This window comes from Streptococcus rupicaprae, assembly GCF_040545225.1.
GTDB lineage: Bacteria > Bacillota > Bacilli > Lactobacillales > Streptococcaceae > Streptococcus > Streptococcus rupicaprae.
In genome coordinates this window covers 56,263-113,519 of the sequence record NZ_JBEPLO010000003.1, presented here as the reverse complement: position 1 = coordinate 113,519, position 57,257 = coordinate 56,263, and the positions used below count along the sequence as shown (strand labels likewise).

At 44.8% G+C, this 57,257-nt stretch carries 54 protein-coding genes, 1 tRNA gene and 2 pseudogenes (2 of these 57 only partly in view); 40 read left to right on the top strand and 17 right to left on the bottom strand.

All coding sequences use genetic code 11. The features are described from left to right. From ABID29_RS02260 to ABID29_RS02250, 3 genes are all read left to right on the top strand, one after another. A protein-coding gene (locus ABID29_RS02260; protein ID WP_354364102.1) for an alpha/beta hydrolase crosses the window boundary here: on the top strand, positions 1–399 show its end. 429 nt of this gene lie to the left of the window's left edge; only the last 399 of its 828 coding nucleotides appear in the window; the start codon falls outside the window, past its left edge; its stop codon occupies positions 397–399. 518 nt (positions 400–917) lie between these two features. Continuing rightward, positions 918–1,658, top strand: a complete 741-nt coding sequence (locus tag ABID29_RS02255; RefSeq protein WP_354364101.1) for an esterase family protein — start codon at positions 918–920, stop codon at positions 1,656–1,658. Between the two features lie 9 nt (positions 1,659–1,667). Next, positions 1,668–2,831, top strand: coding sequence for an ATP-grasp domain-containing protein (locus ABID29_RS02250; RefSeq protein ID WP_354364100.1), 1,164 nt, complete (start codon positions 1,668–1,670; stop codon positions 2,829–2,831). Between the two features lie 69 nt (positions 2,832–2,900). Here the strand turns inward: ABID29_RS02250 and ABID29_RS02245 are convergent, their stop codons facing one another. Both ABID29_RS02245 and ABID29_RS02240 read right to left on the bottom strand, forming a co-directional pair. Further along, on the bottom strand, positions 2,901–3,473 hold the full coding sequence (locus ABID29_RS02245) for a hypothetical protein (protein ID WP_354364099.1): 573 nt from the start codon (positions 3,471–3,473) through the stop codon (positions 2,901–2,903). Between the two features lies 1 nt (position 3,474). Further along, complete coding sequence (locus ABID29_RS02240) at positions 3,475–3,900, bottom strand: OsmC family protein (RefSeq protein WP_354364097.1); 426 nt, start codon at positions 3,898–3,900, stop codon at positions 3,475–3,477. Between the two features lie 106 nt (positions 3,901–4,006). On the opposite strand from ABID29_RS02240, the gene ABID29_RS02235 reads away from it, so the two are divergent. Genes ABID29_RS02235 through ABID29_RS02210 form a run of 6 tightly spaced genes read left to right on the top strand, consistent with a single transcriptional unit; the run spans position 4,007 to position 8,858 of the window. Continuing rightward, entirely contained in the window at positions 4,007–4,384 is a 378-nt protein-coding gene (locus ABID29_RS02235) for a RidA family protein (RefSeq protein ID WP_354364095.1), read from the top strand. Between the two features lie 31 nt (positions 4,385–4,415). Next, a complete protein-coding gene (locus ABID29_RS02230) occupies positions 4,416–5,189 on the top strand; it encodes an alpha/beta fold hydrolase (RefSeq protein WP_354364094.1) in 774 nt (257 codons plus the stop codon). Between the two features lie 8 nt (positions 5,190–5,197). Then, entirely contained in the window at positions 5,198–6,088 is an 891-nt protein-coding gene (gene rapZ, locus ABID29_RS02225) for an RNase adapter RapZ (RefSeq protein ID WP_354364092.1), read from the top strand. Continuing rightward, a complete protein-coding gene (locus ABID29_RS02220; protein WP_354364091.1) occupies positions 6,085–7,059 on the top strand; it encodes a gluconeogenesis factor YvcK family protein in 975 nt (324 codons plus the stop codon). Before rapZ ends, ABID29_RS02220 begins: the two co-directional genes overlap by 4 nt. Beyond that, positions 7,056–7,967, top strand: coding sequence for a DNA-binding protein WhiA (gene whiA / locus ABID29_RS02215; RefSeq protein WP_354364090.1), 912 nt, complete (start codon positions 7,056–7,058; stop codon positions 7,965–7,967). Before ABID29_RS02220 ends, whiA begins: the two co-directional genes overlap by 4 nt. Before the next feature lie 15 nt (positions 7,968–7,982). Next, positions 7,983–8,858, top strand: coding sequence for an aldose 1-epimerase family protein (locus ABID29_RS02210; RefSeq protein ID WP_354364088.1), 876 nt, complete (start codon positions 7,983–7,985; stop codon positions 8,856–8,858). Between the two features lie 506 nt (positions 8,859–9,364). Here the strand turns inward: ABID29_RS02210 and ABID29_RS02205 are convergent. Then, complete coding sequence (locus ABID29_RS02205; RefSeq protein ID WP_354364086.1) at positions 9,365–10,369, bottom strand: LacI family DNA-binding transcriptional regulator; 1,005 nt, start codon at positions 10,367–10,369, stop codon at positions 9,365–9,367. Between the two features lie 139 nt (positions 10,370–10,508). Here ABID29_RS02205 and ABID29_RS02200 point away from each other — a divergent pair, with 139 nt between their 5' ends. The 4 genes from ABID29_RS02200 (at position 10,509) to mmuM (ending at position 15,337) form a co-directional block, all read left to right on the top strand. After that, positions 10,509–11,681 (top strand): galactokinase, encoded by a 1,173-nt coding sequence (locus ABID29_RS02200; protein WP_354364085.1) that lies wholly within the window; start codon positions 10,509–10,511, stop codon positions 11,679–11,681. Positions 11,682–12,026: 345 nt separating this feature from the next. Further along, positions 12,027–13,502, top strand: a complete 1,476-nt coding sequence (gene galT / locus ABID29_RS02195) for a UDP-glucose--hexose-1-phosphate uridylyltransferase (protein ID WP_354364084.1) — start codon at positions 12,027–12,029, stop codon at positions 13,500–13,502. Between the two features lie 163 nt (positions 13,503–13,665). Further along, positions 13,666–14,013, top strand: a complete 348-nt coding sequence (gene rplS / locus ABID29_RS02190) for a 50S ribosomal protein L19 (RefSeq protein ID WP_168550164.1) — start codon at positions 13,666–13,668, stop codon at positions 14,011–14,013. A gap of 364 nt (positions 14,014–14,377) precedes the next feature. After that, the gene (gene mmuM, locus ABID29_RS02185; protein WP_354364083.1) at positions 14,378–15,337 is read left to right on the top strand and encodes a homocysteine S-methyltransferase; all 960 of its coding nucleotides are present in this window, start codon (positions 14,378–14,380) and stop codon (positions 15,335–15,337) included. 303 nt (positions 15,338–15,640) lie between these two features. Here the strand turns inward: mmuM and ABID29_RS02180 are convergent, their stop codons facing one another. Then, entirely contained in the window at positions 15,641–15,823 is a 183-nt protein-coding gene (locus ABID29_RS02180) for a 4-oxalocrotonate tautomerase (protein WP_354364081.1), read from the bottom strand. A 519-nt stretch (positions 15,824–16,342) separates the two neighbouring features. On the opposite strand from ABID29_RS02180, the gene ABID29_RS02175 reads away from it, so the two are divergent. The 12 genes from ABID29_RS02175 to pyk all read left to right on the top strand — a co-directional run bounded on the left by ABID29_RS02175 (position 16,343) and on the right by pyk (position 29,949). After that, complete coding sequence (locus tag ABID29_RS02175; RefSeq protein ID WP_354364080.1) at positions 16,343–16,819, top strand: LURP-one-related/scramblase family protein; 477 nt, start codon at positions 16,343–16,345, stop codon at positions 16,817–16,819. A gap of 165 nt (positions 16,820–16,984) precedes the next feature. After that, complete coding sequence (locus ABID29_RS02170) at positions 16,985–17,554, top strand: thymidine kinase (RefSeq protein WP_354364078.1); 570 nt, start codon at positions 16,985–16,987, stop codon at positions 17,552–17,554. 349 nt (positions 17,555–17,903) lie between these two features. Continuing rightward, a complete protein-coding gene (gene prfA, locus ABID29_RS02165) occupies positions 17,904–18,983 on the top strand; it encodes a peptide chain release factor 1 (RefSeq protein ID WP_354364077.1) in 1,080 nt (359 codons plus the stop codon). Then, positions 18,983–19,816: a peptide chain release factor N(5)-glutamine methyltransferase gene (gene prmC / locus ABID29_RS02160; RefSeq protein ID WP_354364075.1), complete on the top strand. Its 834-nt coding sequence runs from the start codon at positions 18,983–18,985 to the stop codon at positions 19,814–19,816. Before prfA ends, prmC begins: the two co-directional genes overlap by 1 nt. Then, entirely contained in the window at positions 19,803–20,408 is a 606-nt protein-coding gene (locus tag ABID29_RS02155; protein ID WP_354364073.1) for an L-threonylcarbamoyladenylate synthase, read from the top strand. The genes prmC and ABID29_RS02155 overlap by 14 nt, the downstream gene beginning before the upstream one ends. Before the next feature lies 1 nt (position 20,409). Beyond that, positions 20,410–20,841 (top strand): GNAT family N-acetyltransferase, encoded by a 432-nt coding sequence (locus ABID29_RS02150; protein WP_354364072.1) that lies wholly within the window; start codon positions 20,410–20,412, stop codon positions 20,839–20,841. A 133-nt stretch (positions 20,842–20,974) separates the two neighbouring features. Continuing rightward, on the top strand, positions 20,975–22,228 hold the full coding sequence (gene glyA, locus ABID29_RS02145; protein ID WP_354364070.1) for a serine hydroxymethyltransferase: 1,254 nt from the start codon (positions 20,975–20,977) through the stop codon (positions 22,226–22,228). A 260-nt stretch (positions 22,229–22,488) separates the two neighbouring features. Further along, positions 22,489–23,466, top strand: coding sequence for a nucleoid-associated protein (locus tag ABID29_RS02140; RefSeq protein WP_354364069.1), 978 nt, complete (start codon positions 22,489–22,491; stop codon positions 23,464–23,466). Then, positions 23,466–24,068, top strand: a complete 603-nt coding sequence (locus tag ABID29_RS02135; RefSeq protein ID WP_354364068.1) for a lysozyme family protein — start codon at positions 23,466–23,468, stop codon at positions 24,066–24,068. The genes ABID29_RS02140 and ABID29_RS02135 overlap by 1 nt, the downstream gene beginning before the upstream one ends. A gap of 110 nt (positions 24,069–24,178) precedes the next feature. Next, positions 24,179–27,292, top strand: coding sequence for a DNA polymerase III subunit alpha (locus ABID29_RS02130; protein ID WP_354364144.1), 3,114 nt, complete (start codon positions 24,179–24,181; stop codon positions 27,290–27,292). Positions 27,293–27,374: 82 nt separating this feature from the next. Beyond that, positions 27,375–28,385, top strand: a complete 1,011-nt coding sequence (gene pfkA, locus ABID29_RS02125; protein WP_354364067.1) for a 6-phosphofructokinase — start codon at positions 27,375–27,377, stop codon at positions 28,383–28,385. 58 nt (positions 28,386–28,443) lie between these two features. Further along, on the top strand, positions 28,444–29,949 hold the full coding sequence (gene pyk, locus ABID29_RS02120; RefSeq protein ID WP_354364065.1) for a pyruvate kinase: 1,506 nt from the start codon (positions 28,444–28,446) through the stop codon (positions 29,947–29,949). Between the two features lie 76 nt (positions 29,950–30,025). Here the strand turns inward: pyk and manA are convergent, their stop codons facing one another. From manA to ABID29_RS02105, 3 genes are all read right to left on the bottom strand, one after another. Further along, complete coding sequence (gene manA, locus ABID29_RS02115; RefSeq protein ID WP_354364142.1) at positions 30,026–30,967, bottom strand: mannose-6-phosphate isomerase, class I; 942 nt, start codon at positions 30,965–30,967, stop codon at positions 30,026–30,028. A 206-nt stretch (positions 30,968–31,173) separates the two neighbouring features. Further along, the gene (locus ABID29_RS02110; protein WP_354364063.1) at positions 31,174–32,307 is read right to left on the bottom strand and encodes an ABC transporter ATP-binding protein; all 1,134 of its coding nucleotides are present in this window, start codon (positions 32,305–32,307) and stop codon (positions 31,174–31,176) included. 114 nt (positions 32,308–32,421) lie between these two features. Further along, positions 32,422–33,276 (bottom strand): PucR family transcriptional regulator, encoded by an 855-nt coding sequence (locus tag ABID29_RS02105; protein WP_354364062.1) that lies wholly within the window; start codon positions 33,274–33,276, stop codon positions 32,422–32,424. Positions 33,277–33,467: 191 nt separating this feature from the next. Between ABID29_RS02105 and ABID29_RS02100 the strand changes: the two genes are divergently transcribed. Further along, the gene (locus ABID29_RS02100; RefSeq protein ID WP_354364061.1) at positions 33,468–34,142 is read left to right on the top strand and encodes a response regulator transcription factor; all 675 of its coding nucleotides are present in this window, start codon (positions 33,468–33,470) and stop codon (positions 34,140–34,142) included. A 79-nt stretch (positions 34,143–34,221) separates the two neighbouring features. Continuing rightward, positions 34,222–35,466, top strand: coding sequence for a sensor histidine kinase (locus ABID29_RS02095; protein ID WP_354364141.1), 1,245 nt, complete (start codon positions 34,222–34,224; stop codon positions 35,464–35,466). Between the two features lie 167 nt (positions 35,467–35,633). Here ABID29_RS02095 and ABID29_RS02090 read toward each other — a convergent pair whose 3' ends face one another. From ABID29_RS02090 to ABID29_RS02075, 4 genes are all read right to left on the bottom strand, one after another. Next, positions 35,634–36,146, bottom strand: coding sequence for a DNA topology modulation protein (locus ABID29_RS02090; RefSeq protein ID WP_354364060.1), 513 nt, complete (start codon positions 36,144–36,146; stop codon positions 35,634–35,636). A 49-nt stretch (positions 36,147–36,195) separates the two neighbouring features. Beyond that, a complete protein-coding gene (rpsT, locus tag ABID29_RS02085; protein WP_354364059.1) occupies positions 36,196–36,444 on the bottom strand; it encodes a 30S ribosomal protein S20 in 249 nt (82 codons plus the stop codon). Positions 36,445–36,497: 53 nt separating this feature from the next. Continuing rightward, positions 36,498–37,418, bottom strand: a complete 921-nt coding sequence (gene coaA / locus ABID29_RS02080) for a type I pantothenate kinase (protein WP_354364057.1) — start codon at positions 37,416–37,418, stop codon at positions 36,498–36,500. 116 nt (positions 37,419–37,534) lie between these two features. Further along, positions 37,535–37,708: a hypothetical protein gene (locus tag ABID29_RS02075; protein WP_354364056.1), complete on the bottom strand. Its 174-nt coding sequence runs from the start codon at positions 37,706–37,708 to the stop codon at positions 37,535–37,537. Positions 37,709–37,947: 239 nt separating this feature from the next. Here ABID29_RS02075 and ABID29_RS02070 point away from each other — a divergent pair, with 239 nt between their 5' ends. The 8 genes from ABID29_RS02070 (at position 37,948) to ABID29_RS02035 (ending at position 45,708) form a co-directional block, all read left to right on the top strand. Beyond that, positions 37,948–38,547, top strand: coding sequence for a class I SAM-dependent methyltransferase (locus ABID29_RS02070; RefSeq protein ID WP_354364055.1), 600 nt, complete (start codon positions 37,948–37,950; stop codon positions 38,545–38,547). After that, complete coding sequence (locus tag ABID29_RS02065; RefSeq protein ID WP_354364053.1) at positions 38,534–39,811, top strand: pyrimidine-nucleoside phosphorylase; 1,278 nt, start codon at positions 38,534–38,536, stop codon at positions 39,809–39,811. The genes ABID29_RS02070 and ABID29_RS02065 overlap by 14 nt, the downstream gene beginning before the upstream one ends. 16 nt (positions 39,812–39,827) lie before the next feature. Beyond that, positions 39,828–40,490, top strand: coding sequence for a deoxyribose-phosphate aldolase (gene deoC / locus ABID29_RS02060; RefSeq protein WP_354364052.1), 663 nt, complete (start codon positions 39,828–39,830; stop codon positions 40,488–40,490). Next, positions 40,477–40,866 (top strand): cytidine deaminase, encoded by a 390-nt coding sequence (locus ABID29_RS02055; protein ID WP_354364051.1) that lies wholly within the window; start codon positions 40,477–40,479, stop codon positions 40,864–40,866. The genes deoC and ABID29_RS02055 overlap by 14 nt, the downstream gene beginning before the upstream one ends. A gap of 69 nt (positions 40,867–40,935) precedes the next feature. Next, positions 40,936–42,024 carry a BMP family lipoprotein gene (locus ABID29_RS02050; protein WP_354364049.1) on the top strand — a complete coding sequence of 363 codons (1,089 nt, stop codon included), beginning with the start codon at positions 40,936–40,938 and terminating at the stop codon, positions 42,022–42,024. A gap of 136 nt (positions 42,025–42,160) precedes the next feature. Continuing rightward, positions 42,161–43,696, top strand: coding sequence for an ABC transporter ATP-binding protein (locus ABID29_RS02045; RefSeq protein WP_354364047.1), 1,536 nt, complete (start codon positions 42,161–42,163; stop codon positions 43,694–43,696). Next, positions 43,689–44,750 carry an ABC transporter permease gene (locus ABID29_RS02040; protein WP_354364045.1) on the top strand — a complete coding sequence of 354 codons (1,062 nt, stop codon included), beginning with the start codon at positions 43,689–43,691 and terminating at the stop codon, positions 44,748–44,750. Before ABID29_RS02045 ends, ABID29_RS02040 begins: the two co-directional genes overlap by 8 nt. Position 44,751: 1 nt before the next feature. Then, positions 44,752–45,708 carry an ABC transporter permease gene (locus ABID29_RS02035; RefSeq protein WP_354364044.1) on the top strand — a complete coding sequence of 319 codons (957 nt, stop codon included), beginning with the start codon at positions 44,752–44,754 and terminating at the stop codon, positions 45,706–45,708. A 146-nt stretch (positions 45,709–45,854) separates the two neighbouring features. On the opposite strand, the pseudogene ABID29_RS02030 reads toward ABID29_RS02035, so the two are convergent. Together ABID29_RS02030 and ABID29_RS02025 are read right to left on the bottom strand one after the other, a co-directional pair. Beyond that, positions 45,855–46,495, bottom strand: a pseudogene (locus ABID29_RS02030) (IS630 family transposase); the annotation flags it as partial. 173 nt (positions 46,496–46,668) lie between these two features. Further along, positions 46,669–47,106, bottom strand: a pseudogene (locus tag ABID29_RS02025) (helix-turn-helix domain-containing protein); the annotation flags it as partial. Between the two features lie 486 nt (positions 47,107–47,592). Between ABID29_RS02025 and ABID29_RS02020 the strand changes: the two are divergent. Together ABID29_RS02020 and ABID29_RS02015 are read left to right on the top strand one after the other, a co-directional pair. After that, complete coding sequence (locus ABID29_RS02020; protein ID WP_354364042.1) at positions 47,593–49,344, top strand: ABC transporter ATP-binding protein; 1,752 nt, start codon at positions 47,593–47,595, stop codon at positions 49,342–49,344. Further along, positions 49,334–51,082, top strand: coding sequence for an ABC transporter ATP-binding protein (locus ABID29_RS02015; RefSeq protein ID WP_435533143.1), 1,749 nt, complete (start codon positions 49,334–49,336; stop codon positions 51,080–51,082). Before ABID29_RS02020 ends, ABID29_RS02015 begins: the two co-directional genes overlap by 11 nt. Positions 51,083–51,233: 151 nt before the next feature. Here the strand turns inward: ABID29_RS02015 and ABID29_RS02010 are convergent, their stop codons facing one another. Next, a complete protein-coding gene (locus ABID29_RS02010; protein ID WP_354364041.1) occupies positions 51,234–52,526 on the bottom strand; it encodes an aminotransferase-like domain-containing protein in 1,293 nt (430 codons plus the stop codon). 285 nt (positions 52,527–52,811) lie between these two features. Here ABID29_RS02010 and ABID29_RS02005 point away from each other — a divergent pair, with 285 nt between their 5' ends. The 3 genes from ABID29_RS02005 (at position 52,812) to ABID29_RS01995 (ending at position 55,609) form a co-directional block, all read left to right on the top strand. Then, a complete protein-coding gene (locus ABID29_RS02005) occupies positions 52,812–54,677 on the top strand; it encodes a heavy metal translocating P-type ATPase (protein WP_354364039.1) in 1,866 nt (621 codons plus the stop codon). Further along, a complete protein-coding gene (gene yaaA, locus ABID29_RS02000; RefSeq protein WP_354364037.1) occupies positions 54,674–55,402 on the top strand; it encodes a peroxide stress protein YaaA in 729 nt (242 codons plus the stop codon). Before ABID29_RS02005 ends, yaaA begins: the two co-directional genes overlap by 4 nt. Positions 55,403–55,537: 135 nt before the next feature. Further along, positions 55,538–55,609 (top strand) — tRNA-Arg (locus tag ABID29_RS01995). Positions 55,610–55,675: 66 nt separating this feature from the next. Here ABID29_RS01995 and ABID29_RS01990 read toward each other — a convergent pair. From ABID29_RS01990 to ABID29_RS01980, 3 genes are all read right to left on the bottom strand, one after another. After that, a complete protein-coding gene (locus tag ABID29_RS01990; protein ID WP_354364035.1) occupies positions 55,676–56,389 on the bottom strand; it encodes an XRE family transcriptional regulator in 714 nt (237 codons plus the stop codon). A 129-nt stretch (positions 56,390–56,518) separates the two neighbouring features. Continuing rightward, entirely contained in the window at positions 56,519–56,788 is a 270-nt protein-coding gene (rpsN, locus tag ABID29_RS01985) for a 30S ribosomal protein S14 (protein ID WP_354364034.1), read from the bottom strand. Positions 56,789–57,022: 234 nt separating this feature from the next. After that, a protein-coding gene (locus ABID29_RS01980; protein WP_354364033.1) for a chorismate mutase crosses the window boundary here: on the bottom strand, positions 57,023–57,257 show its 3' portion. It continues 50 nt past the right edge of the window; 235 of the gene's 285 nt are visible here — the last part of the coding sequence; its start codon lies beyond the right edge, outside the window — the gene reads right to left on this strand; it ends in the stop codon at positions 57,023–57,025.

Below are 57,257 nucleotides of genomic sequence, written 5' to 3'. Positions count from 1 at the left end.
GCCATGGTAGGGTCTTCCCTTGGAGGCAATATTACCCAGTTCATGGGGGTTGTTTACCAGGAGCAAATCGGTAGCCTGGGTGTCTTTTCATCCGCTAACTGGCTCAATCGAGCGGAGTTTGATCGATTTATCAAGCGTCATAGCCTGGATCCTGACCAGAGGGTTTACATTCAGGTTGGGACCGATGAGGGCGATGATACGGATGCGACCTTGACTCAGGGCAATATCAAGCAACTCTATATCGATGAATCCCTGCTATACTACCGTCAGCTCCTAGAGGCAGGCTTGCCCCTAGAGCATATCAAACTGAATGTCATTGTCGGTGCTATCCACCACGAGCATGTCTGGGCCAGTTATCTGCCAGAGTGCCTGCGCTTCTTAAGCGAGGAATGGGAATAAAAAAGAGCGTGCGCAAATGAAAATGCGCGACGCTTTTTTGATCAAAACAGCGCTTGCTGATCTGGTTAAGCTGTAAGAATTAAGAAAATGAGGAGCATTGCAGAGCAAGAGGGGAACTGGCCAACTGTTGCTTTAGTCTTGTCAGAGTCAATTAGAGCAAGTCTAACCATGAGTCGAAGTGAACGGCTCATTACATTAAATAATAAGTAGCTCGCGTCGCATAAGACCAAGGTAGTTCATGCTAATCTAGTGATGTGGGAGGTTGTTTTAATTGCCAGATAGCTTGACATCTTGCTTTTAGGAGACAGGCTATTATAGGACAGGGACTGTTTGCTGAAGTGGAAGAGTTGTGACGCAGTAGTGGGTGTTTTCTTTCGCCCTCCTGCGTGTAAGGGACCACTTTAAAGTAATGCTCAATCAAAGAAAACAGTTACAAGGAGGTTTTGTTGTAATTTTCAGAATTTTATGGTAAAATAACAGTAGACCTATATTACTATAAGAATGAATGAGGATTTCCTATGCATTTTGAAGCGTTAAGTCACTGGTCCGGTCAGTTGGGACGGGAAATGGTTTTAAACCGATATGGCCATGCAGGGATGCCAGTTGTCGTTTTTCCGTCATCTGGTGGCAGCCATAATGAGTATGCTGATTTTGGCATGATTGAGGCTTGTCAGACTTTTATTGAGGCTGGTAAGATCCAATTTTTCACCCTGAGTTCCATCGATTGTGAAAGCTGGTTGGCAGATGACAAGCCGATTCACGACAGAGCCTTGGCCCATCAGGCCTATGATCGCTATGTGATCTCAGAAGCTATCCCTTTCATCAAGCATAAGACCGGTTGGTTCGATGCCATGATGACAACTGGCTGTTCGATGGGAGCTTACCATGCGCTGAATTTCTTCCTCCAGCACCCAGATGTTTTCAGCAAGGTCATTGCTCTGTCTGGTGTCTATGACGCTCGTTTCTTCGGGGGTGATTTTGGAGATGATTTGGCAGTCTATTACAATTCTCCGGCGGACTATATTTGGCAGCAAAACGACGGCTGGTTTATTGACCGCTACCGCCGAGCGGATATTGTTGTCTGTACAGGGCTTGGTGCCTGGGAGCAGGATGGCTTGCCGTCTTACTATCAGTTGAAGGAGGCCTTTGCCCAGAAGCAGCTTCCTGCTTGGTTTGATGAGTGGGGGACAGATGTTGCCCACGACTGGGAATGGTGGCGCGTGCAAATGCCTTATTTTCTGACAGCACTAGGATTTTAGGAGGTTTTTATGAATTATTTAGTCCTTTCGCCTTATTATCCTGAAAATTTTCAACAATTTTCTATTGAATTAGCCAAGAAAGGCATCACGGTTTTAGCCATTGGTCAGGAGCCATACGAACAGCTTGGCCACGGCCTGCAAGCAGCTCTAACAGAGTATTTCCGAGTGGAAGATCTAGAAAATCTAGATGAAGTTAAGAGAGCAGCGGCCTTCCTCTTTTACAAGCATGGCCCCTTTGATCGGATCGAGTCTCAAAATGAACATTGGCTAGAGCACGATGCAGCCTTGCGGGAGCAGTTCAATGTGTTTGGCATGCGCTACAAGCATTTGAAAAAGACCAAGTTCAAGTCTAAGATGAAGAAGTACTTCAAAAAGGCAGGAATCCCTGTTGTGCCTGGCAAGGTGGCAGAAGAGCTGAAGGATGTTGATAAAATCGTCAAAAAAATAGGCCTCCCCTTGATTGCCAAGCCAGATAGTGGTGTCGGAGCTTCGGGTGTCTTTAAGTTGACGGATGAAGCTTCTGTCGAGGCCTTCAAGGAAGCCTGGGATGGGGAGACACCGTATTTTCTGGAAGCTTTCGTGGACAAGGCGGTTGTCTGCACTTATGACGGCCTAGTTGATCGCGACGGTAACATCATTTACGAGACTAGCTTGACCTATAACAACACCCCCTTTGACATGGTTCAACATCAGCTGGATATGGGCTACTATGCTGAGAAAGAGATTGATCCTGTCCTAAGAGATTACGGTCGGGCAGCGGTCAAGGCCTTTGGTATGAAGGAGCGCTTCTTCCATATCGAGTTTTTCCGCTACGAAGATGGTTCCTATGTGGCAATCGAGTACAACAACCGCGCTGCAGGTGGTTACACCGTTGATGTATATAACCATGGTCATCGGATTAACCTCTTCCACGATTATGCTACCATGATAGCTGGCGAGACCTTGCCTGAGCGAGACTTCTCCCAGTATTCCTTTGTGGTGTCGCGACGCCATCAGACCAGTTACCGCTACAGCGATGAGGCTATCAAGGCTAAGTATGGTCAGTACCTGATTGATCAGAAGGATTTAAAAGGTGCCTTCTCGGAATTGCTGGGTGATGTCAATTATTTCTTTGTATTTGACGAGACAGAAATGATTGATGAGATTTATTCCTTTGTGACAGAGAATCAATAGAAAGAAGGAAAACACACCTCTAAACCAAAAGGTAGGTTGGAATAGGAGGTGTGTTTTGCTATTCTATAATCAAATAGATTTGATGAGATGGACAGCATCAGAAGTGGTGCGATGGTCTGATTCGTACCCCATGCTTTGAAAGAAATCTAAGTCAACCGAATCAGCAGATGGGAGGATTAGGCGAAGCGTCTGTCCTGGATATTGATTTCTAAGATAATCTTCGAGGGTTTGGTAAAAGACTTGCCTAATTTCCTGATCCATCCATTCAGGAGTCAGGTGAGGGTGCAACAACAAGTCTTTCCCCTGGATGTCTACTTGGCAAAGTCCTAAAAGAGCGCCATTACGCAGGATTTGTAGGTGGAAGCTGACCTCCGCATGAACTTTTGGGAGCGGTTCAGTTATTTGCCAGCGCTTCAGTAGCTCTCTTGCTTCTTCTGGGCTTAGAGGATAGGCATAGTAGGAAGGTTTGTTCAATAACTTTTGAAAGTTTTTCTCCAGGTTTTTAATCCGCCTTTTCTGGACATCGGGATTGTCTGTTTGATAGACGTAATCGGCATAACCTTTTTGAAAGGCAGGGATCATTTGATCAAATAACTCCGCAATAGGCGCTGAAAAGCGATCGCTGAGGCTAATCGGTGGCATGCTATTCTCCTAAATCAATGGGATCAGTCCAAGAAACGGTTTCTAGAGTAACAGTCTTGGCCTGAGCGAGTAATTTGGAAACAGGGCAACGCTGATCTGCTTCTTGGACAATGGCTTGTGCTTCATCTAATGAGAGGCCTTGAATACTGGCCTGCCCCAATACTTGAAAATAATAGCCCGCCTGTTCAGGTTCTTTGACAAGATCCACAGTAACAGAGACAGCTGATTTGGTTGAGAGGCCTCTAGCCTCCAAGAGGGCTTCGATAGTTGCATTGAGACAGGTCGACCAGGCGAGGGCAAGTAATTCTTCAGGATTGAAACCAGGCTGATCATTAAGCGGATGGCTGGTGGGAACAGGTTTGCCATTTGACAGCTGGGCGGTCCCATTGATGCCTTGGTGGTTAAGGGCAGTGACAGAGTAGAGCATAAGAGCCTCCTGAGGTACTTTTTTTCTATTTTATCAAAAAATGGGCTATCCTAAAACGAAAAGCCTGGAATATGCTATAATATTAGAAAACAAAAGGAGTTCAAACATGACGATTATTCATACAGACAAAGCACCAGCGGCTATCGGACCTTACGTTCAAGGGAAAGTGGTAGGCAACCTTTTATTTGCTAGCGGTCAAGTGCCACTTTCACCTGAAACGGGAGAGGTTGTTGGTGATACCATTGAGGCTCAGACAGAGCAGGTTTTAAAAAATATTGCAGCCATATTGGAGGCTGCAGGGACTGACTTTAGCCGTGTGGTAAAGACGACTTGTTTCCTTAAGGATATGAACGATTTTGCAGCCTTTAACGCAGTCTATGCCACGGCTTTTAAAGAGAGTTTTCCTGCACGTTCTGCGGTTGAAGTGGCTCGCTTGCCAAGAGACGTTAAGGTTGAGATCGAAGTGATTGCAGAAGTTGGTTAAGTGAGGATCGAAGGGAGGTTGAGGGAATAGGATGACCAAGGAAATTATTTTGATTCATGGGACCTGGTGCGATGGCAAGGTCTGGGGAGACTTTGCTAGCCAGCTAGAGAAAATGGGCTTGGTGGTTCATACGCCAAGTTTACGATACCATGACCTGCCTTATGCTGAGGTTGAAGCCAAGGTTGGTGCGGTGACCTTAACGGATTATGCAGATGATTTGGTAGCCTTAGTGGAGAGTTTGCCAGAACCGCCCTTGCTTTTGGGGCATTCTTTAGGCTGTTTATTGGCACAAATTGTTGCGGAGCGGACGCCCGTAGAAGGCATGATCTTAATGGGACCAGCCCCAACAGCAGATATTTTTGCCCTATATCCAACCATGATTCGGTGTTTTCTAAAGCACTTTTTGCGCTGGGGTTTTTGGAAAAAACCTATGCCACCTTACAAGGAAGAATTTTTTAAGTATTGTTTAAATGCTCAAGATCAATCACTGAAGGAAGAAATCTTTAACGGTTTAGTGCCAGAATCAGGTAAGGTGTACGCCCAGATGGCCTTTCCCTTTGCCGATAAAAGCAGAGCTGGTCGGGTAGACTTTAGTAAGATCACAGGACCAGTTCTCGTCATCACAGGGAGTGAGGACAAGATGACAGTCTCTGCTATTGCCAGAAAAACAGCCAAGAACTACCCTGGCTCATGTTTGGTATCCATCACTGGAGCTGATCACATGTATGAATCAGGAAGATTCAAGCACCAGACCTTAGCGGTAATCGAGGGCTGGTTGCGAGAGAAGGCATTTATTGCCAGATAGGAGGAAATATGACGGATAAACCCTTGCAGTTGGTTGTGATTACGGGAATGAGCGGAGCCGGCAAAACCGTTGCAATCCAGTCCTTTGAAGACATGGGCTACTTTACCATTGATAATATGCCACCAGCCTTGTTGCCAAAATTCATTGAACTCTTGCAGAGCAATAAGGACAATGATCGTGTCGCAGTTGTGGTTGATATGCGCAGTCGGTCCTTTTTTGCGGCAGGTGGCTCTATCCTGGATCAGTTAGACAGTGATTTGAGTGTTGATTTGAAGATTCTCTTTCTCGATGCGACGGATGGGGAGTTGGTTGCCCGCTACAAGGAGACCCGTAGAAGCCACCCTATGGCTGCAGATGGGCGAGTGCTCGAAGGGATTGCCAAGGAACGGGAGCTTTTAGCACCGCTTAAGAGCAGTAGCCAGCATGTGATTGATACGACAGAATTAACGCCACGAAAATTGCGCCAGGCCATCATTGATAGTTTTTCAGATGGGCAGGAGCAGTCGACCTTCCGGATCGAGGTGGTCAGTTTTGGCTTCAAATACGGTCTACCGCTGGATGCGGACCTGGTGTTTGACGTGCGTTTTTTACCCAACCCGCACTACCTTCCAGAGTTGAGGCCACAGACGGGCTTGGATCAGCCAGTTTATGACTATGTCATGGGCCATGATGCCTCGGAAGCCTTTTACCAGAGCCTACTAGATCTCTTGGTTCCAATTTTACCAGGCTATCAAAAGGAAGGAAAGTCTGTTTTGACCATCGCTATCGGCTGTACAGGTGGTCAACACCGTTCGGTTGCTTTTGCTAAGCGGCTATCAGAAGAATTAGCCCAAGATTGGCCGGTCAATGCCAGTCATAGGGACAAAGATCTGAGGAAAGAGACGGTCAATCGGTCATGAGAAAACCACGTATTGTTGTGATTGGAGGAGGGACTGGCATCCCAGTTATTCTAAACAGCCTCCGCAAGCAAAATGCTGACATTACTGCTATTGTGACGGTAGCTGATGACGGTGGTTCTTCTGGCCAGTTACGAGAGACCTTGCGTTTGACGCCTCCAGGTGACCTCCGAAATGTCTTAGTTGCCATGTCTGATATGCCTAAGACCTACGAGCAGATTTTCCAGTACCGTTTTCACGAAGACGATGGCCCTTGGGCTGGCCATCCTCTTGGCAATATCATTATTGCCGGCATTTCAGAGATGAAGGGATCAACCTACAATGCCATGCAGCTCCTGGCGCAATTTTTCCACGTGACAGGTAAAATCTACCCATCGAGCGAGCAGGCCTTGACCCTGCATGCTGTCTTTCAAGATGGGACCGAAGTGGTAGGAGAGAGCCAACTGGCCAAGCATGCTGGCTTGATTGATTATGTTTATGTCACTAATTCCTATAATGATCAAAAGCCCAAGGCGAGCCGCAAGGTGGTTTCTGCCATCATGGAAGCGGACATGGTTGTCTTGGGGCCCGGCTCCTTGTTCACCTCTATTTTGCCCAACTTAGTGATTCCAGAAATCCAGCAGGCCTTATTGGAGACGACAGCAGAAGTGGTCTATGTCTGCAATATTATGACCCAGCGCGGTGAGACGGAACACTTTACGGATGCGGATCACGTCAAGGTCCTCAACCGTCATTTTGAGCGTCCTTTTGTGGACACTGTCTTGGTCAATATCAAGGAAGTTCCACAAGACTATATGGCGGTTCATGCATTTGATGAATATTTGGTTCAGGTGGTGCATGATTTTAAGGGCTTGCAGAGTCAAGCCAAGCGGATTATATCCTCTAATTTCTTAAGGTTGGAAAATGGCGGAGCTTTTCATGATGGGGACCTAGTGGTAGAAGAATTGATGAACATCATCAGGGTGAAGCGGTGAGTTTTACGGTAAAAGTCAAGGAAGAATTGATCAGCCTCTCTACTCACGAAGCCTTTGAATTAGCAGCCATTATCAAACTGTCAGGCAGTCTGGGGCTGGGCCAAGACGGTCTGACCCTGTCTATCACAACTGAAAATGCCAAGGTTGCCCGCCACGTTTATGAACTGATTCTCAAACATTACGCCATCAAGGCTGAGATTCGCTATCACCAAAAGACCAATCTTAGGAAAAACCGAGTTTACCAGGTGTTTTTAGAAGAAGGTGTCCAGACGGTCCTCAATGAACTACACCTGGCGGATAGTTTTTTTGGCTTGGAGACAGGAATTGACCAGAGGATTTTAGGGCAAGAGGAAGCCAGTCGTGCCTATTTACGAGGAGCTTTTTTAGCGAGTGGATCTGTGAAAGATCCCGAAAAAGGGCGCTACCAGCTAGAAATTAGCTCAATCTATACCGACCACGCTCAGGATTTGGCGCAGTTGATGCAAGGTTTCCTTTTAGATGCCAAGGTCATTGAGCGTAAAAAAGGATCGGTCACCTACCTTCAGCGAGCTGAGGACATCATGGATTTTTTCATCGTGATTGGTGCCATGGCGGCAAGAGATAGCTTTGAAGAGGTCAAGATTCTACGGGAAACCCGCAATGATTTGAACCGCGCCAATAACGTAGAAACCGCTAATATCGCGAGGACTGTCACAGCCAGTGTCCGAACCATCAATAACATTATCAAGTTGGACGGTCAGTTGGGACTGGATAATTTGCCAGCGGACCTTCGAGAGGTAGCGATCCTGAGGATGGAACACCCGGACTATTCGATTCAGGAATTAGCCGATAGTTTGACGGTCCCGATCACCAAAAGCGGAGTGAATCACCGTCTGCGCAAGCTCAACAAGCTTGCGGATGATTTATAGGAGAAGGAGACAGCCATGTATCAGTTGAAAAATGACCACTTAAGACTTTTGGTAACTGACCAAGGGGCCATGCTGACCTCTATCCAGTCAGTTACTGGCCTGGAATACCTTTGGCAGGGCGATCCAGCTCATTGGGCAGGCCAAGCTCCGATTTGTTTTCCCATTTGTGGGGGCTTACGCCATGGCAGAGCAGTCACCAGGAGTCAGAAGGCTATCGTTTTGGGGCGGCATGGGTTTGCTAGGAACAGTCGCTTTGACTTGGTAGAGCAAGAGGCAGACAGGCTCCTATTTCGTTTGCAATCTAACTCAGAGACGCTTTCGATGTTTCCATTTGAGTTTGCTTTGGAGATTCAATACCGTCTGGTAGACGATTACGTAAGGGTTACCTATGCTGTCACCAATCCTGCTGCAGAAGTGCTTCCCTTTTTCATCGGAGGCCATCCAGCCTTTAACTGTCCGATTGAGGAGCATCTGGATTTCTCAGATTACGACGTACGGTTTGATCAGGAAATTGCGACGCAGGTCTTGTCCAATTGTGAGGGCGGCCTCTTATCGTCGGAAAATCGGGTTCAGCTGGACTTTGATGGTCGACACCTACCGCTCAAGCAGGAACTCTTTAAGGACGGGGCCCTGATCTTTGACCAGATCACCAGTAAAGCGGTGACCTTGACAAGTCCCAAAGGCTCTCATGGCCTTGAATTGACCTACCCCGATTTTAAGAATTTACTGATTTGGTCCAGTGGTACAAACGCACCCTTTGTGGCCTTAGAGCCATGGAACGGTCTGGCTACTCTGATAGAAGAATCCGATATTTTTGAGGAAAAAAGAGACCTGCAACTCGCCTTGCCAGGAGAAACCAAGGCCTATACCTATAGCATGCGTTTCTTTTAATAGATTTGGAAGCAGTCCCGAGCGTGCGTGAGACTAACCTCCTTTACAGCTAGAAAGCTGTGGGGGATTTGACGTCAAGAGCTGAGCTGCGATGTGCTGAATTATTATCGGATCTAGTCTTAACCGTCTAACTCATAAGAAAGAGCCGGTAACTTCGTCATACATTACCAGAAATGAAACCGAAAGGCCAAGCCTTCACCAAGTGTATCCTGCTCATAAGGATTTTGTAGTAGGTGTTTTATAGAGGCCTTGACCGTTGAGAAACCAATCGATCCACTTTGCCGATGAGCGTTTAACAGGCTTGGCTCAAGCAAGAGCCTAAAAGTCTGCACAAAATGTAAAAAGCGACCACCTAGCATCCTAGCCAATAGAATACTATAGTGGTCGCCTTTTAGTTGCTAGTCTTGTCGTTAACTAGTGCAAAATGTTAAATGTGAAAATCTTTGTAAGTCAGATGCTATTTCATGCAGCTAAGAGGGATGCTAGTCCAAGATTGAGGCTAGATTTCACAGACTCGAATCTTTCAGGTTGAGTTGGGTCGCCAGGTTGATCTGTTTGAGAGGCATTTGTCCATCCTCCTTGTTGAGCTGATCTTGGATTAAGTCAACAGCGGCAGCTCCCATCTCCTTTGTAAAGACGGTCACGCTGGATAAGCTGGGATAGACATAGTTGGTCACGGCTGTGTCATTAAAGGAAATTAAACTGACCCGTTCAGGAACAGGGATTCCTTGTTCTTGTAGGGCTTTTAAGGCTCCGATCGCCATGCTGTCGTTGGCGATAAAGAAGGCCTGGGGCAAATCCTCTCCCAAATCATCAATCAACTCTGTCATCAGTTGATAGCCACTTTCTGCGGAGAAGGTCCCGATTTTAACCCATTCAGCCTGGAAGGCCTTCTTATCTGTCAGGAATTGTTTGAAAATGGGCAGACGTGGATCCAACAAGGCCTCTACCTGATCTGAGGTGCTCTCTTGCCCAGCTAACATGCCAATTTTATGGAGATTGTTTTTCCAAAAATGCTGGAGGGCAGCCTTGACGCCGAATTCGAAGTCGGTGGTCACGCAGGAATAACCTCTGGCCAGGGTATTGCTATCGACGAAGACGAGTACTGACGTATAGCTAGCCAATTTTTTGATTTGAGCTCTGCTAAATTTCCCGATGGCGATGGCTGCATCCGCTTGGGCAATAGGTTCCAAGGCTTCTTGATGGAAGATGCGGATGATTTCAAAGCCCAGGTCCTGGGCTCTTTTTTCAAGGCCAATGCGGATGGCGTAGTAGTAGAGATCATCTAATTCTGCGTGCTGATCGTACCACTGAATGACGGCTAGTTTAGGATGGCTCTGCTTAAGCGGTGTCTTTTTCTTATGCTTGGTATAATTCAACTCATCTGCAATATCAAAAATTCTCTTTCGGGTTTCATCGCTGACGGATAGGGTAGGATCGTAATTAAGAACCCGAGAGACAGTGGCGCTAGATACCCCAGCTTCGGTAGCGATGTCTTTAATCGTAGCCATGACATTCCTCCTTGTTTTTCCTTTTATTATACCATGAAAGCTCATTGGGGTAAATCAAACTATGTTTTTAGTAAAATAATTGAAAAATTTACTAAAATATGACATAATAGACTTATAAAACGGTTACAAGGAGTTTTTTATGAACACAGAACAATTACAACAAGCTTTTTTGGACATTTTTGGTGAGCAAGCGGATGCGACCTTCTTCTCACCAGGTCGGATTAACCTAATCGGGGAACACACTGACTACAACGGTGGCCATGTCTTCCCAGCAGCCATTACCTTGGGAACCTATGGGGCTGCCAGAAACCGTGAGGACAAGATATTGCGCTTTTACTCAGGAAACTTTGAAGAGGTTGGGATCATCGAAGTGGACCTAGACAATCTAGTCTTTGACGAGAAAGACAATTGGACCAACTATGCCAAGGGGGTGCTCAAGTTCCTAAAAGAAGCAGGCCACACCATTGATACTGGCTTTGATGTTTATGTCTATGGTACGATTCCAAACGGGGCAGGCTTATCTTCATCCGCTTCATTGGAGCTATTGATTGGGATCATCGCTGAAGAACTCTATGATCTCAAACTCGATCGTCTGGACTTGGTCAAAATCGGCAAGAAAACGGAGAATGAATTTATCGGTGTTAACTCTGGGATCATGGATCAGTTTGCCATCGGGATGGGGGCTGACAGCTCTGCCATTTACCTAGACACCAATACGCTTGAGTACGACCTGGTGCCTCTGGACTTGGGGGACCATGTCATTGTCATCATGAACACCAACAAACGCCGCGAATTGGCAGATTCCAAGTACAACGAACGCCGTTCGGAGTGTGAAACAGCGGTGGAAGAGCTTAACAAGGTGCTGGACATCAAGACCTTGGGCGAGTTGACCAGTACCGAATTTGACCAGTATGCCTACCTGATCAAGGACGCCAACCGCATCAAGCGGGCCCGTCATGCTGTCTCTGAAAATGAGCGGACCCTGCGTGCCTTGGAAGCCTTGAAAGCTGGCAAGTTGGATGAATTTGGTCGCTTGGTCAATGCTTCTCATGTGTCTCTGGAGCATGACTACGAAGTGACGGGCATCGAGTTGGATACTCTGGCCCATACTGCCTGGGAACAAGAAGGTGTTCTGGGTGCCCGCATGACGGGTGCAGGTTTCGGTGGCTGCGGTATCGCTATTGTGCAAAAAGAAAAGGTGGATAGCTTTACGGAAAATGTCGGTCGCATCTACACCGAAACCATCGGCTACAAACCAAGCTTCTACATAGCTGAAATAGCAGGTGGCAGCCGTGTCTTGTCAAGGAAATAAAAGTTTATATCCTGTAGTTGATTAAGATGGATTTAGGCGACGTAGTCGCCCCCTACTTTGCTCTCCGCCGTAGTGAAAGCCACCAAACTAGAGGTTTGGTGGCGGGGGTCGGTAAGACTTTGGCTTGCCGAAAAGGAATGGAACTGTGAAGAATAGTCGCGACGGTTAGTTTTTGAACTCGATAATAGTCCAAAAACTGACCTAGTGCAGACAGTCCGCCGAGACCTGATAGGGTTTGGCCTCTAAGGTCTGCCTTCCGCCCTCACTACTTAAGGAAAGCAAATAAAATTTTGCAGGAACGTTAGAGAAAAATGTGTATGCTAAACAATTTTTAGGACAATAACTATGACAAAACTAATTGAAACCTTCGTGGAGCAGGTCATCGCCCACTCTGATTACACCGACATGGATAAGGTTTATCTGGTGAACCGTGTCCTCGCCTTGGTGGGCGAGGAGAATGCCCGCCGTGAGACCACAAGCACAGATCTGATTGCTCTGAAAGAAGAACTGGTTGATTTAGCAGTTGAAAATGGTCGGTCTGGCAATCTCTTAGAAGAACGTGACTGTCTGGGAGCGGAGTTGATGAACTTTATTACCCCACCACCTAGCCAGGTCAATCAGCGGTTCTGGAAGACTTATGAAACCAGTCCAGAGCAAGCCATTGCGGACTTTTATGCCTTATCTCAGCGTAACGACTACATTAAGGTTGCTGCTGTGTCCAAAAATATTGCGTTTGATGCTTCAACAGCCTACGGTGACCTGCAAATCACTATCAACCTATCCAAGCCTGAAAAGGACCCCAAGGCGATTGCAGCTGCCAAATTGATGAAACAGTCCAGCTACCCGCTCGATCTTTTGGTCATGGAAAATGAGGGTTACCAAGGAAGGCTGGATCATCCCGCTCGGGCCAATCATCGGATCATTCGGCTGACTTTAGGCAAGGAGCAGTGGGGGTTCCAGTATTCGCCCTACGCTTACTTTAAGGAGCACGGTATCTTCCTCAACACTGAGCACGTCCCCATGGTCATCAGCCGGACAACCTTTGAGCAACTGCTGGATATCGTGGACATTTTCCCTGGTTATTTTGTAGGTTCAAACGCCGACCTTCCCATCGTAGGTGGCTCCATTTTGACCCACAACCATTATCAGGGCGGTCGCCATACCTTCCCTATGGAAATGGCAGAGCTGGATAGCAAGTTTACTTTTGTGGGCTATGAGGGCATCACAGCAGGTATTGTCAAATGGCCTATGTCGGTCATCCGTTTGACCGGCAAAGATAAGGAAGATTTGGTGGACTTGGCAGATAAGATAAGGCTGGCCTGGGCAGATTATGCTGACCCTGAGCTAGACATTATCGCTCATACTGGCAATGAACGCCATCATACGGTGACCCCGATTGCCAGACGTCGAGGCCAACTCTTTGAATTGGATATTGTTCTACGCGATAACCACACGTCTGAAGAACACCCTGATGGCGTTTATCATCCGCACAAAGATGTCCAGCATATCAAGAAGGAAAATATTGGTTTGATTGAGGTTATGGGATTAGCCATCTTGCCACCTCGCTTAAAAGCAGAGTTGACAGAGGTGGAAAAATACTTGCTTCATCAGGACAACCAGCTGGCAGCCTATCATAAGGATTGGGCAGAGTGTCTTAAAACCGCTTATCCTGATGTGACTGCGGAAACCGTAACCGCTGTTGTCCAACAAGCCGTTGGTCAAGTCTTTGCCCGCGTCTTAGAAGATGCAGGGGTCTACAAACGGGATGCGGCAGGCCAGGCAGGCTTCAGGCGGTTTATCGAAACAATAGGCTCATTCTAAGCCGCTACTTCTGGTTTGAAAAAGTTTTTGAAGCAATGGTAAAAATCCCTTGCAAATCCTATTCAATTTGGTATAATAGACATTGTGTGTAATGGACGCACGAAAATACAGTTTATCCGCTGGGTTTAAAAGCACCTATGATTGACAAAGATAGGAGAAAAACATGAATCCATTAATCCAAAGTTTGACTGAAGGTCAACTTCGTACAGATATCCCTGCTTTCCGTCCTGGTGACACTGTTCGCGTTCACGCGAAAGTTGTCGAAGGTTCACGTGAGCGTATCCAGATCTTCGAGGGTGTTGTTATCTCTCGTAAGGGTCAAGGCATCTCAGAAATGTATACTGTTCGTAAGATTTCTGGTGGTATCGGGGTTGAGCGTACTTTCCCAATCCACACACCACGTGTTGATAAGATTGAAGTTATCCGCCACGGTAAAGTCCGTCGTGCGAAACTTTACTACTTGCGTGCCCTTCAAGGTAAGGCTGCTCGTATTAAAGAAATCCGTCGTTAAAATAGTCCTGTGGGCTAGTCTAGCATGGAAATGGGAAAGGACGCAAGTCCTTTTTCATTTTATCTTGGTTCAGTGGGAAGAATTGTCTAACCCGAGTTCAGTTAAGCTGGCATCCAAACCTTTTCCCGATTCTAGTTGTTTGGTGTCTGGGACTCAAAATGAGGGATCTTTTGGCGCAGCTTCCTAAGCGGGCTTGGTCACACGGGAACTATTTCTCTTTACAGTTTAACCATGTGAGGAGAATTTTTAGTTTTCTGAGATTTTAGGCTGTGTTCAACTCAGTTAAGAGACAGAAAAGAGGAAATCAAGCCGATTCTCAACTTTCCACCTGAGCTTCAATTTAACGGACAGGAGAAATAGACAGATGACAACATTCAAAGAAAGACTTGGTGAGGAAGGCCTGTTGATTCTAGATGGTGCCCTAGGGACAGAGTTAGAATCCAGAGGCTATGATGTCTCTGGAAACCTCTGGTCAGCTAAGTACCTTCTTGAAAATCCACAAGTGATCAAGGACATTCATCTGGATTATCTATTAGCGGGAGCTGACTTGCTGACGACTTCTAGCTATCAAGCGACAATTCCTGGCTTGCTAGCAGTTGGTTTGACCAGAAATGAAGCGGTGGAATTGATTGGTTTGACGGTTAGACTAGCCCGGGAAGCCAGAGAGACCTTTTGGGAATCCTTGACAAAGGAAGAACAGGTGGGGCGTCTCTATCCCTTGATTGGGGGTGACGTAGGGCCTTATGCTGCTTTTCTGGCTGATGCTTCAGAGTACACGGGCGATTATGCAGGTGTTTCGGTTGAGACATTGCAGGCATTTCATCGGGAGAGGATTGCTATTCTTCTTGAGGCAGGAGTGGATTTCTTGTGTATAGAAACCATCCCTAATCGCTTGGAAGTCCAAGCACTCTTACAGCTTTTGGCAGAAGAATTTCCGAAGAGTCAGGCCTATCTTAGTTTGGTCAGCCTGGATGGAAAGCATCTGCCAGATGGGACGGATTTGTCTGAGCTTGCCCAACAAGTGGACCGATCGCGTCAGGTTTTTGCTGTAGGGATCAACTGTAGCGCACCGGCCATGCTCGATCAGGCTCTGGAATGCTTGAAGCAGGGCTGTCAAAAGCCTTTGTTAGCTTACCCCAATTCGGGAGAAAGTTACGATGTTCAAACAGAGAGTTGGCAGGCCCAACCTGCCGATAGCCCCAGCTTGCTAGAGTGGAGCCGTCATTGGCAGGCTAGAGGCGCTAAAATTCTTGGAGGCTGCTGTCGGACCAGACCAGCGGATATAGCAGTCCTAGCTCAAGGATTGAGAGCTTCTGATAAGTGATCCTCTTTGAAAATCAAAGGTAGCCCTTGTCAACTCGCTTCGATGAGCTCCAGTCCTATCATAAGTCTCGTTTCCTAAGCTAGATCGGTTTTCTTTAAGTGTGAGAGAAAGTTTAGAGTCGACAGCTCTGTTGCTAAAAATTGATAGGCCAAGTGTTAAAGCGTATGGAAAGCTTTAAGGGGAGAACAAGTAGGTCCTGTTAATGGATGATCTTCTCCCCAAATTAGACACATAAAAAGAAAAAGCAAAGGACGGTAGACGTTTTTGAAAACTTCCATGTCCTTTGCTTTTCTGATTTTAGGCTTATTTTCGTTTCATTTCCCCTTGAGGATAATAGGTGCCTTCGGGCATGTCGTTGATGAAGACATGGATAGCAGACAAGGGGGCATTGGTGTTTCGAGACACCACTTCAGCGACCTCACGGGCAAGGTTTACTTTTTGTTCCTCAGTACGTCCTTCGAATAACTCAATTTTGACAAATGGCATAATATAGTCTCCTTTCGTTTTCGTCTAGTATAGCATAGATGGCTTGTTTTTGCTTGTTTTTAGGTGCATAATGGAGGTGGAAAAGGAGGGGATCTCATGAAACGATTTATTTTTTCTCTGCTCCTAGCTGGCTTGTCGATTTTGCTAGCAGCTACTGTTTTTCTCAAACTGTCTGGGAAGGACCAATCTTGATTATCCTAGCGTTCTTCATCCTGATTTATGGCCTGATTGCTCTTTATCGACATTCCAAGTTGGGAAGGTTACTTGTAGATGTCTTATGTGAACTATTTTTCTTTCCTTGGTAGCAAACAAGTCCAGGTGGCTTGTTTTTTCTTTACCTAGCAGTGACAGTTTTTGGAAAAATGACCGAATCAAATGAAGCTCAAGGTTTGCCAGCACATGGTATCCTCTCTTTGAGTTCCACTAGTCGTCATTCATAGTTTGAATAGACAATCAAAATGGTTGACTTTCTATTGATTATAATATATATATCAAATATATAAAATAGGAGCGTTTATCATGAAATTATACATGACTCAAGATAAGGGAACTTTAAAAAATAATTTCACCATTTACAATGAATCTGAGGAGTTGCTTTACCGGGTTAAAGGCAATATCGGTATGTTTACAGGGACTAGAAGTTCTATTTACAACTCTGATGAGACCCAAGAGGTTGCCTTTATCAAGCAGCGTTTTGCCCAATATAAGTGGGATGTTATTATCGGAGGCCAGACGGTGGCTACCATTTCTAAAAAATGGTTCTCACCCCGCTCTAAATATAAGGTTGAAATCCTTGACTGGCAGATAACAGGTCGATTGCTCTTCCATGATTATAAAATCACAGACAATCGTGATAACATGATTGCTCAATTACAGAAAAAAGCTTTCCGTTTGTCAGATAGTTTTGAAATTAGTCTGGACAATCCAGAGCAGGATGCGCTTTTGGTTGTGGCAGTCGTAGTGGCGATTGATGCGGCGATCGGCCAGACCAGCTAAGCACTTAATGGCCTGTGCTTGAGGCAGAATCTTCTCTTTTTGAGAAGGTTTTTTATTTTCCTGATAAAGTAAATGCCAGTCTTTGAAAATTATGGTAAAATAAGGAGGATTATAATTAGATCTTGCTTTTTGACAAGAGTAGGGTGCTTAGATTGGAAGCATAAGTTGGCTCAATTTTATTTTAAGTATGGGGCGATGAATTCAGGGAAAACGATTGAAATCCTGAAAGTTGCTCATAATTATGAGGAACAAGGCAAGGATGTGGTCATTATGACGTCAGCCTTGGATACTCGAGATGGTTTTGGGATTGTTTCAAGTCGGATTGGAATGCGACGGGATGCGATTGCTATTGCAACAGATTTTGACGTTTTCCAGTACGTTAAGGACTTAGACAAGATTCCCTACTGTATCTTGATTGATGAAGCTCAGTTTTTGACTAAGGATCAAGTGATTGCTTTCTCACGGGTAGTCGATGAACTGGATATCCCAGTTATGGCTTTCGGCTTGAAGAATGATTTTCTTAACCACTTGTTTGAAGGCTCAGAAGCTCTGCTATTGTTTGCCGATAAAATCGAGGAAATCAAAACCATCTGTCACTATTGCTCCAAAAAAGCAATTATGAACCTGAGGATGGTGGACGGGGCACCTGTCTATGCAGGGCAGCAAATCCAAATCGGTGGGAATGAGTCTTACCGTGCGGTCTGCCGTAAGCATTATTTTAAGCCTGAAATCTAAGATTTTAACTATAGAAAAGAAAACATGATTTAAAGGATTGTACTAGTTTTTCTTTTTCTAAACTGCAAGTCCTAATGATAACAAAAGGAACTGGATATCCCTACGGCCCTGTGGAAATAAAGCATTTGTAGGCAGATTTTATTTCTCGATTTAATAACTTTACGAAAGGAACTGAACACGGGCTACGGACTGTGCAAGCTTTTCTTTCACAAGACAAACTTAATGATAACGAAAGGAATAGAACACGCCCTAAAAGCGTCGGAAAAAAGATAGACTTCCTTGTGTGCTAGCACACGGCGTCAGTCTCCTATTTTTCTCTCGCTTTCTTAACGGGCTTTGTATCTTAATTATGAACATCTACGATCAATTACAGGCGGTGGAAGACCGCTACGAAGAATTAGGGGAATTACTCAGCGACCCTGAGGTCGTTTCTGACACCAAACGGTTTATGGAGTTGTCTCGCGAGGAGGCCAACACGCGTGAAACGGTAGCGGCCTACCGTGAGTACAAGGCGACCATCCAGGCCATTGCTGATGCCGAGGAAATGATTAAGGAAGCTGGTGGCGACAAGGACTTGGAAGAGATGGCCAAGGAAGAGTTGAAAGACAGTAAGGCTGCCAAGGAAGAATTGGAAGACCGCCTGAAAATCTTGCTCCTGCCAAAAGACCCTAACGACGACAAGAACATCATTTTGGAAATCCGCGGTGCCGCTGGTGGTGATGAGGCTGCCCTCTTTGCAGGAGACCTTTTGGCCATGTACCAGAAATTTTCTGAGAGCCAAGGTTGGCGCTTTGAAATCATGGAGACCTCTTACAACGGTGTTGGCGGTATCAAGGAAGTGGTGGCCATGGTATCGGGTCAATCGGTTTACTCTAAACTGAAGTATGAGAGCGGTGCCCACCGTGTGCAGCGTGTCCCTGTGACGGAAAGCCAGGGGCGTGTCCACACCTCAACGGCAACCGTCCTCATCATGCCTGAAATCGAAGAAGTCGAGTATGATATTGACCCGAAAGACCTCCGTGTTGACATTTACCACGCCTCTGGTGCAGGTGGTCAGAACGTCAATAAGGTGGCAACGGCTGTCCGCATCGTTCACTTGCCGACCAACATCAAGGTCGAGATGCAGGAAGAGCGGACCCAGCAGAAGAACCGTGACAAGGCCATGAAGATTATCCGTGCCCGTGTGGCGGATCATTTTGCCCAGATTGCCCAAGACGAGCAGGATGCGGAGCGCAAGTCAACCATCGGTACTGGTGACCGCTCTGAGCGGATCCGTACCTATAACTTCCCGCAGAACCGTGTCACAGACCACCGGATCGGTCTGACCCTGCAAAAGTTGGACACCATTTTGGCTGGTAAGATGGACGAAGTCGTGGATGCCCTGGTCCTCTACGATCAAACCCAGAAATTAGAAAAGTTGGCTAACTAATGCGTTTAGGACAGCTATTAGTGACCCTAGAAGACCAACTCGAGGCAGTAGGAGAGGAGCGGGCGGCCCTCTCTTACGTGTTTCAGGAGAAAAAAGGTTGGACCAGGACAGAGCTGATTTTGCAGCTCAACCAGCCCGTTTCAGAAAGTGACCAACTCTTGCTTGAAGAAATCGCCCAGCAGCTCATGGCCCATGTGCCTGCCCAGCATTTGACTGGCAAAGCCTATTTTCGTGATTTGGAGCTCAAGGTTGGTCCGGCAGTCCTCATTCCAAGACCTGAGACCGAGGAGTTGGTGGACTTGATTCTTTCGGAAAATAGCAGAGCGGATTTGCGGGTTTTAGACATGGGAACAGGTAGCGGTGCCATCGCCTTATCCCTCAAGCAAGCCAGACCAGATTGGCTGGTAACAGCCAGCGATATTTCAGTTGACGCGCTAGCCATTGCCCAGGAAAATGCTCAGAAGAATCAACTGGAGGTCCAATTTGTCCAGTCAGATGTCTTTGCCCAGATTGATGGAAAATTTGACCTCATCGTGTCTAATCCCCCCTATATCGCCTATGAAGACAGCGCAGAAGTTGGCCAAAACGTGCTTTTGTATGAACCCCATATGGCCCTTTTTGCGCAAGAAGACGGTTACGCGATTTACCGAAAGATTTTGGAGAATGCCAAAAACTATCTGGCGATAGATGGGAAAATTTACTTTGAAATAGGCTACAAGCAAGGACTGGGATTAGAAACACTCAGCCAAACCTATCTCCCTGAAAAACGCGTGCGGGTCCTAAAAGATGTCTTTGGAAAGGATCGGATGGTGGCTATTGATGAATACCAGTGAACTCTCTTCTATTCTGGCCTTAGGTGGGGCAGTTGTCCTGCCAACAGAAACGGTCTATGGGCTATTTGCCAAGGCTCTAGACGAGCAGGCGGTCAACCAGGTATATGCCCTTAAAAACCGTCCCCTTGACAAGGCCATGAATCTAAATGTGTCTAGCCTTGACGACATCTTGGCTTACAGTCAGAATCAGCCGAACTATCTGGAAAAACTCTATCAGTCCTTTTTCCCGGGGCCTTTGACCATTATCCTTCAGGCCAATGACCGCGTGCCTGCCTGGATCAATTCTGGTTTGCAGACAGTCGGGTTTCGTCTACCGGCTCACTCTGTAACCCAAGACCTGATCTCCCAGCATGGGCCTTTGATTGGGCCATCGGCAAATGTGTCTGGCTCTACTAGCGGGACGAAGTTTGAGCAAATTCTGGCTGATTTTGATGGTCAGGTGACAGGCTACGCTGATGACCAAGCACTGACAGGTCAAGATTCGACCATCCTGGATTTGTCAGGCGACAGGACCAAGATTTTACGACAAGGAGCTATCACCAAGGAAGATTTACTGGCAGTAGTGCCAGAGTTGAGATTTGAGGAGGACTAATATGCTCAGACCCTTAGACTTAAAAGACGTGCCACAACTCTCTGCCATTAATGACTTGGCTTTAGGCTATGCCTTCTCAGCAGAAGAGACGGCTCGCCAACTGACCAAGTTACTGGCAGATGACCATCATTTTCTGCTCGGCTATGGCGCCCCTGAAACAGGGGAGCTCTTAGGCTATGTCCATGCTCAAACCTATGAAAGCCTTTATTCGCCAAGGGGCTTTAATGTCTTAGCCTTAGCAGTTCACCCTGACCATCAAGGGAAGGGCATTGGCAAGGACCTGATGGCGGCCTTGAAAGAAGAAGCAGAAACAAGAGCCTATTCCTTTATCCGCCTCAACTCGGGCGCCCATCGGATAGAGGCCCATCAGTTTTACGAAAAAATCGGCTACGATGGCGACAAACTGCAGAAACGCTTTATTTTACTCTTGTGACCATCACTCCCTGTTTCAATTGAAGCGGGATTTTTGTCAATTTCGGAACGTTCGTTGAAATATTTCTTCTAATAGGGAGAAATTGACCTGTCTTGTGATACAATAGAGGGAAATCAAGAAAAGGAGAATCCACATGATTTTTGACCAAGAAGACTATAAGGCCTACGATAGTGAGTTATGGGCTGCTATTGCAGACGAGGAGAAGCGCCAGCAAAACAACATCGAGCTGATTGCTTCCGAAAACGTTGTTTCTAAAGCTGTTATGGCTGCACAAGGCTCCATTTTGACCAATAAGTACGCCGAAGGCTATCCAGGCAACCGCTACTATGGCGGGACAGAAGTGGTCGATGTGATTGAACATTTAGCCATTGACCGTGCAAAAGAGATTTTCGGCGCCCAGTTTGCCAATGTTCAGCCCCACTCTGGAAGTCAGGCCAATGCCGCGGCCTACATGGCTCTCATTGAGCCAGGAGATACGGTATTGGGCATGGACTTGTCTGCTGGTGGACACTTGACCCACGGTTCTCCTGTTAACTTTTCGGGCAAGACCTACAACTTTGTCCCTTACGGTGTTGATAAGGAAACGGAGCAGTTGGATTACGATGCCATCTTGGCGCGTGCTCAGGAAGTGCAGCCGCAGCTGATTGTGGCAGGTGCCTCTGCCTATTCACGCACCATTGATTTTGCCAAATTCCGTGAGATTGCAGATAAGGTTGGTGCCAAGCTCATGGTGGATATGGCCCATATTGCTGGACTTGTCGCAGCAGGTCTTCATCCAAGCCCAGTGCCTTACGCTGATGTGACAACTTCTACAACCCACAAGACCCTCCGTGGTCCTCGTGGCGGCCTCATTTTGACCAATGACGAAACTCTTGCCAAGAAAATCAACTCAGCTGTCTTTCCTGGCCTCCAAGGTGGCCCGCTGGAGCATGTGATTGCCGCAAAAGCTGTTTCCTTCAAGGAAAACTTAGACCCTGCCTTTAAAGCATACGCTCAAAATGTCATTACTAACTGTCAAGTCATGGCTGAGGTGTTCAAGCAACATGACAACTTCCGTGTCATTTCTGGTGGAACAGACAACCATGTCTTCCTAGTAGACGTTACCAAGGTGGTCGAAAACGGCAAAGTCGCTCAAAACCTGCTAGACGAAGTCAGCATTACCCTCAACAAGAACTCGATCCCTTTTGAAACCCTGTCACCATTTAAGACATCTGGGATCCGAATCGGTACTGCCGCAGTAACCGCGCGCGGATTTGGAGAAAAAGAGTGCCGCAAGGTCGCTGAACTCATCATCAAGGCCTTGGAAAATGCTGATAATGAAGCTGTTCTAGATGAGGTTCGTCAAGAAGTTCGTGCCTTAACAGACGCTTTTCCGCTTTATAGCTAAGATGTAAAGAAGCTGGGCAAAAAGTCAGCTCTATTGAAACAATGGTATAAAAAAATAGTTTGACGCAGTGGCTGATTGGCAGTTTTGTTCGCATTATAAGCTCCAAAACTGGCCTAATCAACTGTGCGGGGGTGGGAAGACGAACTCTTTTTCGTTTATTGGAGTTCTTTCCCACTCCCTTTTTCTTCTTGTTTATGGTACAATAGCAGAGCAGTTTTCCTCTTTAGTAGTGAAAGCTGGTAGGACAAGTAGAGGTAAGTATGTTAGATATTTATATTAAAAAAGCCATTATCCATCAATTTCTACCGACAGAGACAGAGTTGGTCATATCGGATAAATACCTCAATCTAACGCCCAAGATAGAGGCCTATCTTCGCAAAAAAATTGAACGTGTCTATAGTGACCAGGCTAAAACAGGTGTTTTTGAGACAGAAAATGCTTTTTTGTCGCGCTTGACGGATGATTTAAAAGAGACGTCTAGGGAAGTTGCACAGGCATGGAAGGACGTTTTTACCCTTTCTGAAAACCAAAAGACCAATGATCTGGTTTTTATAGAGTTTGAAAGTCATGGGGTCAAGCACTTTGCCTTTTTGAGGCTGGCTTTGCGAGAGAATCTAGCTCACTTGGGACAAGATTTTGACAATCCTATTACCACGACTCAAAATAACCTACCCGGTCCAGGATCTCCACCGGATGAGGCCTTGATTGTTAACTTAAAGACGCGTCAATACTTCTTGATTGAAAAGCGGATCAAGCATAATGGTGCTTTTCTCAACTATTTTTCGGATCAGATTTTGGCAGTTAAGCCAGACATTTCTGTGCAAAAATCCATAAAAACAATGGAACAAACAGCTCAGAAGATTGCAGCGAATTTTAATCAGGATGACTTCCAGTTCCAATCCAAGGTCAAGACAGCTTTGTACAAGCATTTGCAGGAAGAAGAGGTACTCTCAGCTGAAAAGCTGGCGGATCAATTGTTTGACCAGAACCTGACAGCTAAACTGAGCTTTATTGATCAAGTTAAGGAAACCCTGCCCCAATCGCTCCCGATAGAGCAATTGGATACCAGCCGTCAGCTTAAGAAATTGGAAAACCAGAAGCTGTCTTTGTCTAACGGCATTGAATTGATCGTGCCTAATCGGGTTTACGAAGACGCTGAGTCAGTCGAATTTATCCAAAACGAGGATGGGACCTACTCCATTCTCATTAAAAATATTGAAGCAATCGAGGCCAAGTAATGTTTAAAAAGATAAGACGGCTGATTTTACTGGTCTTGTTACTGCTTATTGGGTTTAAGGCCTATGAGATTCGCCAAGATGTCAAGCATGTAATGACTTACGAGCCCTTGGTGAAGGAAGTTTTGGCTGAGATGGAGAGTCAAGCTGACCCAGAGTTAATTTTGGCTATGATTTACACGGAAACTAAAGGCCGGGCAGATGATGTCATGCAGTCTAGTGAAAGTTTGACAGGTATGGCCAATACCATCACAGATACCAAGGCAAGTATTCAGCAAGGAGTGGAAGTCCTGGCTAAGCATATTGCCTATGCCCAAGAACTGGGCTTGGATCAGTGGACGGCTGTACAGGCTTATAATTTTGGGAGTTCCTATATGGACTATGTCAAGGAAAATGGAGGTCAGAACTTAATCAAGGTGGCCAAGGCCTATTCTAGAGACGTTGTGGCACCGAGTTTAGGAAATACGACTGGTCAAACCTATAGCTATCGCCATCCGATCGCTCTTTTACATGGTGGAGAGCTCTATGTCAATGGCGGCAATATTTACTATTCGAGGCAAGTACGTATCAATCAATACCTCATGAAAATCATGAACTGGTTTTAACCGACTCATGGTTTTTTATTTTGTTCTTGGAATTTGGTATAATATAAGAAATGCAAAGACGTGGTTAAGAAACGGTCAGAAGTGACGGATTTAGAGAGGAAGTGATGGCAATGGTTGTCCAATTAGATACCAAGACGGTTTATACCTTTATGGACAGTGTGGTCGGGATTGAAGCCTATGTTGACCGGGCTAAGGCCATGGGGTATCAGGCCTTGGGGATAATGGATATTGACAATATGTACGGCGCTTTTCATTTTCTTGAAGCCTGTCAAAAAGCCCATATTCAGCCGATTTTAGGGGTGGAGCTGACTCTGAAATTTCAAGATCAACCGTTGAAAATTTATGCCCTAGCCCAGGATACAGCTGCCTATCGATCTTTAATGAAACTATCTACCCGTAAAATGATGGGAGAGTCATCCTTGGAGGACTACCGATCCTTCTTGGAGCAAGTCTGTGTCATCTTGCCTTATGCAGAGGGAGTTGATGACCTTGATTTGGGCTTTCCCTTTTACCTGGGCATCTTTCAAGATACACCAGTAGAAGATTACAAGCATCCTATTTTACCCTTACACACAGTACGTTATTTCGAAGACAGTGAGCGCCAAGTTCTTCACATGCTCCATGCCATTAGGGACAACCAGCTCTTGCAGGATACGCCACCTGTATTACAGGAGGGAAGTCTCCTCGCTCCGACAGCCTTAGAAGCCATTTTTAAAGAACGCTTTCCTCAAGCTTTTGTGAATCTGGAGGCTCTCGTTAAGACGATCTCATATGATTTGCCACGGGACTTGGTCTTGCCACGGTTCAATCGTGAGCGTCCAGCAGTCGAGGAATTGCGGGAGCTTACTTATCGAGGTTTGCAAGAAAAAGGTCTGACAGGTCCTGTTTATCAAGAGCGTCTGGAGACAGAACTTGATGTCATTCACCAGATGGGCTTTGACGATTATTTTTTGATCGTCTGGGACTTGTTGCGGTTTGGCCGTAGTCAAGGGTATTATATGGGCATGGGGCGCGGTTCAGCAGCAGGAAGTCTCGTAGCCTACGCTTTAGACATCACAGGGATTGATCCAGTGGCTAAGAATTTGCTATTTGAACGGTTTCTCAATCTTGAGCGGTTTAGCATGCCAGATATTGATATTGATCTACCCGATGTTTATCGGCCGGAGTTTCTCCGATACGTGCGAAAGAAATATGGCAGCGAGCACGCCGCCCAAATTGTGACCTTTTCGACCTTTGGGGCCAAGCAGGCCCTGCGAGATGTGTTTAAGCGCTATGGCTTGGCCGAGCATGAATTGACCCATTTGACTCGGAAAATCGGCTTTAGAGATAGTCTCTCTTCAGCTTATGAGCGCAATGCGAGCTTGAGGCAAACCATTGTCAGCAAACCAGAGTACCAACGAGCTTTTCAATTAGCACAGGCTATCGAAGGTCAGCCCAGACAGACCTCGATCCATGCGGCAGGTGTGGTCATGAGTGATGAGGATTTGACGGATCGTATTCCTCTCAAATGGGGAGAAGAGATGCTTTTGACCCAATACGATGCGCATGGAGTAGAAGCCAACGGCCTATTGAAGATGGATTTTCTCGGCTTGAGAAATTTGACCTTTGTGCAGAGAATGCAGGAGCGCGTGGCGGAGAAGTACGGACAACTTATCGATATTGCTAAGATAAACTTAGAAGATCCAGAAACCCTAGCTCTTTTTGCACGTGGTCAAACCAAGGGTATCTTTCAGTTTGAAGCTGCAGGGGCTATTTCTCTGCTCAAGCGCGTCAAGCCAACTTGTTTTGAGGACGTCGTTGCGACGACATCCCTCAATCGTCCAGGAGCAAGTGATTATATTGATAATTTTATCAAGCGACGCAGGGGGCAAGAGAGAGTTGATTTGCTGGATCCTGCCATTGCAGATATTTTGGGGCCGACTTATGGCATCATGCTTTATCAGGAGCAGGTCATGCAGATTGCACAGCGTTTTGCTGGATTCAGTCTTGGTAAGGCCGATATTTTACGAAGGGCCATGGGGAAGAAGAAACCTGAAGAGATGAGAGCCATGGCAGATGAGTTCTTGGCTGGTGCTTTAGCTCTCGGACATGACGAACCAAAGGCTAGGCAAATCTTTGCCATGATGGAGAAGTTTGCTGGCTATGGCTTTAACCGTTCCCATGCCTATGCCTACTCAGCCTTGGCCTTCCAGTTGGCTTATTTCAAGGCTCATTTTCCAGATGTTTTCTTTGATGTGATGCTCAATTTTTCAAGCAGTGACTATATCGAAGACGCGCTTAATTTTGGCTTCAAGGTGGCCAAGCTCCATCTCAATACCGTCCCATATTATGACAAATTTAATCAGGGAGCCATCCATCTGGGATTGAAAAATATCAAGGGTTTGTCCAAGGAGTTTGCCCATTGGTTGATTGAAAATCGTCCTTTCCAGAGCATCGAAGACTTTATGCGACGCTTGCCAGACAACTTTGCCAAGCCAAATCAGCTGGAACCTCTCATCAAAATAGGTCTCTTTGATCGTTTTGAGTCTAATCGTAACAAGGTGCTCAGCAACTACCAGGGCCTCAGGGAGCACAATAAACTAGGTCAGGCTAATCTTTTTGATGACAATCCAGATATGGCCTATAGCTGGACAGAAGTTGATGATTTTACAGAGGTGGAGAAGTTCCACCAAGAACAAGAAATCATGGGAATCGGCTTGAGTCCCCATCCCTTGATCCAATTAGCCAAGGAGGCTGCTTTGCCATATACACCGATTCGGGAGCTGGTGGCAGAAGGCCGAAGCACCGTATTGGCAGAATTCTTAGAGGCCAAGGTCATCCGAACCAAGAAGGGGGAGCAAATGGCTTTTCTGAAGGTCAGCGATACTCAGAATGTCTTGGAAATTACCGTTTTTCCAGAAGCCTATCGCCAATGGTTTCATCATCTGAAAGAAGGAGGCTTCTACTATTTTTCCGGGAAAATTCAGGAGCGTGATGGTCAGCTGCAAATGCTCTTGGATCATGTCGGAGAGCTTCCGACGGAGAAGTTTTGGATTCAATTGGATAATCACAGGCAAGACCAACAAGTAGCGGCTATTCTACAGAAGTTTACCGGACCTATTCCAGTTGTTCTGCGTTACAAGGAGACCAAGGAAACCTTACTGCCCAAGCACCTAGGTGTTCAGAAAACGGATACCTTGATAGAGGCTTTAAGAGAACTCAATGTGAAAACGATTTTTTACTAAAAAAACGTGAAATAGCCAGCAAAATCAAGCGAATTATGATATAATGAATAAGTTAGAATGAAAAAAGGAGCAAGAATAAAAAATGAAACGTATTGCTGTTTTAACCAGTGGTGGTGATGCCCCTGGTATGAACGCTGCAGCTCGTGCCGTCGTCCGAAAAGCCATTTCTGAAGGTATGGAAGTTTATGGGATTCAGCATGGTTATGCCGGCATGGTGGCAGGAGAAATCTTCCCACTCAACTCTCGTTCTGTCGGAGACAAGATTTCTCGTGGTGGAACGTTCTTGTATTCAGCGCGCTATCCTGAATTTGCCCAATTAGAAGGTCAACTAAAAGGGATTGAACAGTTGAAAAAGCATGGTATTGAAGGTGTGGTTGTTATCGGTGGTGACGGTTCTTACCACGGTGCCATGCGCTTAACAGAGCACGGTTTCCCAGCTGTTGGGGTACCAGGTACCATTGATAATGATATCGTCGGAACAGACTTTACCATCGGATTTGATACAGCTGTTAATACAGCGATGGAGTCTATTGACAAGCTGCGTGACACGTCTTCTAGCCACCGTAGAACCTTTATCGTGGAAGTAATGGGACGGAATGCCGGCGACATTGCCCTTTGGTCAGGTATCGCTTCTGGTGCAGATCAAATCATCATCCCTGAGCATCCTTACGACATTAAAAAGGTGGTTGAGAATATCAATGTTGGTTTCGCCAATGGTAAAAACCATCATATTATTGTTTTGGCTGAAGGGGTTAAGCCGAGTCATGAGTTTGCAGAAGATTTGAAGGCGGCGGGCTATGTTGGAGACCTTCGTTTTACAGATCTCGGCCATACCCAGCGCGGTGGTTCACCAACTGCTCGTGACCGTGTCCTTGCTTCTCGTTTGGGTGCGCATGCTGTTGAATTGCTGAAGCAAGGCATTGGTGGCGTTGCAGTTGGCATTCGCGATGAGAAGATCGTGACCAACCCAATTCTCGGTTCAGCTGAAGAAGGCGCACTCTTTAGTTTAGGTGAGGATCGTAAGATTATTGTCAACAATCCACATCAGGCAGATGTGAAACTGATTGCCCTCAATGAATCGTTATCTGTTTAATCAATTAGTATACAACAAATGCCCTAGGGGCTAGATGAAAAAGGAGTTTATCTAACTTATGAACAAACGTGTCAAAATCGTTGCAACCCTTGGACCTGCGGTAGAAACTCGCGGTGGTAAGAAGTATGGTGAATCAGGTTACTGGGGTGAGCCATTGGATGTGGAAACATCTGCTCAAACCATCGCTAAACTGATCGAAGAAGGTGCCAATACCTTCCGCTTCAACTTCTCACACGGTGACCACGCAGAGCAAGGGGCTCGTATGGCGACGGTTCGTCGTGCTGAAGAAATCGCTGGCCGCAAGGTTGGTTTCCTTTTGGATACAAAAGGACCTGAAATCCGTACAGAAGTTTTTGAAGGTGGAGAAGATTTCTTTGCTTACACGACTGGCGAAGTGATTCGTGTTGCTACTAAACAAGGTCTCAAGTCAACTCGCGAAGTGATTGCTCTGAACGTTGCTGGTGGTCTGGATGTTTATGACGATGTTGAAGTCGGCAAGCAAATCTTGGTTGATGACGGTAAGCTTGGTCTGACAGTTATCGACAAAGATATCGCAACTCATGAGTTCATCGTAAAAGTTGAAAATGATGGTCTTATTGGTAAGCAAAAAGGGGTGAATATTCCTTACACCAACATTCCTTTCCCTGCACTTGCAGAGCGTGATGATTCAGATATTCGCTTCGGTTTGGAAAATGGCTTGAACTTTATTGCGATTTCCTTTGTGCGTACTGCCAACGATGTTAACGCTGTGCGTGCAATCTGTAAAGAAACAGGTAACGAGCATGTCCGTCTTTTTGCTAAAATCGAAAACCAGCAAGGGATTGATAATTTGGATGAAATCATTGAAGCTTCTGATGGTATCATGATTGCCCGTGGTGATATGGGGATTGAAGTACCATTTGAAATGGTTCCAGTTTATCAAAAGATGATTATCACAAAAGTGAATGCTGCTGGTAAAGTCGTAATCACTGCGACCAACATGCTTGAAACCATGACTGAGAAACCACGTGCGACACGTTCAGAAGTATCAGATGTCTTCAACGCCGTGATTGATGGTACTGATGCGACCATGCTTTCTGGTGAGTCAGCAAACGGTAAGTACCCAGTTGAATCTGTTCGTACCATGGCAACAATCGCTAAAAACGCTCAAGGTCTCTTGAACGAATATGGGCGTTTGGATTCTTCTGAGTTCGAGCGTTCAGGTAAGACAGAGGTAATCGCCTCAGCGGTTAAAGACGCTTGTCACTCAATGGACATCAAATTGGTTGTTACTGTGACAGAAACTGGCTATACTGCACGCGCTATTTCAAAATACCGTCCAGATGCAGATATCTTAGCGGTTACTTTTGATGAGTTAACACAACGTGGCTTGACTCTAAACTGGGGAGTAATCCCGGTTGTTACAGATCGTCCAAACACTACCGACGACATGTTTGAGTTGGCAGAAAGAGAAGCCCTCAAAGCTGGTTTGGTAGCATCAGGTGACAATATTATCATCGTTGCTGGTGTACCAGTCGGTGTTGCAGGATCTACCAACACCATGCGTGTTCGTACTGTGCGTTAATAACGCTATACTGTATAAGGAAAAACCTCTTCTTGGTGCTAAAATCAAGAGGAGGTTTTCAGTATTATAGGACAATCTAGATATGACTGACAACAAGGGATAGATTTCCTGTGTAAGACCATTTTTGAATAGAAGTAGGCAGGATAAAGTGATCGCCTTTTTTGATGGGGTATTCTTGGCCGTCACAAATGAGAATACCTAAACCATCAATGACAGATATCAAGCTGTAAGGGGTTGTTTGCTGGACAGTTATTGGCCCATCAATATCCCATTTTTCAACAGTAAAGAAGGGATTTGTCACCAAAGTGGTCAAGGAGAGATGGTCAATATGGACATGGCTAGGTGTGCTGTTTTGTGGTTTTTCTATGCTAAGCACATCCAAGGATTGATTGATATGAAGGGGACGGGCCTTCCCTTGATCATCCAAGCGGTCAAAGTCATAGACACGGTAGGTCGTATCGCTGGACTGTTGCGTCTCTAAAATCAGGATACCAGGACCAATAGCATGGAGGGTCCCGCTAGGCACGTAGAAAAAGTCTCCCGTCTGGACAGGAGTATAGGTTAGAAGCTCCTCCCAAGCGCCTTCATTAATTTTCTCTACCAATTCATCACGGGTCCGTGCTTGATGACCGTAGATGATTTGGGCACCAGGATCAGCATGGAGCACATACCAGCACTCGGTTTTTCCGAGCTCTCCTTCATGCTCTAGAGCGTAGGTGTCATCTGGATGGACTTGGACGCTTAGCCATTCATTGGCATCCAAAATTTTGGTTAAAAGCGGAAAGACAGGACTTGTCGGATGGCCGAAGAGTTCAGGGTGGTCCTTATAAATTTGATCCAAAGTCTGTCCTGCCAATGAACCATTGATGACAGTAGAAGGGCCGTTGGGATGAGCAGAAATGGCCCAATATTCACCGGTTGTCTCGCTAGGAATATCGTAGTTAAAGAGTTTTCGTAGTCGATTTCCTCCCCAAATTTTCTCATGCATGGTTGATTGTAAAAAGAGGGGCTCAGTTATTCTTTCCATATTAAACTTACCTTTTCAAAATTAGACTAATAGGCACTTTATGGCCTTCTCATATGATACCATATCCTTTTTGAGAAATAAACTGCTAACGCGACTGGAGTATTTTCTGTTGTCTATCATTTGGTGGTAAGTAAAAACAGACCTCTTTTTGAGAGGCCTGCATTCTTTAGGGAGCCTAAAGATATCGTTAGCCATAATTAACGGATAGCTTTTTCTGTCAAAGCATCAAAGAAGTGTGCCTTGTTCATGTTGAAAGCAAGTGTTACGATTTCACCTGGTTGATGGTAATCACGGGCATCTACGCGAGAGATAAACTCAGTGTCATCAATCTTGCTGTAGAGCATGGTCTCAGCGCCCAAGAGCTCAGAGACAACGACTTCAGAATGAATGGTAGAATTTGCATAGGCTTCTAGTTCAAGAGCAGAAGCTTTGACATCTTCAGGACGGATTCCAAAGATAATCTCTTTGCCATTGTAGCCTTGTTCTTCTAAGAGTTTACGTTTGCCTTCTGGCAAGGTGATGTTAAAGTTGCGACCGTTGGTTAGGACACCATTTTCGAGTTTAACATTGAAGAAGTTCATGGCAGGAGAACCGATGAAGCTAGCAACAAACTTGTTGGCTGGTTCGTTATAAAGTTCTTGAGGGCTACCGATTTGCTCAACGCGGCCAATAGTACCAGTGCCAGAAGGGTTCTTGGTAGAGCTCATGATAACGATACGATCTGCCAAGGTCATAGCTTCAGTCTGGTCGTGGGTAACGTAGATAGTGGTAGCTCCGATACGGCGGTGAATTTTAGAGATTTCAGCACGCATGGAGACACGCAATTTGGCATCCAAGTTAGAGAGTGGCTCGTCCATCAAGAAGACTTTAGCATCGCGGACGATAGCACGTCCCATGGCTACACGCTGGCGTTGACCACCAGACATGTCTGCAGGCTTGCGGTCCAAAAGTTCAGTCAAACCAAGGATGGCAGCAGCTTCCTTCACGCGACGGTCGATATCTTCCTTGGAATATTTACGCAACTTAAGACCGAAGGCCATGTTATCGTAAACTGTCATGTGTGGGTAAAGGGCATAGTTTTGGAAGACCATGGCGATATCGCGATCTTTTGGAGCCACATCGTTCATCAGTTGGTCATCGATGTAAAACTCACCTTCTGTGATGTCTTCAAGACCAGCAATCATACGAAGAGTAGTTGATTTCCCGCATCCAGAAGGGCCGACGAAAACGATAAATTCTTTGTCTTTGATATCGAGGTTGAAATTTTCAACAGAGTAGTGGTCGCTACGTTCATAGCGCTTGTAAATATTGTTTAATTTGAGTTGGACCATGAAAGGTTCCTCCTTGTAAGATTATAAATTTATTATAAATGAAAACGCTCTTATTTTCTTGTGCAAGCTGATTGAAAAAAAGTAATCGTTCTTGTGCAACTTGCACAAGAACGATTAACGATTAAGAAGGGCAAGGTAGCAGACGGCTAAGTCATCCATATTTCTGAGCGAAAGTCCGGTCTGTTCTTGGAACTTGTCCAAGCGATATTGTAAGGTGTTACGGTGGATATAAAGATTTTGAGCTGTTTTTGTCAGAACAGCCTGGGTACTCCAAAGCGAGAGAATGGTCTCTGCTAAATCCTCATGATGGGTAATGAGGCGGGCAAGGAATTGATAGAGCTTACTGGTCTCTTTTTGCCTTTGATTGGACAATAGTAACTGGCTAAAACTGGTAACTTGCTCATGTCTAGCTGTTCGGAGCAAGTATTGAAAGAGATTTTGTTCTAGTTGAAAAAGACTTGGCCAGTTATCTTCCAGGTAATCAGGCCAAATTTGACCGATGGCAACCGAGATTTTCATTCCAAAGTCAAATTCTAGACTGGGCAAGGTTTCCTTGAGGAGATCTTCCACCTGGAAGTAAGTCTCTTGGTTTAAAACCAAACAAAAATCATCTGTACCTAAACTAAAAAAGGAAATCCTGTTCGGAAAGAAAGTTGCCAGGCTCTCTTGGCAATCCTTGATCAGATCTTTCTGAGGATGATGGAGATGGACGTGGAGCCACTGGAGATTCTTTGATGATTGGGGGGCTTGTCCCTGCCCATAAACCAAGTAAGCCATCCAAGGGGTAATTGAATCCGTTGAGGCTTTCGCATGTTGGGCGGCTTGAATCAGATATTGTTCACGGGGACTGAGTAGAGCTGGGTCAAAGCTCAGCCATTGCCCATCTTCCAAAGGTAGAGCTAAATCGGTATCAGTTGGAGGAAAGCTCAGGCGCCTTGCTTCTGGAAATAAATGATGAAATTCAGACACAAAAAACTCCTTTTAAGGGAAATACTTCTGATAGTATACCATATTCTTAAGACCGCGTCTTAAACTGGATGAGGTTTCTTTAAGGAAACTTGAGTAAACTAGAGTAGGGAGTTGTTCAATGATTTAGTATTGGAACAGCCTTTTTAGAAAAAACATGCTATAATAAGGAAATAAGCAAAGGAGACAGTGTTATGATTAAAATTTTATTAGTGGAAGATGATTTAAACCTCTCGAATTCGGTCTTTGATTTTTTGGAGGATTTTGCTGATGTTACTCAGGTTTTTGATGGTGAAGAAGGGCTGTACGAGGCGGAGTCTGGTGTTTATGATTTAATCCTGTTAGATTTGATGCTGCCTGAAAAAGATGGTTTTACAGTTCTTAAAGAACTGCGGCAAAAAGGGATTTTCACGCCAGTTTTAATCATGACGGCTAAGGAGAGTTTAGACGATAAGGGGCACGGTTTTGAGTTGGGGGCAGATGATTACCTGACCAAACCCTTCTATTTAGAAGAACTCAAAATGCGGATTCAAGCGCTGTTGAAACGTTCCGGAAAACTGACAGAGAATCAGCTTTCGTATGGTAATGTATCTGTTAATTTGTCTACCAATACTGTTCAGATTGATGGTAAGGTAGTAGAATTTTTGGGCAAAGAATTTGATTTGCTGATTTATTTCCTCCAAAACCAAAATGTCATTTTGCCCAAAAACCAAATTTTTGACCGTATTTGGGGCTTTGACAGTGATACAACCGTTTCAGTTGTAGAAGTTTATATGTCTAAAATTCGTAAAAAGTTAAAAGGGACTACATTTGAGTCGAATCTTTCGACATTAAGGAGTGTGGGGTATATTTTAAAACATGAGGGATAAATTCAGAAAAATGCTAAGGTCAGATACCTTCGCTTATTTTCTCCGCTATACTAGTATCTTTAGTTTTGTTTTTCTCATAATGACTGTGATTATTTTACAAATCATGGCAGCGACCCTTTATCGAACAACGGATGAGGCTCTTCTGCAATCTGCTGAAAAACCTGAAAAGATCATTCTTCTAGCTCAAGTTCGTTCTATCCTAGGACCTGATATTAGTGAATTTAAAATTAAGGCAGATCCTAAGAATGAGAATCATAATCCAAGCGGTTCAGATCAAATTCTCCGAGCACCTGCAAACAGCAATGTGATATTGTTTGATGATGAGTATACTATTGTTAGTGACAATGATTCAACCCTTGGTTTAGATGGAATTAAACCCAATTTTTCTGATTTGAATACTGTTAGAGAAGTCTCAGTTAAAACAACGTTTGACAGGATAGATGATTATCGATATATTGTCACTAAAGTTTCTGAAGATGAGGGGTTTGAGAACATCACCTATGCGATGTTATTGATTAACGTTAGTCAGTTGAAACTGATGAATGCAGAGAATAAGAAAATTGTCATGGTGGTTATGGCATCATTTTGGTTAATCTCTATTTTAGCTTCAGTTGCTTTGACTGTATTGACCATTCGGCCAATTCGTGAGGCTTATGAAAAGCAAAAAGCCTTTGTAGAGAATGCTAGTCACGAATTACGGACCCCTTTGACAGTTTTGCAAAACCGTTTGGAAGCCCTCTTTCGAAAACCAGAAGCAACCATTATGGATCAGTTTGAAGCGATTGCCTCTAGCTTAGATGAAGTTCGAAATATGAGGATTTTAACGACTAATCTGCTAAATATTGCCAGGCGGGATGGTGACTTCCAAGTTACTATAGAGGATATTCAGCCAGAGTTTTTTGAGACAACTTTCGACAATTACAGCCTGATTGCAGATGAGACGGGCAAACGGTTTGTAGGGCATAATTTGGTACGGCAAACGATTCGCATGGATATTACGCTGTTGAAACAAGTTTTGACTATCTTGTTTGACAATGCGGTCAAATACACGGAAGATGACGGTGATATTTATATGGTATCACGTCTTCGTGATCGGCAGTTGGTCATCACTGTTGAGGACAATGGAATTGGAATTGCTGATGAAGATAAAAAGAAGATTTTTGATCGTTTTTACCGTGTTGACAAGGCGAGAACTCGCCAGAATGGTGGCTTAGGTCTTGGGCTTTCTCTAGCTAAGCAAATTGTTGATCGGTTGGGTGGGCAAATCACTATTCAGGATAGATATCCTAAGGGGACTGTTTTTGAAGTGAGATTACCGCTTTAAAATACTAACACTCATAGAAAACCAGATGTAAACAAGGATTTTCATGGAGTATGATTGCTACAGTAAGGCAGCTTAACAATCTATAAATTTAGCATAAAAAGGCTTGAGTTTTAGAGAAGACTCAGGCCTTTTAAATACACTTGGAAAAAATACGATGTTTAGTCACTCTAAGACGATAGTTCCTTAAGAAAGGTATCAATAGCCTTTTGGCTCCTAAGAGTGATCATCTTATCAGGATACTGGGTTTGTATTGCTTTATAACGCTTCCTAGCGCTTCGGGTTCGTCCATGGTAAAGCACCCAGAGGATAAATTCTAGGTCTAATTTTTCTGGACAATCTGCTGCCATATCCTCTCGGACCTGTCCCTTGTTTTGCCAATAACGTTTGATGACCCGCCAGAGGGATGAGTAGCGAGGGAAAAGAAGTAGGATGATTTGGTCGGCTTCTGCCAATCGGCGTTCATAATGCGCAAAACTATAATTTCCTTCTATAATCCAAGAAGAGTGAGAATCCATAAACTCCCCCAGATCAGTAATTAGATCCTCTTTGGGGCGATCCTGCCAGTTAGGTAAGAATTGGAGAGTATCAAGATGCAATTTAGGGGTCTGATAGCGGTGGGCTAAGGTCTTGGCCAAGGTGGATTTTCCACTACCAGAGTAGCCCAGAATCGCAATTTTCATAAAAACCTCCAAGAGATAAAAGAAAACCACCATGCGGTGGTTGACAGTATTAAGCCAATTTAGAAGCAAGGCGTGCTTTGTCGCGGCTAGCTTTGTTTTTGTGGATCAAGCCTTTAGTTTCTGCTTTGTCGATCGCTGAGCTAGCAGCGCGGAAAAGTTCTTCAGAAGGATTTGCTTCGAAAGCCTTAATCGCAGTACGCATCGCTGATTTTTGTGCTGAGTTTTTTGCGTTTTGAGAAACGTTTTTTTCAGCGCGTTTGATAGCTGATTTAATATTTGCCAATGTTTTCACCTCCATCTTAATCTAACCATACCATTATATCTGAATTTAGGGGCTTTGACAAGCATTATTTATTTTTTTAGCAAGATTTTATCAATTTTATGGTTGGCCGACTTATGGAGAATGATTTCAGCTCGACTGCGCGTAGGTTGGATATACTGTTGCAAGTTTGGGAGATTGATGGTTTGCCAGGTGTCTCTGGCCACTTGAATCGCTTCGCTGTAAGGAAGTCTGGTGAAGCGATGGTAGTAGTTGTTTGGATCATGCTCAGCCAATTCGAGCAGTTTGGTGAAGCGTTCCAGGTACCAATTTTCAATGTCCTTTGGCTCAGCATCTACATAGATAGAAAAGTCAAAGTAATCGCTGATGTAGAGGCCTTGGTTTTGAGGATTTTGGAAGACATTGATGCCTTCAACGATTAAAAAGTCAGGAGCCGTAATGATTTGTGACTGGTCTTTTAAGATATCATAAGTCTCATGAGAATAGATAGGAATCTCGACTTCTTGGCCATTTTTGATGTTATCCAAGAAATTTAACAGAAGTTCCATGTCATAGGATTCAGGGAAGCCTTTACGAGCCATCAGATTCCTCTCTTTAAGAACGGCATTAGGATAGAGGAAACCATCGGTGGTAACCAGTTCAACACGGGCGTTTTTAAAGGTTCGAGACAAAAGCATTTGTAAGAGCCGACTGGTCGTAGATTTGCCTACAGCGACTGAACCAGAGACGCCTATGATAAAGGGTCGTTGGCGGATTTGCTCTTGAATAAAGAGGCTTTTGGAGAAGGAGAGGTCCTCGCTGGCTTTTTTATAGATACGAATCAAGCTGGTTAGCGGCAGGTAAATATCCGTCACATCCTGAAGGCTAATCTGGTCATTTAGGGACTTGACAGATTCCAACTCTTGAGAAGTTAAGGGAGGAGTGGTTTTGCGGTGCAACTTTTGCCAGTTGCTGCGAGAAATAATCTCAAAGTTAATAAATTCATTTAACATATAGGCTTCTTTCATATGATAATTAGTTCTATTATAGCAAAAAATGGTGCCTTAGCGCTACTTGAAGTCGTCATCTAGCAAAAAATGCCTCGGTCATAAAACCAAGGCATTTACCATTATGATCGCTTGCGACTGATGGAAAAGAGCAGGCTTGAAATAAGAATTGATATTCCTCCGATGATACGGTAGAGGTCTTGTGTGCTTCCCCGTTCTAGCTGAAAACTAGATAAGAGTAGATAGCAGGCGATTATACCGATAAGGATAGATAGTAGTTTTAGTCCTGTTTTCACTTGTCGTCCTCCTTTTACATTTATATAGACTACTGGCTAGGAATCATTGTTTTGGTAAGTCGGCTTAGTTAGATGCTACATTTCAAGACAATGTATTGTGGGCCTATTCTCTATAATACAATTATAACAAAGTTTCTTTTATTTTCAAAGAAAACGCTTGCATATTATCTTCGGAAATGATATACTAATAGTCCAGTTAGATAATTGAGACGCTTTCAAAATTATGATAAAATAAGCTTATGACAAAAATGTATTATGCAGAAAAGCCAGACGCTACTCACGATATTCATGAACTAAGGGTGACCTTGCTTGGCCATTCCATGACCTTCCTGACCGATGCGGGTGTCTTTTCGAAGAAAATGATTGATTTTGGCAGTCGAGTCCTGCTTAATAGTCTTGATTTCGCTGCTGGTGAGCGCGTTCTTGACGTAGGGTGTGGCTACGGGCCTATTGGGCTGGCCTTGGCTAGGGCTCAGGGCGTGGAAGCGACTTTGATTGACATCAACGAACGGGCTGTTGATTTGGCCCAGAAAAATGCGGTTGCCAATCAAGTTCAAGCTCAGATTTTTCAGTCTAACCTCTATGACAAAGTGACAGGGAACTTTGACCACGTCATTTCAAATCCTCCTATCCGTGCAGGCAAGGAGGTAGTACACGCCATTATTTCTGGCAGTAAGGACTACTTGAAAAACGGGGGGAGCTTAACCATTGTCATCCAAAAGAAACAAGGGGCTCCTAGTGCTAAGGCCAAGATGGAGGCTGTATTTGGGAATGTAAACATTTTAAGAAAGGAGAAGGGATACTATATCCTGCAAAGCATTAAAGATGAGGACAGTTGATTTAATTCAAAAAAAACGTGACGGCCAGGCTTTAACCGCAGATGAAATCAAGTGGTTAATAGAAGGCTATGTGAATGGGACAGTGCCAGACTATCAAATGGCGGCTTTTGCTATGGCGATTTATTTCCAGGGCATGACGACAGAAGAAATTTCTCATTTGACCATGGAAATGGTGGCATCTGGTGATCAGATTGATTTGTCTGCTATTTCTGGCATCAAAGTTGACAAGCACTCAACAGGTGGTGTCGGCGATAAGGTGACGTTAATTTTAGTACCTTTAGTCGCCTCATTTGATGTTCCAGTTGCTAAAATGAGTGGCCGTGGTTTGGGGCATACTGGTGGAACTTTGGATAAGCTTGAGGCCATTAAGGGCTTCAAAATCGAGCAAAGTCAGGACAATTTCATCAAGCAAGTTCAGGAGCTTGGTTTGTCTGTCATTGGACAATCTGAGAATTTAGTTAAGGCAGACAAGTTGCTTTATGCCCTTCGTGATGTGACAGCCACGGTTGACATTATCCCATTGATTGCAAGCTCTGTGATGAGTAAAAAAATCGCTGCTGGAGCAGATGCTATCTTGCTAGATGTGACTGTCGGTGACGGTGCCTTCATGAAAAACATCGATGATGCAAGGGAGCTCGCTCAGACCATGGTGAGTCTCGGAAAAGCTGTCGGGCGTCAAACCGTTGCTGTCTTGACGGACATGAGTCAGCCTGTTGGTCGCGCAATCGGAAATCGTTTAGAAATTCTGGAAGCCTTGGATATCTTGCAAGGTAAAGGACGTGACGATGTGACGGACTTTATCTGTCATTTAGCTCAGCTTCTTCTGCGATTAGCTGGTGTTGACAAAACCGTGGAAGAGATTCATGCTAATCTGGATAATGGTCAGGCATTGGCGAAATTTGAAGCCATGGTGGAAGCCCAGGGAGGGGATCTAAAAGATCTTTACCGTCAACCAGTGGTCAAGGAAATCGTAGAAGTAAGGGCCGAGAAAGAGGGTTACATCACAGCCCTTCCAGCTCTGGAATTTGGAATTTTTGCCATGAAGTTAGGAGCAGGCCGAGCGGTAAAGACGGACGTTCTTGATTATGAAACCGGTATCGTATTCGATAAAAAGGTCGGCGATCCTGTGAAACCGGGTGAAATTATTGCAAAAATTTACACAAACCAAATTTTAAGTCAAAAAGAGCTGGCAGATTTCCAAAAAAATGTTAAAATAGATACAGAAGCAATTCAAAGTCAGGAAATCCTTGAAATTATTTCATAACTGAAAGGAGATTAAAGTGTTATTAAACAAATATATTGACCATACCCTCTTAAAACCAGAGAGTACCAAGGATCAGGTTTTAGAGATTATTGCTCAGGCTAAGGAGTATGATTTTGCCAGCGTCTGTGTCAATCCAACTTGGGTTTCGTTGGCTGCAAAAGAACTAGCAGACACAGATGTCAAGGTGTGTACAGTGATCGGTTTCCCGCTTGGCGCTAATACTCCTGCTGTTAAGGCCTTCGAAACTAAGGACGCCATTGAAAATGGCGCAGATGAAATTGACATGGTCATCAATATCGGTGCTCTGAAATCTGGCGACCTGGAGCTGGTGGAAGAAGATATCAAGGCTGTTGTGGAGGCTAGCGGAGATAAGCTAGTAAAAGTCATCATTGAAACCTGCCTTTTGACAGACAAGGAAAAGATTGTCGCTTGTGAATTGGCCAAGTCAGCAGGTGCAGACTTTGTTAAAACATCCACTGGTTTTTCAACAGGCGGTGCTAATGTGCATGATATCGGTCTGATGAGAAAAATTGTTGGACCGGAGATGGGCGTTAAGGCTTCAGGTGGGGCAAGATCCTTAGAGGATGCCAATGCCTTCATTGAAGCTGGTGCCAATCGTATCGGCGCCTCTTCAGGCGTTGCGATCATGAAGGGATTGCAGGCTGATGGCGACTACTGAGTTGATTGAGTTGGCTATCAAGGCTAGTGAACATGCCCATGTGCCCTATTCACATTTTCCAATCGGAGCAGTACTTGTGACCAAGGATGGTCAGGTCTTTACAGGCTGCAATATTGAGAATGCCTCATTTGGTTTGACCAACTGCGGGGAGCGTACAGCGATTTTTAAGGCTGTCTCTGAAGGCTACAAGGATTTTTCGGAACTAGTTGTTTATGGAACGTCAGAAAATCCTATTTCGCCTTGTGGGGCTTGCCGACAGGTCATGGCAGAGTTCTTTGATAAAGACATGCCAGTAACCTTAGTTTCTAGACACAAAACGACAGTCGAGATGACAGTCGGGGAGTTACTTCCATATTCATTTACAGATTTGACATAAATCTGGACAGTCATCGTGGCTGGTACTTTGCAACAGAAGTTGCGCAAAATTTTTTAGGAGGGTTCAGAAATGAACAAAAAATTTGTTGGTTTAGGTCTTACAGCTCTTGCTGCCCTATCGCTCGCTGCTTGTGGAAGCCGTACTGCTAAACAAGATGCTGCGACATCATCTTCTGCAGCTGAAGGGGAAGGTACTGTAAAAGCAGCCATCGTAACAGACGTTGGTGGTGTTGATGACCGTTCCTTTAACCAGTCAGCTTGGGAAGGTTTGCAAGCTTGGGGTAAAGAAAATGGTTATTCTAAAGATAACGGATTTACTTACTTCCAGTCTAACAGCGAGTCTGACTATGTGACGAACTTGGATTCAGCAGTTTCTGGTGGCTACAACCTCGTCTTTGGTATCGGTTTCGCTCTTGAAACGGCTGTTGCGGAAGCGGCTGCTAACAATCCAGATGCACATTTTGCTATCGTCGATAGTGTTGTTCCAGATTTGGATAATGTTGTCAGCATCGGTTTTGCAGACCATGAAGCATCATACCTTGCTGGGGTAGCGGCAGCTAAGTCTACTAAGACTAATCATGTCGGCTTTATCGGTGGTATGGAAAGTGTCGTTATTGACCGTTTTGAAGCTGGCTTCGTAGCAGGTGTTCAATCTGTTAGCAAAGACATTAAAATCACTGTAGACTATGCAGGCTCATTCGTTGATGCAGCTAAGGGTCAAACCATTGCGGCTGCTCAATACGCTGCTGGTGCAGATGTGATCTTCCATGCTTCAGGTGGTACTGGTAACGGTGTATTCGCGGCAGCTAAGGCTGAAAATGAAACGCGTGATGAAGCTGATAAGGTTTGGGTAATCGGTGTTGACCGTGACCAATCTGCAGAAGGTAACTACACGTCTAAAGACGGTAAGGACTCTAACTTCGTCTTGGCTTCAACAATCAAAGAAGTGGGTAACTCTGTTAAGCAATTTGCGTCAGAAGCTGTTAAGGGTAACTTCCCTGGTGGTGAAGTTGTAACCTTCTCACTTAAAGATAAGGGTGTAGAGTTGGCAGAAACTAACTTGTCTGAGGATGCAGCTAAAGCAGTGGCTGAAGCTAAGCAAGCTATCTTAGATGGTAAGGTAGAAGTACCAGAAAAACCTGAAAAAGAAGATAACTAATCTTTTATCATTATTCTTCTTGAGGCGACCTTAGCCGGTCGCCTTTTATGGGAGCTGAGAGTATTTTTTCTCAGTAAAGCTCATCTAGTAAGGTGGGTTTTACTGACCAAAAATAAAGATCTGAAAGGATAGGACTATGGGACAGGATTATGTCATTGAGATGCGTGGCATTACCAAACGCTTTGGTGAATTTACGGCCAATGATAATATTAACTTAAACGTCAGAAAGGGTGAAATCCACGCCTTGCTTGGTGAAAACGGTGCAGGCAAATCCACTCTGATGAACATGCTGGCTGGTCTGTTAGAGCCAACCAGTGGTGAGATTGTCATCAATGGCGAATCGGTGACTATTGATTCACCGTCTAAAGCTTCACGCCTAGGGATTGGGATGGTTCATCAGCACTTTATGTTGGTTGAAGCCTTTACCGTTGCTGAAAATATCATTCTAGGTACTGAGACGACAAAGGGCGGTATACTTGACCTTAACCAAGCCACTCAAGATATCATGGCGCTTTCTGAGAAATATGGCTTGAAGATTGATCCGACAGCCAAGGTGGCTGATATTACAGTCGGAGCGCAGCAACGGGTAGAAATTTTGAAAACTCTTTACCGCGGTGCAGATCTTTTGATTTTTGATGAGCCGACAGCCGTTCTGACACCAGCAGAAATTACGGAATTGCTAGAAATTATGCGAACCTTGGTCAAGGAAGGTAAATCCATCATCCTAATCACACATAAACTCGATGAAATCCGTGCGGTAGCAGACTCAGTAACGGTTATTCGTCGTGGGAAATCCATTCAGACGGTTCCAGTTGCTGGTGCAACCAACGCAGACTTGGCTGAGTGGATGGTTGGACGTTCGGTTTCATTTAAAACGGAAAAGATTGCTCCCAATCCCCAAGAAACCATTCTGTCGATCAAGGATCTGGTCGTTGATGAAAACCGTGGGATTCCAGCTGTCAAGAATCTCTCTTTGGATGTTCGTGCCGGTGAGATTGTCGGGATTGCAGGAATTGATGGCAATGGTCAGAGCGAGTTGATTCAGGCTATTACCGGCCTTCGCAAGGTCAAATCTGGTCAAATCTTGATCAAGGGTGAGGATGTTGTTGGCAAGTCTCCACGTAAAATCACCGAAATGCAGGTCAGTCATGTCCCTGAAGATCGCCACAGAGATGGTTTGGTCTTGGATATGACTATTGCAGAAAATATCTCCCTCCAGACCTATTACAAGGAACCGATTTCTAAAAATGGTATTCTAAATTACAATGCCATCAATCAAAAGGCAAGACAGCTGATGGATGAGTTTGATGTACGTGCGGCCAGTGAATACGTTCCTGCCAAGGCCCTTTCTGGCGGTAACCAGCAAAAAGCCATTATTGCGCGTGAAGTAGACCGTGATCCAGACCTCCTCATTGTCAGTCAGCCGACGCGTGGCCTGGATGTCGGAGCCATTGAGTACATCCGTAAGCGTCTTATTGCGGAACGTGACAAAGGTAAGGCTGTTCTGGTGGTCAGCTTTGAATTGGACGAAATTCTTGATTTATCAGATCGTATCGCAGTTATCCACGATGGCAGCATTCATGGGATTGTCGATCCTGCTACAACGAACAAGCAAGAACTTGGTGTCCTGATGGCTGGTGGTTATTTAAAGAAAGGAGAGAGTCATGTCTAAGAAAACACAAAATTTAGTGATTCCCTTATTAGCTGTGCTTTCAGGCTTGCTTCTAGGCGCCATTATTATGCTGGTGTTTGGCTACGATCCAATCTGGGGCTATGAGGAACTCTTTTATTCAGCTTTTGGTTCGGTCAAATCTATTGGAGAGATTTTTCGGGCTATGGCACCTCTAGTCTTCACTGCTCTTGGTTTTGCAGTTGCTAGCCGTGCTGGTTTCTTTAACGTCGGTCTAGCTGGTCAAGCCTTGGTCGGATGGGTTTTCTCTGGTTGGTTTGCTTTAGCAAATCCAGACCTTCCTCGTCCTCTCTTGATTTTGGGAACTGTTCTTATCGCCATGATTGCTGGTGGAATTGCAGGCGCCATACCAGGTATCCTGCGGGCCTATCTTGGCACCAGTGAAGTCATCGTGACCATCATGATGAACTATATCTTGCTTTATGTCAGCAACCATATTATCCGTAATGTCTTTGCGGATGATTTGATGAAAAATACAGATTCTAGTATCAACGTCTCAGCCAATGCGTCTTATCAGACAGAATGGTTACGTGCTTTGACCGATAATTCTCGGATGAATATTGGGATTTTCTTTGCCTTGATTGCAGTAGTGATTATCTGGTTCCTCATGACCAAGACAACCCTAGGCTTTGAAATCCGTTCGGTTGGTCTCAATGCGACTGCGGCGGATTATGCGGGCATGTCTGCTAAGCGGACCATTATCCTGTCCATGATTATCTCAGGTGCCTTGGCAGGTCTTGGCGGTGCGGTTGAAGGACTAGGGACCTTCCAAAACGTTTACATCCAAGGGGCCAACCTAGCTATCGGTTTCAACGGGATGTCTGTTGCCCTTCTAGCAACTAATTCGCCTCTAGGCATTCCATTTGCAGCCTTTCTCTTTGGTGTTCTTTCCATTGGAGCGCCAGGGATGGTTCGTGCAGGTATTCCACCAGAGTTGATTAACGTTGTGACTGCTTCAATCATCTTCTTTATCGGGGTGAAATTTATCTTTGAACAATTGCTCAAGGCCAAAAAAACTGTGAAAGGAGCGAAATAAGATGAGTACAATGTCTATTTTAATCCTCTTAATCTCGCAGATGCTGATTTATTCAGCACCCTTGATTTTCACCAGCCTTGGAGGTGTCTTCTCAGAACGAGCTGGTATTGTTAACGTCGGTCTTGAAGGGATTATGGTCATCGGAGCGTTTGCTGGTGTTGTGTTTAACATCGAGTTTGCAGATGCCCTTGGGAAATCAACCCCCCTAGTAGCTGTCTTAGTTGGTGGCTTGGCGGGCCTGCTCTTTGCAGTGATTCATGCGGTAGCGACCATTACCTTGCGGGCGGATCACGTTGTCTCCGGTACGGTTTTGAACCTTCTGGCACCAGCCTTATCTGTCTTTCTGATTAAAGTATTTTACGGAAAAGGTCAGACAGATAGTATCACCCGTTCTTTTGGGAAATTCTCCTTCCCTATACTTAAGGATATTCCTGTCTTAGGTGACTTGTTCTTTAAGAACACTAGCCTGATGGGGTATGTGGCTATTACGACAGCACTGCTGGCCTGGTTCATCCTCTATAAAACTAAGTTCGGTCTACGTCTGCGCTCTGTTGGGGAACACCCTCAGGCGGCAGATACCCTGGGGATTAACGTTTATGCTATGCGTTATGCGGGTGTTTTGATTGCTGGTTTCCTAGGTGGTGTCGGTGGTGCAGTCAGCGCTCAATCGGTTAATATCAACTTCTCAGGGACTACCATTGTCGGATCAGGCTTTATCGCCTTGGCGGCTGTTATCTTTGGGAAATGGAATCCGATTGGAGCCATGTTAGCCAGTCTCTTCTTTGGTTTGTCCCAGAGTTTGGCGGTTATCGGCAACCAGATTCCATTCCTCTCCAAGGTTCCGGCTGTTTACCTGCAGATTGCTCCTTATGTCATCACAGTTGTAGCCTTAGCTGCCTTCTTTGGAAAAGCAGTTGCCCCTAAAGCAGATGGCGTCAACTATATCAAGTCTAAATAAGCTCAATAAGGCCTGGACAATGTCCAGGCCTTTCAATATCATAATAAAACAGCATCCGGAAAGACGTATTATCCTCGTATTTACTCAGGACTGATTTGGACTGACAGATAGTGGGGATTGGTATGGCCATGTAGAGACTCTTATACTCATTTAACATCAAAATCTGAAAAGACCCAATTTCTGTGAACAATGGGTTTCAACACAGACCAATGCAGACTTTGAATCACTTCCTGTAGCTTGTCAATGACATCCTCAAGCGTCTTAAAGGCCTTATTCTTAAACCCTCTCTTACGAATCTCAGCCCAGACTTGCTCAATCGGATTCATCTCAGGCGTATAAGGTGGGATGAACTCAAAACCAATATTGGCAGGTTTCTCTAAGGTGCTGGATTTATGCCATACGGCATTATCCATGACTAGTAAAATGTAATCATTAGGATAGGCTTCCGATAATTGCTTGAGAAATGCGTTCATCCAGTCTGTATTACAGCCACCAGCAATGATGAAGAAGGATTCTCCTGTATGCGCATCAACAGCCCCGTAGCAGTATCGGTATTCTCGGATATAGTGGCTGTGAACATGAGGGCGTACACCTTTTGGTGCCCAAGCCTTCCCAATTTTACTGATCCGACCGAACCCTGCTTCATCTTGGTACAAAAAAGTCTGCTGGGGAGAGCAGACTTTTTCCTGAGCCTAGAGATAAGAAAGCGAAGTCTGACTTTATGGTAACGACGGCTATGCTTAAAGCGTTTTCTTGTCTTATCGAAGGTAGATTTTATTTTTAGACGAGGCTGGGCAAAAAGTCAGCTCTATTGAAACTATGGTATAAAAATAGCTTGACGCAGTGGTTGATTGGCAGCTTTGTTCGCTTTATAAGCTCCAAAACTGACCTAATCAACTGTGCGGGGTGGGAAGACAAACTCTTTTTCGTTTATTGGAGTTCTTTCCCACTCCCATCTGCCTTTTTAGGGTGTTCGGATCTTGGTGTCACTTTGCGCCACCCGTGACGCTTCAGCAGCGCATAGAATCCTTCTCGGGTTGTCTTTTTCCCGATTTTATTTTGATAAGCCTCATGCATCTCTGCAATGGTGACAAATTGTCCTGAAGCACTACCAACAAACTGTTCTTTTAAGAAGGCTTTTTCTTCTTCGTAAGTGAGATAAGAACGATGACGTCCCCCTCGTGCATCATGGGTTAGAGCAGAGAGACCTTCTTGTTCATATTTTTTCACCAAACGCCAAATGGTATCATGCGATAAACCGATTAAGTCAGAAATAGTTTTGTAAGTCAACTTTTGTGAGCGCAAATAGACTGCTTGAATCCGTTTGTGATAGGAAGAGAGCTGTTTATCCTTGAGGGCTGATTTGAGTTCTGTGATTTGTTCTTGTGTAAATGTCATATAACTATTATACTTCAGATTCTGATTTTTGTTAAGTATTATACCGAAAATGCAACTCTCGTTTGGCCATTTATTTTTTCAAGATGCCAAACACATGAAGAGAAGACGATTTCAGAAAACAGTTTTTCCGAGAAGTAGTGACTGTTTATACTCTTTGAAAATCAAAGATAGCTGTTATCAACTCGCTTCGATGAACTCCAGTTCTATCATCAGCTTCGTTTCCTAGGCTAGATTGATTTTCTTTGAGTATTAGATGACAGTTGTGGCATCATTTCTGTGACATCAACAGAATAGTACCAATTAACGAATTTTTTCAAGAAACTTTCTAAAAAAGTATGTGGCTAGAAAATAGTTACATGTATTATCTTCATTCCTAAAGCGTGTTTTTTCGAGGTCAGCCATTGAAATTCCTCTGAAAAAGGCGTATAATAGGTGGTTGTACGTAAGACTTCTAATTATATGCAGTCGAATATAGGGGAGGCAAGGATGAAACTGTTAAGAAAATTAGGCTGGTTTTTCCAGCTAGAAAAAAGACGCTACTTGATTGGGATATTCTCTCTTAGCCTTGTAGCGGTATTTAATTTAATTCCGCCGCGGGTGATAGGCCATATTGTCGATCATATCACGCAGAAGGACTTGACGCCGAGTCAGTTGTGGCTCAATGTTTTCTGGTTGGTCATGTCAGGTTTTATTATGTATGGCCTGCGTTATATTTGGCGAATCTATATCTTTGGAACGGCCAATCGTTTAGCACGTATTCTGAGGTTGCGCTTGTTTGAACAATTTACCAAGATGTCACCATCCTTTTACCAAAACTATCGGACGGGGGATTTGATGGCTCATGCGACCAATGATATCAATGCGGTCACCAATACTGCTGGTGGTGGTGTCATGTCAGCGGTTGATGCATCGATTACAGCCCTGGTAACCTTGCTGACTATGATTTTTGCTATTGATTGGCGCTTGACCCTGATTGCTGTTTTGCCCCTACCTCTGATGGCCTTCGCGACCAGCCGATTGGGACGGAAAAATCACGCTAGTTTTAAGGCTGCCCAAGAAGCCTTCTCGGATCTGAACAATAAGGTTCAGGAGTCGGTCTCTGGGGTCAAGGTGACCAAGTCTTTTGGCTACCAAAAGGAAGAGACGGAGAGCTTTGCTGATATCAATCAAACGGTTTATGAGAAGAATATTCTATCTGCCCGTTATAATTCCCTCTTTAGTCCCTTTGTTCTTTTCTTCGTCGGGATTTCTTATCTCCTAACCTTGATTGTTGGATCGGTCTTGATTCGCCAAGGGGAGTTGACCATTGGAGAACTGGTTACCTTTATTACTTACTTGGACATGCTGGTTTGGCCCTTGATGGCCATGGGCTTCCTCTTTAATGTGATTCAACGGGGAACGGTTTCCTACGAGCGGATCGAGTCTCTCCTGTCCCAGGAAAGTGACATACAGGATAGTCACAAGACTCTTGCTCAGATTGAAAATGGTTCGTTGACCTATGCGATTGATTCATTTGCTTATGAGGATTTGACAACGTTGAGTGATGTTCATTTTAGTCTAGAAAAAGGACAAACATTGGGCATCGTTGGTGTGACAGGGTCTGGAAAAACAACCCTGCTAAAACTGCTTTTGAGGGAGCGCGATGTTCAAGATGGGGCTATTTCCCTTAATGGTCATGATATCCGTGACTATAGCCTTAGCGATTTACGGAGTCTGATCGGCTATGTGCCTCAGGATCAAATGCTTTTTGCGACGAGTATTCGGGACAATATCCGCTTTGCCAATCCCGAGCTGTCGGATGACCAAGTTGAGCGTGTGACAAAGCTCTGTGGTGTCTATGAGGATATCCAGGATATGCCAGAAGGCTTAGATACTGTGATTGGTGAACGCGGGGTATCTTTATCAGGTGGCCAAAAGCAACGTCTGGCCATGAGTCGAGCCTTGATCATGAATCCAGAAATCTTAATTTTGGACGATTCTCTCTCAGCGGTTGACGCTAAGACAGAACACTTGATTTTGGAGAATCTGAAAGCAGAACGAGCAGACAAGACGACCATTATCACAGCCCATCGCCTATCAGCTGTTGTCCATGCAGATGTGATTATTGTCATGGAGGATGGCACTATCAAGGAGCGAGGCAATCATGAAAGCTTGATGGCTCAGCAAGGCTGGTATTATGAGACCTACCAGTCGCAACAAATTGCCCAGAGTTTGGAAGGAGACGCTGATGAAAACTAACCAAAAACCCAAAGGCGTCCTGGCTCGCCTACTGGCCTATGCCATCACCTACAAGTGGGTCTTGATGACAGGCTTGTTCTTTGTCATTTTAGCCACTGCTGTAGCAACGGCGGATACGCTACTGATACGCTACTATATTGACCATCATATTCAGGACGGTTTTACCAGCATTGCCATTGTTGTCCTCATCGCTAAATTTGGAATGGTTCTGATTAGAGCAATCAGCTCTTATCTGGGCGAATACCTCTTTGCCAAGGTGGCCTATGCAACGGTGCGTGACCTGCGCCAAGAAGCCTTCAGCAATGTTCAGCGTCAAGGGATGGCCTATTTTGATCGGACGCCGGCTGGTGCCATCGTGTCCCGCTTGACCAACGATACCCAGGCTGTAGCTGATATGTTTGCGACGGTCTTTTCCAGCTTTTTGAAATCTGGCTTTATCTTTGTGGCTACCTTAGCAGCTATGTTCAGCTTGTCTTGGCAGTTGACCTGCTTTATGCTCCTATTTCTGCCTGTGATTTGGGGGTCGGTAGCTCTTTACCGCCACTATTCCGAAGAGCTTGTGACCATGACTCGTCAAAAACTGTCAGAAATCAATGTGAAGTTGTCAGAGTCGATTGAGGGAATGCGGATTATCCAGGCCTTTCGCCAGGAAAGCCGCTTGATCAAGGAATTCGAGGACATTAATGAGGAACACATGGCCTACACCAATCGTTCCATCAACCTCAATTCACTCTTTTTGCGACCAGCCATGTCGCTTTTGAAAATCTTGGCCTATGCCCTTATTTTGACCTATTTTGGTCTCAAGTGGGAAACCTCTAGCTTCTCGGCGGGATTGATTTATGCCTTTATCCAGTATGTGTCTCAGCTCTTTGATCCTTTGATTGAAGTGACTCAGAACTACGCTACCTTGCAGACGTCTGTGATTTCAGCGCGGCGCGTGTTTGAGATGATTGACTTGGATCAGTTTGAACCGAGCCAAGCTAATCAGTCCTTGCAAATTCAGCGAGGCGATATTGCCTTCAAGCATGTGAGTTTTTCTTATGATGGGAAAAAAGACGTGCTGAAAGATATTTCCTTCGAGGTCAAACAGGGAGAAACCATCGCCTTTGTTGGGTCTACAGGATCTGGTAAATCCTCTATCATCAATCTCTTTATGCGCTTCTATGATTTTGACCGCGGAGAAATTACCATCGATGGTGAAAACATCAAAGACTATTCTGAAGAGGAATTGCGCCAGGAAACCGGCTTGGTCCTCCAGGATCCCTTCTTGTATCACGGGACAATTGCTTCCAATATTCGGATGTATCAGAATCTTAAGGACAATGAGGTCGAAGAAGCAGCGCGCTTTGTCGATGCGCACGACTTTATCAGCCAGTTGCCACTTGGTTATGATAATCCAGTTACCGAGCGTGGAACGACCTACTCATCTGGTCAGCGTCAGCTGATTGCCTTTGCAAGAACCATGGCAACCCAGCCTAAGATATTGATTTTAGATGAAGCGACCGCCAATATTGACTCCGAGACAGAGGAAATCATTCAAGGTTCCTTGCGCAAGATGCGCCGCGGTCGTACAACCATCGCAATCGCCCACCGCTTGTCAACTATCCAGGATGCAAATTGCATCTATGTTTTGGATAAGGGACGGATCATTGAAAGCGGGACCCATGAGGAATTGCTGGCCAAGGAGGGGACCTATCATAAGATGTACCAACTGCAGGCTGGTATGATGACAAATTAAAAAACCGGAACAAAGAAGTTCCAGTTAGAGACTGAAGACTTGATCCAAGTTGGTCATATCTTCGGTTTTTCTTTTTTAGTTAATTTTCAAAGAGTATAAGTTAGCTTTTACTTTTCATAGAAAATTTTGATTGAACACTTGATTTGCCAGATTATTGGCTCTCAGGTTTGAAGGGGGCATGGGATTCTAGTAGGGCTAGGAAATGGTCAAGGTCCGTCCTATCTTTAAGACGGATAAACTCTGGATTAGGTCTGTGAGACAACTGGTTAGCAAGAAGGCGATCCAGCATCTCTAGCTGTTTGAGAAAGGGTTTGGTTAAGAAATCTCTAGGAAGTTTTACGATTACCTGTTGGTTGAGCAGTTGGTAGGGCAGCGGGAAATGATTGGTTTCGAGAATTTTTTGGTTTTGGGCTTGATTGGCTAAAAATTGCCGTTTAAGGCTAGCTACATTTTTGGAGAACATGCCGTTCTTAATGTAAAGTGCCAGTGCCTTTTGCAAAATAAGATTTGTGTCGTAGTCCATGACCTGCTTGTGTGCTAGGAATTCCTTGAGCAGCAGTGGTGGTAGGACAACAGTGGCTAAGCGTAGACCTGGAAAAATAGCTGCTGAAAAAGATTTGATATAGATCACATGCTGATTAGTATCAAAATAATGTAACGGTGCCTGGTGCTTGCTGTCAAAATCAACTAAATAATCATCCTCTATCAGATAGACATCATAGCGCTGCGCTAAGGAAACAATGGCTTTTTTCTCTGATGAGGAGTAGGAGTGCCCCAAGGGATTATGCAGACGTGGCATGGTGTAAAACCATTTGATATTACCGGATTGAAAGAGCTGTTCGAGTTTTTTCAGATTTATTCCTTCCCAATCGCGTTTGATGGTTTGATAAGGGAGCTTGAGATGCTTGACCAATTCAATCATCCGAGGATAGGTGGGTTCTTCCAACAAGATTTCAGCTCTGCCATTTGGGAAAGTCATCTGACTGAGAATGTAAAGTGCTTGTTGGGTTCCAGTCGTTATAACGAGTTGGTCTATCTTACTGTAGACATCGGAAGCTATTAACAGTTTTTGGACTTCATGAAGGAGTTCTTCCAGCCCCTCTTGCTTATGGTAGTAGTTGAAGAGATAAGTTTCTCGGCCGATCAGGCTTTCGTTAAGGCAGAGCCGGAAGTCATCGTAGGCTAGATTAGCTATGTCCGATTCAGGAAGCGGGAGGTCGGTTTTCGTTTCAGGCGTTTCAAGGACATAGTAGCCGGATTTGGCAATGGGATAGATGAGGTGCTGGTGACGTAGTTCCATCAGTGCTCTTTGAACGGTATCTGTGTTGCAGGCGTATTGCTTACTGAGTTGACGAATGGAGGGCAGTTTGTCACTAGTAGCTAATTGTCCGCTGGTAATCTGAGCTCTAATGTCTTCCACAATCTGTTGATACTTGCTGGTCATAAGGTGTCCCCCTACAGATTTTCTTTATTGTAGCTTAAATTTCCCGCATTAGCAAGAAAAATGAAATTGTGCAACTTTTCTCAGTTCGCTAAAAAGGCTTGAACTGACCTGTAAAAAGTGGTAAAATAAGAGCAAATAAAAGATGAACAAGCGGTGATCAAGCATCATGCAGCCGGGTCTTCGAGTCTGAAGACAGCAGAATACAGCACGGAGTGCGTACCTGTGAGACAGTAGAAAACTGTCCTTAGGTGCGCACTTTTTTGTTACCGCTTGGGAGGAGGCTATATGCAACACTATTTCAAAAAGAACCGCCCAGCCCAGTTTTTGATGTTAGGAGCATTTTTTCTAATAGCAGGATTAGTCGGGCAGAAGATTGCAGATGGGCTAGCCTTGATTTTCTTAGGTTTGGCGCTCTTTTTCTTGGGCTATTTTACGACCCTCAAGGCTTGCCGACTTAGCCTAAGGGAAAAGAAGCTCAACGTGGACTTGCTCATGATTTTATCGGCCATAGGTGCGGTTGCTATTGGAGAACTGGCAGAAGCGGCCCTTTTACTTCTGATCTTTTCAGGGGCAGAGGTTTTGGAAAATTATGTGACAGCTAAGTCCAGCGATAGCTTGACCCAGCTTTTAACCTTAGTTCCAGTAACAGCCAAACGATTGACGGAAGACGGTCAACTAGAAGAAGTTTCCACCGCCCAAATGGCCATTGGCGAGCTCATGCTGGTTGCTAAAGGAGAACAGTTCCCTTTGGATGGGTATTGCCTGCAAGAGACTAGCGCCGGTGAGATGGCCTTGACGGGGGAATCTATTCCTGTTGACAAAGCAGTCGGCGATGAGGTCTTTGCTGGAACCATCAATCTGGGACATCCTGTCCAGATTCAGGTCACAAAGACCAGTGAGCAGACCGTTTTTTCGAAAATTATCCAACTGGTGCAAGAAGCCCAAGATCGTCCTTCTTCTTTAGAGACAGGAGTGGAGCGTTTTGAGACTTATTTTGTACCAGCTGTTTTACTGAGCATTCCAGTCTTCATCCTTGGTCTGATGGGAATCCAAGGCTTGCCTTTTCAAGAAGCCTTCTATCGCGGGATGGTCTTGTTGACGGTGGCCAGTCCGTGCGCCTTAGTGGCGTCAGTCACGCCAGCGAGTCTGAGCGCTATTAGCCATGCTGCACGACTAGGTGTTCTGGTCAAGGGAGGCAGGGTCATGAGCCTTTTAGCTGACTTGGAGTCGATGTTTACGGATAAGACAGGAACTTTGACACAAGGCCATTTTCAGGTGGTCGATTATCAGATAGCTTTGGATGTCTTGCCCCTTGTCTTAGGAATGGCAAAGCAGTCTCAACACCCTATTTCTCAAGCGATTGTCAAGCAACTTGAAGAGGATGGCGTTTTAATGGACAGTTCTTTAAAGGGAGTTTGGGAACTAGCAGGTCATGGTCTGAGTTACAAGGAGCTAAGGCTAGTCAAAGCGAGCCTCTTAGAAGGATTAGCAGATCCGCACCATTACCTAAAGCAAGCAGAAGCAGAAAGGACCAGCGTGTTCTTAGCCGATAAAGATGAGGTTCTCGGCTATTTTTCCTTGGCTGATCAGTTGCGTCCAGAAGCCCTTAGCGCAGTGAGCGGTTTTCAAAAAGAAGGCATTGCGGTAGAGATATTGACCGGCGATAACGAACAGGTCACTGCAATGATCGCTAGTAGCTTAGGCATTACAAGTTATCGGTCCAACTGCCTCCCCCAAGACAAGGCCTCTCTGGTTCAAAAAGCCAGTCAGAACCAAGTTGTGGCCATGATTGGGGATGGGATCAATGATGCGCCCGCTTTAGCTCATGCGACAATCGGGATTGCCATGGGAACAGGGGCTTCAGTCGCCATGGAAACTGCGGATATTGTGATGGTAAAAAATCATCTGGGAAAACTCTTGGAGGTTTACCGACTCAGCCGAAAACTCAAAAGGATTATTGGGCAAAATATTTGGTTTGCTGTAGGGGTAATGGGGGTCTTGGTTGGTTTAAACCTTTTGGGGCTGTTAGATTTGACCCAGGGCGTGATCTTTCACGAGTGTTCAACGATTTTGGTGATTCTTAATGGCTTGCGTCTCTTGGCACCATCAGGCGGGACAAGAGATGGAAATTTTGATACAATGAGTTTATGAAAATTTTACTTCCAACAGCCAAAGAAATGAACCTTAAAACGGCCGATTATAAGTCAGATGGCTTGTCACAAGAAACCCAGGAAATTGTCCAAGAGCTAGCGCAACTCAGTCTTGGTGAATTGGCAGAGCATTACAAGCTGAAGCCTGAAGCAGCCCAGAAGGAAGCTGAGCGGTGGCAAGCATTATTGAGTGGAAATGGGACAACCTACCCCGCTTGGCACCTATTTGATGGGCTGATGTATCGGCGAATGAAGCGCCATCAGCTGACCGAAAATCAGGAGGCCTATCTGCGGGAGCACGTCTTCATCACCTCGGCGCTCTATGGCCTGATCAATGTTTTTGAAGCTATCGCTCCCCATCGTTTGGATTTTCTAATGGGGTTTAAGGTCAAGGGGGCCAGTTTAAAAGCCCATTGGCGTAAGAGCTTTGATCAGGCTGTTCAAGGGGATGACTTGATTATTTCACTCTTGTCCAGTGAGTTTGAAACAGTCTTTTCAAAGGCAATCCAAGATCGCATGGTCCGTCTGAAATTTGTCGAAGAAAAAGAGGGTCAACTTAAGACCCATTCTACCATTTCCAAAAAGGGCAGAGGCCAATGCCTCAATGCTCTGGTTGAAGGAAGCATTCAAGATATAGAAGGCTTAAAAGCGCTCCGTTTTGATGGTTTCGAGTACCGTGAAGTACTCTCGACAGACCAAGAATTGACCTTTGTCAGATCTGTTTGACATGAACAGCACGGAACGGTTTTCCTTGACGGCTCATTTTAGTTAGAGGAAATCGTTTACTCTTGCTTTTCAGTTGTTTTCTTGCCTCAGACTTGACAGAAGACGGGAATTTCAGTATGCTAGGGATGTAGATTTCTCCCCTTAGTTAAGTGGATATAACAAGTTCCTCCTAAGAATTAGTCGCTGGTTCGATTCCGGCAGGGGAGATTTATATTGAAAAAAACCTTTGGACAAGGTTTTTCTTTTTTTATGGGATTACTAATCTTTTGAAATCTAGACTTCTAAAGGCATAAAATGACCAACAACTTTGCCGACAATTCGAGGCTCTTCGTCCTTGTGGGCAAATAAGGGTGCGTATTTCGGATTTAGGGATACCAGGCGGAAGCCATCTTCTTCTAAATAAACTCTTTTGATATAGGTTTGGCCAGCCCAAGCTACAGCATAGACTGCTCCATCAAGATCAAAGCTAGCCTCTTTGATGAGCGCTACCTCTCCATTAAGGTAAGCTGGCTCCATCGAGTCTCCGTAAATCCAACTGGCTAAGTCATGCGAAATATCTTCGTCATAGTAAACCGAATCATAGTGGTAATCCTCGTAATAGTTACTCCCTTGACCGGCAGAAAGTCTTTCGTATACTCGATATTCAATCAGAGGACGATTTTGTTGATTCTGTTCTTCAAGCAATTCTGTACCATAGCTAATCCAATCTTCGTGATTCTCTGCATTGAGGGCCTTATCCAGGGCAAGGACCTGAGGATGAAGGGAGATGCTGTTAGATTTTTGATCTTTGTCTGTTTCAAAAAAATCTTTTGGTAGCATCTCCAAAGCCTTAGCGTAGATAGCTAGATCACTTTCCTTTAGACCACGTCGGCCATTCTCATGATTGGAAATAGTATTTTGCTTAAAACCTGTTAGCTCAGCCATTTGTTTTTGAGTGAGTCCTTTTTGCTTACGAATGCTTTTAATGATTTGTCCAAGTTCAGTCATTACAAATTCCTCCAGAAACATTATATCACAAAAAGAGATAAAATAAATCAAAAATCTCAAAAAAAGATAAAAGAAAAAGAACTAGTAGTAGTCCTTTCTCTCTGGAGTGAAAATGAAAATGAATGCAGTTTACCAGCTGGCTTTTTTGACACCAGGCAATTGCCCTTTATGGGCTAATTCACGGAATTTAATCCGGCTGACACCAAATTGACGCATATAAGCATGCGGTCGACCATCGATCCGGTCTCGATTTTTTAATCGATTAGGATTAGAGTCGCGAGGAAGCTTGCGAAGGGCCTCGTAATCCCCCTTTTCCTTGAGCTCTCGTCTCAAATCAGCATACTGTTCAATCAGGCGTAGTTGTCTTTGGTATCTTGCAATTTTAGATTTTTTTGCCATGAATTCTCCTTGTCTAAAAAACTTAACTAGTTAACTATAAAAATTATAACACATTTCGTGACAAATGCAAGAAAAAAGTTAAGGAAATGCTATTTGAGCTAGCGAAGGGTTCAAAAATATGATCTCTAGGGATGACTATAAGAAAAGAGATCGAAACTTCCTTTGATCTCAGTAAATGAAAGTATTTAGTAAAAAACGGCCAAAACTGCTATGTATGAGAAGCATAAGCTTAGGCTATTGGTCCTTAGTCACTAGCTTAGTCGCTTGATAATCACGTGATTGGCGCAGGATATCTTCAAAAGTCTTGATAATAGCCTCTTGGTAGTCTACTTGCTGGACAAGTTTAGCAACTTTGTCAAGAACAAATTTCTCCCTGTTTTGATCAAGAATCGGCAAGCCTTCTTGCTGTTTATAGGCAATCACTTGCTCTACGCAAGCCATTCGCTGCTCTAAGAGTGAGACCAAGTTT

What these genes read in the sequence shown, in the direction of transcription:
- ABID29_RS02065 (WP_354364053.1), top strand. Translation starts at nt 38,534, where the DNA reads ATGAGGACAGTTGATTTAATTCAAAAAAAACGTGACGGCCAGGCTTTA.
- ABID29_RS02005 (WP_354364039.1), top strand. Translation starts at nt 52,812, where the DNA reads ATGCAACACTATTTCAAAAAGAACCGCCCAGCCCAGTTTTTGATGTTA.
- ABID29_RS02200 (WP_354364085.1), top strand. Translation starts at nt 10,509, where the DNA reads ATGAACACAGAACAATTACAACAAGCTTTTTTGGACATTTTTGGTGAG.
- glyA (WP_354364070.1), top strand. Translation starts at nt 20,975, where the DNA reads ATGATTTTTGACCAAGAAGACTATAAGGCCTACGATAGTGAGTTATGG.
- ABID29_RS02235 (WP_354364095.1), top strand. Translation starts at nt 4,007, where the DNA reads ATGACGATTATTCATACAGACAAAGCACCAGCGGCTATCGGACCTTAC.
- rplS (WP_168550164.1), top strand. Translation starts at nt 13,666, where the DNA reads ATGAATCCATTAATCCAAAGTTTGACTGAAGGTCAACTTCGTACAGAT.
- rpsT (WP_354364059.1), bottom strand. Translation starts at nt 36,444, where the DNA reads ATGGAGGTGAAAACATTGGCAAATATTAAATCAGCTATCAAACGCGCT.
- rapZ (WP_354364092.1), top strand. Translation starts at nt 5,198, where the DNA reads ATGACGGATAAACCCTTGCAGTTGGTTGTGATTACGGGAATGAGCGGA.
- ABID29_RS02210 (WP_354364088.1), top strand. Translation starts at nt 7,983, where the DNA reads ATGTATCAGTTGAAAAATGACCACTTAAGACTTTTGGTAACTGACCAA.
- ABID29_RS02140 (WP_354364069.1), top strand. Translation starts at nt 22,489, where the DNA reads ATGTTAGATATTTATATTAAAAAAGCCATTATCCATCAATTTCTACCG.
- ABID29_RS02245 (WP_354364099.1), bottom strand. Translation starts at nt 3,473, where the DNA reads ATGCCACCGATTAGCCTCAGCGATCGCTTTTCAGCGCCTATTGCGGAG.
- ABID29_RS02100 (WP_354364061.1), top strand. Translation starts at nt 33,468, where the DNA reads ATGATTAAAATTTTATTAGTGGAAGATGATTTAAACCTCTCGAATTCG.
- ABID29_RS01990 (WP_354364035.1), bottom strand. Translation starts at nt 56,389, where the DNA reads ATGACTGAACTTGGACAAATCATTAAAAGCATTCGTAAGCAAAAAGGA.
- prfA (WP_354364077.1), top strand. Translation starts at nt 17,904, where the DNA reads ATGAACATCTACGATCAATTACAGGCGGTGGAAGACCGCTACGAAGAA.
- ABID29_RS02110 (WP_354364063.1), bottom strand. Translation starts at nt 32,307, where the DNA reads ATGGTCCAACTCAAATTAAACAATATTTACAAGCGCTATGAACGTAGC.
- ABID29_RS02250 (WP_354364100.1), top strand. Translation starts at nt 1,668, where the DNA reads ATGAATTATTTAGTCCTTTCGCCTTATTATCCTGAAAATTTTCAACAA.
- ABID29_RS02020 (WP_354364042.1), top strand. Translation starts at nt 47,593, where the DNA reads ATGAAACTGTTAAGAAAATTAGGCTGGTTTTTCCAGCTAGAAAAAAGA.
- pfkA (WP_354364067.1), top strand. Translation starts at nt 27,375, where the DNA reads ATGAAACGTATTGCTGTTTTAACCAGTGGTGGTGATGCCCCTGGTATG.
- ABID29_RS02150 (WP_354364072.1), top strand. Translation starts at nt 20,410, where the DNA reads ATGCTCAGACCCTTAGACTTAAAAGACGTGCCACAACTCTCTGCCATT.
- mmuM (WP_354364083.1), top strand. Translation starts at nt 14,378, where the DNA reads ATGACAACATTCAAAGAAAGACTTGGTGAGGAAGGCCTGTTGATTCTA.
- ABID29_RS02175 (WP_354364080.1), top strand. Translation starts at nt 16,343, where the DNA reads ATGAAATTATACATGACTCAAGATAAGGGAACTTTAAAAAATAATTTC.
- ABID29_RS02255 (WP_354364101.1), top strand. Translation starts at nt 918, where the DNA reads ATGCATTTTGAAGCGTTAAGTCACTGGTCCGGTCAGTTGGGACGGGAA.
- ABID29_RS02230 (WP_354364094.1), top strand. Translation starts at nt 4,416, where the DNA reads ATGACCAAGGAAATTATTTTGATTCATGGGACCTGGTGCGATGGCAAG.
- ABID29_RS02135 (WP_354364068.1), top strand. Translation starts at nt 23,466, where the DNA reads ATGTTTAAAAAGATAAGACGGCTGATTTTACTGGTCTTGTTACTGCTT.
- galT (WP_354364084.1), top strand. Translation starts at nt 12,027, where the DNA reads ATGACAAAACTAATTGAAACCTTCGTGGAGCAGGTCATCGCCCACTCT.
- ABID29_RS02205 (WP_354364086.1), bottom strand. Translation starts at nt 10,369, where the DNA reads ATGGCTACGATTAAAGACATCGCTACCGAAGCTGGGGTATCTAGCGCC.
- rpsN (WP_354364034.1), bottom strand. Translation starts at nt 56,788, where the DNA reads ATGGCAAAAAAATCTAAAATTGCAAGATACCAAAGACAACTACGCCTG.
- ABID29_RS02045 (WP_354364047.1), top strand. Translation starts at nt 42,161, where the DNA reads ATGGGACAGGATTATGTCATTGAGATGCGTGGCATTACCAAACGCTTT.
- ABID29_RS02180 (WP_354364081.1), bottom strand. Translation starts at nt 15,823, where the DNA reads ATGCCATTTGTCAAAATTGAGTTATTCGAAGGACGTACTGAGGAACAA.
- yaaA (WP_354364037.1), top strand. Translation starts at nt 54,674, where the DNA reads ATGAAAATTTTACTTCCAACAGCCAAAGAAATGAACCTTAAAACGGCC.
- ABID29_RS02095 (WP_354364141.1), top strand. Translation starts at nt 34,222, where the DNA reads ATGACTGTGATTATTTTACAAATCATGGCAGCGACCCTTTATCGAACA.
- coaA (WP_354364057.1), bottom strand. Translation starts at nt 37,418, where the DNA reads ATGTTAAATGAATTTATTAACTTTGAGATTATTTCTCGCAGCAACTGG.
- pyk (WP_354364065.1), top strand. Translation starts at nt 28,444, where the DNA reads ATGAACAAACGTGTCAAAATCGTTGCAACCCTTGGACCTGCGGTAGAA.
- ABID29_RS02155 (WP_354364073.1), top strand. Translation starts at nt 19,803, where the DNA reads ATGAATACCAGTGAACTCTCTTCTATTCTGGCCTTAGGTGGGGCAGTT.
- ABID29_RS02070 (WP_354364055.1), top strand. Translation starts at nt 37,948, where the DNA reads ATGACAAAAATGTATTATGCAGAAAAGCCAGACGCTACTCACGATATT.
- ABID29_RS02130 (WP_354364144.1), top strand. Translation starts at nt 24,179, where the DNA reads ATGGTTGTCCAATTAGATACCAAGACGGTTTATACCTTTATGGACAGT.
- ABID29_RS02220 (WP_354364091.1), top strand. Translation starts at nt 6,085, where the DNA reads ATGAGAAAACCACGTATTGTTGTGATTGGAGGAGGGACTGGCATCCCA.
- ABID29_RS02240 (WP_354364097.1), bottom strand. Translation starts at nt 3,900, where the DNA reads ATGCTCTACTCTGTCACTGCCCTTAACCACCAAGGCATCAATGGGACC.
- ABID29_RS02050 (WP_354364049.1), top strand. Translation starts at nt 40,936, where the DNA reads ATGAACAAAAAATTTGTTGGTTTAGGTCTTACAGCTCTTGCTGCCCTA.
- prmC (WP_354364075.1), top strand. Translation starts at nt 18,983, where the DNA reads ATGCGTTTAGGACAGCTATTAGTGACCCTAGAAGACCAACTCGAGGCA.
- ABID29_RS02035 (WP_354364044.1), top strand. Translation starts at nt 44,752, where the DNA reads ATGAGTACAATGTCTATTTTAATCCTCTTAATCTCGCAGATGCTGATT.
- ABID29_RS02090 (WP_354364060.1), bottom strand. Translation starts at nt 36,146, where the DNA reads ATGAAAATTGCGATTCTGGGCTACTCTGGTAGTGGAAAATCCACCTTG.
- ABID29_RS02055 (WP_354364051.1), top strand. Translation starts at nt 40,477, where the DNA reads ATGGCGACTACTGAGTTGATTGAGTTGGCTATCAAGGCTAGTGAACAT.
- ABID29_RS02040 (WP_354364045.1), top strand. Translation starts at nt 43,689, where the DNA reads ATGTCTAAGAAAACACAAAATTTAGTGATTCCCTTATTAGCTGTGCTT.
- ABID29_RS02010 (WP_354364041.1), bottom strand. Translation starts at nt 52,526, where the DNA reads ATGACCAGCAAGTATCAACAGATTGTGGAAGACATTAGAGCTCAGATT.
- ABID29_RS02015 (WP_435533143.1), top strand. Translation starts at nt 49,334, where the DNA reads ATGAAAACTAACCAAAAACCCAAAGGCGTCCTGGCTCGCCTACTGGCC.